General features: G+C 41.3%; 53 protein-coding genes and 1 pseudogene (1 of these 54 running past the window's edge). 35 read left to right on the top strand and 19 right to left on the bottom strand.

What is annotated here, in order from left to right; genetic code table 11:
• Both VB620_RS10790 and VB620_RS10785 read left to right on the top strand, forming a co-directional pair.
• Positions 1-120, top strand: the final stretch of a protein-coding gene (locus VB620_RS10790) for an alpha/beta hydrolase (RefSeq protein WP_323196178.1). 1,530 nt of this gene lie to the left of the window's left edge; 120 of the gene's 1,650 nt are visible here — the last part of the coding sequence; its start codon lies beyond the left edge, outside the window; it ends in the stop codon at positions 118-120.
• Positions 121-465: 345 nt separating this feature from the next.
• Positions 466-1,305 (top strand): SPFH domain-containing protein, encoded by an 840-nt coding sequence (locus tag VB620_RS10785; protein WP_323196149.1) that lies wholly within the window; start codon positions 466-468, stop codon positions 1,303-1,305.
• 59 nt (positions 1,306-1,364) lie between these two features.
• Here VB620_RS10785 and folP read toward each other — a convergent pair whose 3' ends face one another.
• Both folP and tpiA read right to left on the bottom strand, forming a co-directional pair.
• Positions 1,365-2,216, bottom strand: coding sequence for a dihydropteroate synthase (folP, locus tag VB620_RS10780; protein ID WP_323196148.1), 852 nt, complete (start codon positions 2,214-2,216; stop codon positions 1,365-1,367).
• 206 nt (positions 2,217-2,422) lie between these two features.
• Positions 2,423-3,148: a triose-phosphate isomerase gene (gene tpiA / locus VB620_RS10775; protein WP_323196177.1), complete on the bottom strand. Its 726-nt coding sequence runs from the start codon at positions 3,146-3,148 to the stop codon at positions 2,423-2,425.
• A 257-nt stretch (positions 3,149-3,405) separates the two neighbouring features.
• Between tpiA and VB620_RS10770 the strand changes: the two genes are divergently transcribed.
• Positions 3,406-4,866: a GTP-binding protein gene (locus VB620_RS10770; RefSeq protein WP_323196147.1), complete on the top strand. Its 1,461-nt coding sequence runs from the start codon at positions 3,406-3,408 to the stop codon at positions 4,864-4,866.
• A gap of 333 nt (positions 4,867-5,199) precedes the next feature.
• Here VB620_RS10770 and VB620_RS10765 read toward each other — a convergent pair whose 3' ends face one another.
• Positions 5,200-6,852: a mechanosensitive ion channel gene (locus VB620_RS10765; RefSeq protein ID WP_323196146.1), complete on the bottom strand. Its 1,653-nt coding sequence runs from the start codon at positions 6,850-6,852 to the stop codon at positions 5,200-5,202.
• 299 nt (positions 6,853-7,151) lie between these two features.
• Here VB620_RS10765 and VB620_RS10760 point away from each other — a divergent pair, with 299 nt between their 5' ends.
• From VB620_RS10760 to VB620_RS10745, 4 genes are all read left to right on the top strand, one after another.
• Complete coding sequence (locus VB620_RS10760; RefSeq protein WP_323196145.1) at positions 7,152-7,601, top strand: SRPBCC family protein; 450 nt, start codon at positions 7,152-7,154, stop codon at positions 7,599-7,601.
• Positions 7,602-7,861: 260 nt separating this feature from the next.
• Complete coding sequence (locus VB620_RS10755) at positions 7,862-9,334, top strand: TldD/PmbA family protein (protein ID WP_323196144.1); 1,473 nt, start codon at positions 7,862-7,864, stop codon at positions 9,332-9,334.
• Positions 9,335-9,370: 36 nt separating this feature from the next.
• The gene (locus VB620_RS10750; protein WP_323196143.1) at positions 9,371-9,730 is read left to right on the top strand and encodes a four helix bundle protein; all 360 of its coding nucleotides are present in this window, start codon (positions 9,371-9,373) and stop codon (positions 9,728-9,730) included.
• A gap of 65 nt (positions 9,731-9,795) precedes the next feature.
• Positions 9,796-11,136 carry a TldD/PmbA family protein gene (locus VB620_RS10745; protein ID WP_323196142.1) on the top strand — a complete coding sequence of 447 codons (1,341 nt, stop codon included), beginning with the start codon at positions 9,796-9,798 and terminating at the stop codon, positions 11,134-11,136.
• Positions 11,137-11,153: 17 nt separating this feature from the next.
• Here VB620_RS10745 and VB620_RS10740 read toward each other — a convergent pair whose 3' ends face one another.
• Positions 11,154-11,612, bottom strand: coding sequence for a pentapeptide repeat-containing protein (locus VB620_RS10740; RefSeq protein WP_323196141.1), 459 nt, complete (start codon positions 11,610-11,612; stop codon positions 11,154-11,156).
• A 274-nt stretch (positions 11,613-11,886) separates the two neighbouring features.
• Positions 11,887-12,921, bottom strand: coding sequence for an aspartate carbamoyltransferase catalytic subunit (locus tag VB620_RS10735; protein WP_323196140.1), 1,035 nt, complete (start codon positions 12,919-12,921; stop codon positions 11,887-11,889).
• Between the two features lie 241 nt (positions 12,922-13,162).
• On the opposite strand from VB620_RS10735, the gene VB620_RS10730 reads away from it, so the two are divergent.
• From VB620_RS10730 to VB620_RS10705, 6 genes are all read left to right on the top strand, one after another.
• Entirely contained in the window at positions 13,163-13,369 is a 207-nt protein-coding gene (locus VB620_RS10730; RefSeq protein WP_323196139.1) for a high light inducible protein, read from the top strand.
• 64 nt (positions 13,370-13,433) lie between these two features.
• The gene (locus VB620_RS10725) at positions 13,434-13,673 is read left to right on the top strand and encodes a hypothetical protein (RefSeq protein WP_323196138.1); all 240 of its coding nucleotides are present in this window, start codon (positions 13,434-13,436) and stop codon (positions 13,671-13,673) included.
• Positions 13,674-13,843: 170 nt separating this feature from the next.
• The gene (locus VB620_RS10720; RefSeq protein ID WP_323196137.1) at positions 13,844-14,911 is read left to right on the top strand and encodes an amino acid ABC transporter substrate-binding protein; all 1,068 of its coding nucleotides are present in this window, start codon (positions 13,844-13,846) and stop codon (positions 14,909-14,911) included.
• A 15-nt stretch (positions 14,912-14,926) separates the two neighbouring features.
• Entirely contained in the window at positions 14,927-15,847 is a 921-nt protein-coding gene (locus VB620_RS10715; protein ID WP_323196136.1) for an amino acid ABC transporter permease, read from the top strand.
• A 3-nt stretch (positions 15,848-15,850) separates the two neighbouring features.
• The gene (locus VB620_RS10710; RefSeq protein ID WP_323196135.1) at positions 15,851-17,002 is read left to right on the top strand and encodes an amino acid ABC transporter permease; all 1,152 of its coding nucleotides are present in this window, start codon (positions 15,851-15,853) and stop codon (positions 17,000-17,002) included.
• A gap of 19 nt (positions 17,003-17,021) precedes the next feature.
• Entirely contained in the window at positions 17,022-17,762 is a 741-nt protein-coding gene (locus tag VB620_RS10705) for an amino acid ABC transporter ATP-binding protein (protein ID WP_323196134.1), read from the top strand.
• Between the two features lie 6 nt (positions 17,763-17,768).
• Here VB620_RS10705 and VB620_RS10700 read toward each other — a convergent pair whose 3' ends face one another.
• A complete protein-coding gene (locus VB620_RS10700) occupies positions 17,769-18,812 on the bottom strand; it encodes a DUF1611 domain-containing protein (RefSeq protein WP_323196133.1) in 1,044 nt (347 codons plus the stop codon).
• Entirely contained in the window at positions 18,796-19,848 is a 1,053-nt protein-coding gene (locus VB620_RS10695; RefSeq protein WP_323196132.1) for a dipeptide epimerase, read from the bottom strand. Before VB620_RS10695 ends, VB620_RS10700 begins: the two co-directional genes overlap by 17 nt.
• Positions 19,849-20,207: 359 nt before the next feature.
• Here VB620_RS10695 and VB620_RS10690 point away from each other — a divergent pair, with 359 nt between their 5' ends.
• The 5 genes from VB620_RS10690 to minE all read left to right on the top strand — a co-directional run bounded on the left by VB620_RS10690 (position 20,208) and on the right by minE (position 24,692).
• Positions 20,208-20,774, top strand: a complete 567-nt coding sequence (locus tag VB620_RS10690) for an NUDIX hydrolase (protein ID WP_323196131.1) — start codon at positions 20,208-20,210, stop codon at positions 20,772-20,774.
• A gap of 294 nt (positions 20,775-21,068) precedes the next feature.
• Complete coding sequence (locus VB620_RS10685; protein ID WP_323196130.1) at positions 21,069-22,394, top strand: four-carbon acid sugar kinase family protein; 1,326 nt, start codon at positions 21,069-21,071, stop codon at positions 22,392-22,394.
• A gap of 74 nt (positions 22,395-22,468) precedes the next feature.
• The gene (gene minC / locus VB620_RS10680) at positions 22,469-23,503 is read left to right on the top strand and encodes a septum site-determining protein MinC (protein ID WP_323196129.1); all 1,035 of its coding nucleotides are present in this window, start codon (positions 22,469-22,471) and stop codon (positions 23,501-23,503) included.
• A 44-nt stretch (positions 23,504-23,547) separates the two neighbouring features.
• Entirely contained in the window at positions 23,548-24,354 is an 807-nt protein-coding gene (gene minD, locus VB620_RS10675) for a septum site-determining protein MinD (RefSeq protein WP_323196128.1), read from the top strand.
• A 32-nt stretch (positions 24,355-24,386) separates the two neighbouring features.
• The gene (gene minE / locus VB620_RS10670; RefSeq protein ID WP_323196127.1) at positions 24,387-24,692 is read left to right on the top strand and encodes a cell division topological specificity factor MinE; all 306 of its coding nucleotides are present in this window, start codon (positions 24,387-24,389) and stop codon (positions 24,690-24,692) included.
• Between the two features lie 111 nt (positions 24,693-24,803).
• Here the strand turns inward: minE and VB620_RS10665 are convergent, their stop codons facing one another.
• Positions 24,804-26,072: a hypothetical protein gene (locus VB620_RS10665; RefSeq protein WP_323196126.1), complete on the bottom strand. Its 1,269-nt coding sequence runs from the start codon at positions 26,070-26,072 to the stop codon at positions 24,804-24,806.
• A gap of 1,178 nt (positions 26,073-27,250) precedes the next feature.
• Between VB620_RS10665 and fmt the strand changes: the two genes are divergently transcribed.
• Positions 27,251-28,255, top strand: a complete 1,005-nt coding sequence (gene fmt, locus VB620_RS10660) for a methionyl-tRNA formyltransferase (protein ID WP_323196125.1) — start codon at positions 27,251-27,253, stop codon at positions 28,253-28,255.
• Here the strand turns inward: fmt and VB620_RS10655 are convergent.
• Positions 28,252-28,617 (bottom strand): DUF6464 family protein, encoded by a 366-nt coding sequence (locus tag VB620_RS10655; protein WP_323196124.1) that lies wholly within the window; start codon positions 28,615-28,617, stop codon positions 28,252-28,254. The two genes, fmt and VB620_RS10655, sit on opposite strands and share 4 nt — an antisense overlap.
• Before the next feature lie 760 nt (positions 28,618-29,377).
• Between VB620_RS10655 and psaC the strand changes: the two genes are divergently transcribed.
• Both psaC and glmS read left to right on the top strand, forming a co-directional pair.
• Complete coding sequence (gene psaC, locus VB620_RS10650; RefSeq protein WP_010997613.1) at positions 29,378-29,623, top strand: photosystem I iron-sulfur center protein PsaC; 246 nt, start codon at positions 29,378-29,380, stop codon at positions 29,621-29,623.
• 315 nt (positions 29,624-29,938) lie between these two features.
• Complete coding sequence (gene glmS / locus VB620_RS10645; protein ID WP_323196123.1) at positions 29,939-31,837, top strand: glutamine--fructose-6-phosphate transaminase (isomerizing); 1,899 nt, start codon at positions 29,939-29,941, stop codon at positions 31,835-31,837.
• Positions 31,838-31,911: 74 nt separating this feature from the next.
• On the opposite strand, the gene VB620_RS10640 is transcribed toward glmS, so the two are convergent.
• A complete protein-coding gene (locus tag VB620_RS10640; RefSeq protein ID WP_323196122.1) occupies positions 31,912-34,992 on the bottom strand; it encodes a leucine-rich repeat domain-containing protein in 3,081 nt (1,026 codons plus the stop codon).
• 537 nt (positions 34,993-35,529) lie between these two features.
• Here VB620_RS10640 and VB620_RS10635 point away from each other — a divergent pair.
• Both VB620_RS10635 and VB620_RS10630 read left to right on the top strand, forming a co-directional pair.
• The gene (locus VB620_RS10635; RefSeq protein ID WP_323196121.1) at positions 35,530-35,796 is read left to right on the top strand and encodes a hypothetical protein; all 267 of its coding nucleotides are present in this window, start codon (positions 35,530-35,532) and stop codon (positions 35,794-35,796) included.
• A gap of 419 nt (positions 35,797-36,215) precedes the next feature.
• Positions 36,216-36,584, top strand: coding sequence for a helix-turn-helix transcriptional regulator (locus tag VB620_RS10630; RefSeq protein WP_323196120.1), 369 nt, complete (start codon positions 36,216-36,218; stop codon positions 36,582-36,584).
• Here the strand turns inward: VB620_RS10630 and VB620_RS10625 are convergent.
• Positions 36,574-37,269 carry a polysaccharide deacetylase family protein gene (locus VB620_RS10625; RefSeq protein ID WP_323196119.1) on the bottom strand — a complete coding sequence of 232 codons (696 nt, stop codon included), beginning with the start codon at positions 37,267-37,269 and terminating at the stop codon, positions 36,574-36,576. The genes VB620_RS10630 and VB620_RS10625 overlap by 11 nt on opposite strands.
• Before the next feature lie 110 nt (positions 37,270-37,379).
• On the opposite strand from VB620_RS10625, the gene VB620_RS10620 reads away from it, so the two are divergent.
• Positions 37,380-38,489: an acyltransferase family protein gene (locus VB620_RS10620; RefSeq protein WP_323196118.1), complete on the top strand. Its 1,110-nt coding sequence runs from the start codon at positions 37,380-37,382 to the stop codon at positions 38,487-38,489.
• A 34-nt stretch (positions 38,490-38,523) separates the two neighbouring features.
• Here VB620_RS10620 and VB620_RS10615 read toward each other — a convergent pair whose 3' ends face one another.
• From VB620_RS10615 to VB620_RS10605, 3 genes are all read right to left on the bottom strand, one after another.
• Positions 38,524-39,105: a Uma2 family endonuclease gene (locus tag VB620_RS10615; RefSeq protein ID WP_407674194.1), complete on the bottom strand. Its 582-nt coding sequence runs from the start codon at positions 39,103-39,105 to the stop codon at positions 38,524-38,526.
• A gap of 217 nt (positions 39,106-39,322) precedes the next feature.
• The gene (gene obgE / locus VB620_RS10610; protein WP_323196117.1) at positions 39,323-40,354 is read right to left on the bottom strand and encodes a GTPase ObgE; all 1,032 of its coding nucleotides are present in this window, start codon (positions 40,352-40,354) and stop codon (positions 39,323-39,325) included.
• A gap of 106 nt (positions 40,355-40,460) precedes the next feature.
• Complete coding sequence (locus tag VB620_RS10605) at positions 40,461-41,129, bottom strand: Mo-dependent nitrogenase C-terminal domain-containing protein (RefSeq protein ID WP_323196116.1); 669 nt, start codon at positions 41,127-41,129, stop codon at positions 40,461-40,463.
• A gap of 422 nt (positions 41,130-41,551) precedes the next feature.
• Here VB620_RS10605 and VB620_RS10600 point away from each other — a divergent pair, with 422 nt between their 5' ends.
• Positions 41,552-42,655, top strand: coding sequence for a glutamate--cysteine ligase (locus VB620_RS10600; protein WP_323196115.1), 1,104 nt, complete (start codon positions 41,552-41,554; stop codon positions 42,653-42,655).
• A gap of 35 nt (positions 42,656-42,690) precedes the next feature.
• Here the strand turns inward: VB620_RS10600 and VB620_RS10595 are convergent, their stop codons facing one another.
• The 3 genes from VB620_RS10595 to VB620_RS10585 all read right to left on the bottom strand — a co-directional run bounded on the left by VB620_RS10595 (position 42,691) and on the right by VB620_RS10585 (position 46,233).
• Positions 42,691-43,404 carry a serine/threonine protein kinase gene (locus VB620_RS10595; RefSeq protein ID WP_323196114.1) on the bottom strand — a complete coding sequence of 238 codons (714 nt, stop codon included), beginning with the start codon at positions 43,402-43,404 and terminating at the stop codon, positions 42,691-42,693.
• A 211-nt stretch (positions 43,405-43,615) separates the two neighbouring features.
• Positions 43,616-45,463: a peptidoglycan D,D-transpeptidase FtsI family protein gene (locus VB620_RS10590; protein WP_323196113.1), complete on the bottom strand. Its 1,848-nt coding sequence runs from the start codon at positions 45,461-45,463 to the stop codon at positions 43,616-43,618.
• Positions 45,464-45,549: 86 nt separating this feature from the next.
• Entirely contained in the window at positions 45,550-46,233 is a 684-nt protein-coding gene (locus VB620_RS10585) for a hypothetical protein (protein ID WP_323196112.1), read from the bottom strand.
• Between the two features lie 598 nt (positions 46,234-46,831).
• Between VB620_RS10585 and VB620_RS10580 the strand changes: the two genes are divergently transcribed.
• The 6 genes from VB620_RS10580 to VB620_RS10555 all read left to right on the top strand — a co-directional run bounded on the left by VB620_RS10580 (position 46,832) and on the right by VB620_RS10555 (position 52,243).
• Positions 46,832-47,002, top strand: a complete 171-nt coding sequence (locus tag VB620_RS10580) for a hypothetical protein (protein ID WP_323196111.1) — start codon at positions 46,832-46,834, stop codon at positions 47,000-47,002.
• 373 nt (positions 47,003-47,375) lie between these two features.
• Entirely contained in the window at positions 47,376-48,044 is a 669-nt protein-coding gene (locus VB620_RS10575) for a glutathione S-transferase family protein (protein ID WP_323196110.1), read from the top strand.
• A gap of 20 nt (positions 48,045-48,064) precedes the next feature.
• Positions 48,065-48,388: a hypothetical protein gene (locus tag VB620_RS10570; RefSeq protein WP_323196109.1), complete on the top strand. Its 324-nt coding sequence runs from the start codon at positions 48,065-48,067 to the stop codon at positions 48,386-48,388.
• Between the two features lie 178 nt (positions 48,389-48,566).
• Positions 48,567-50,858, top strand: coding sequence for a 1,4-alpha-glucan branching enzyme (glgB, locus tag VB620_RS10565; RefSeq protein ID WP_323196108.1), 2,292 nt, complete (start codon positions 48,567-48,569; stop codon positions 50,856-50,858).
• 229 nt (positions 50,859-51,087) lie between these two features.
• Entirely contained in the window at positions 51,088-51,336 is a 249-nt protein-coding gene (locus VB620_RS10560; RefSeq protein ID WP_323196107.1) for a hypothetical protein, read from the top strand.
• 169 nt (positions 51,337-51,505) lie between these two features.
• On the top strand, positions 51,506-52,243 hold the full coding sequence (locus tag VB620_RS10555) for a hypothetical protein (RefSeq protein ID WP_323196106.1): 738 nt from the start codon (positions 51,506-51,508) through the stop codon (positions 52,241-52,243).
• Between the two features lie 172 nt (positions 52,244-52,415).
• On the opposite strand, the pseudogene VB620_RS10550 reads toward VB620_RS10555, so the two are convergent.
• Positions 52,416-52,523: pseudogene (locus tag VB620_RS10550) on the bottom strand (aldo/keto reductase); the annotation flags it as partial.
• A 208-nt stretch (positions 52,524-52,731) separates the two neighbouring features.
• On the opposite strand from VB620_RS10550, the gene VB620_RS10545 reads away from it, so the two are divergent.
• The 4 genes from VB620_RS10545 to VB620_RS10530 all read left to right on the top strand — a co-directional run bounded on the left by VB620_RS10545 (position 52,732) and on the right by VB620_RS10530 (position 56,995).
• Complete coding sequence (locus VB620_RS10545; RefSeq protein WP_323196105.1) at positions 52,732-53,409, top strand: N-acetylmuramoyl-L-alanine amidase; 678 nt, start codon at positions 52,732-52,734, stop codon at positions 53,407-53,409.
• 26 nt (positions 53,410-53,435) lie between these two features.
• Positions 53,436-54,266: a monofunctional biosynthetic peptidoglycan transglycosylase gene (mtgA, locus tag VB620_RS10540; RefSeq protein WP_323196104.1), complete on the top strand. Its 831-nt coding sequence runs from the start codon at positions 53,436-53,438 to the stop codon at positions 54,264-54,266.
• 415 nt (positions 54,267-54,681) lie between these two features.
• A complete protein-coding gene (locus VB620_RS10535; RefSeq protein ID WP_323196103.1) occupies positions 54,682-56,148 on the top strand; it encodes a BCD family MFS transporter in 1,467 nt (488 codons plus the stop codon).
• A gap of 40 nt (positions 56,149-56,188) precedes the next feature.
• Positions 56,189-56,995, top strand: a complete 807-nt coding sequence (locus VB620_RS10530) for an inositol monophosphatase family protein (protein WP_323196102.1) — start codon at positions 56,189-56,191, stop codon at positions 56,993-56,995.
• Positions 56,996-57,041: 46 nt separating this feature from the next.
• On the opposite strand, the gene VB620_RS10525 is transcribed toward VB620_RS10530, so the two are convergent.
• Positions 57,042-57,671 (bottom strand): RNA-guided endonuclease InsQ/TnpB family protein (locus VB620_RS10525; protein ID WP_323196101.1); only part of this gene is annotated, 630 nt, incomplete at its 5' end.

The following is a 57,671-nucleotide window of genomic DNA, read 5'->3' as shown; positions in this document are numbered from 1 at the left end:
CAACAATTCCTCACACCAGCTTACGCCCAATCACTATCTACAGCAGAAATTCCCCTCCGGTTCAATTCTGACTTACCAAGAAATATTCAACCTTGGCTCAATCTTGTCTCCAGTGATTAACTTACTTAGGACTTACGCATAATCTACCTTTTCTTGGCGTTCTTGGCGGCTTGGCGGTTAGATAAATCAAGATTTTTGCCAATTGCTGCGTAAGTCCTATGTGTATATAAATTGAATCATCTAAATCCTCATTGCCAGGGTGTAATCCAGGTGCTTTAATGACAATTGCATTCTGCCAAAGTATCAACCCCATATTAGACCTCTGACTCTGATACTAGCTTGTGATCAAACTACATAATGAATGTAGATAAAATTACAGACCCAAAACATCAGACTGAAATCAGGGGCTAAAGTAGTACCATATCCTTTTACACTCAATTTACCCAAAGGCTGATAGGAGAATATATGGAGCCAATTATTGCCATAGTCTTAGCCCTCATAGGTTATGCTTTAGGATCAGCAAAACTAATTAATCAAGGCAACGAAGCCTTAGTAGAACGCCTGGGACGGTATCATCGCAAACTTTCCCCTGGACTCAACTTTATTGTGCCTTTGGTCGATCAGATTGTGATGGAGGATACAATACGCGAACAGTTTTTAGATATCAAACCTCAAAATGTGATCACCAGAGATAACATTTACCTAGAAGTTGATGCTGTCGTATTTTGGCGCATCAGAGATATGGTCAAAAGTTTCTACGAAATTGACGATCTCCAAGGTTCTCTGACACAACTAACAACAACCACACTCCGGGAAATCATCGCTCAGAACACTGTAGAAGAAACCAATGTTTCCCGTGCAGAAATGGACGCAGCCATTTTAAATCAGTTAAACCAAATAACAGAAAATTGGGGAGTGGAGATTATTCGCTTAGATATTCAAAGCATTACACCCCCGGAAAGTGTCCGAAAATCTATGGAAGAAGAGCGAGCTGCGGAAATCAAAAAACGGGCGCTGGCTTTTGAAGCTGAAGGAGAACGTGACGCTGCTATTAAGAGAGCGCAAGGAACTCAAACCTCAATGCAAATCATATCTGAAGCCCTACTTTCTCATCCTCAAAGCCGAGAAATTCTCAGATATCTAGTGGCTCAAGATTATGTCATAGCTAGCCAAAAACTTGGTGAAAGTAATAACGCTAAAATTGTCTTCATCGACCCCAGTAAAACCAATGAAGTTTATGACCAATTAATTGCTGATTCCATATCTCAAGATGGTAATGGTAAAAACTCGGAAAATGGTATGTGATTTTATCTAAATCTGCACAGAATCATCAAATCCATCAATTCATCCGTCTTCATCTGCGTTCAATTATTCTTTTCTCGGAATAGTGCATCGGCTACCAGTGAAACATCACGCATTTCCGAAACATCGTGAACTCGGAGAATATCAGCACCTTGAGCAATAGCCGCACAACAAGCTGCTGCTGTTCCCCACACTCGTTTTTGAGGATCTGGTTGGTTTAATATGCGACCAATAAAACTTTTGCGGGATGCTCCTACCAAAATAGGGCAATTTAGGGCTTTTAATTGACGCAATTGGTGAAAAATCTCTAAATTCTGCTCATAGTTTTTGGCAAAACCGATCCCCGGATCAATAATAATCTTCCTGCTATCAATACCTACAGAAGTGGCTGTTAAAATTTGTTTTGTTAAAAAACCAGAAATCTCCGCCATTAAATCCTGATAATTAGTCATTTGCTGCATTGTCTGCGGCGTTCCCTGGATGTGCATTAAAACAATTGGCACATCTAAACTTGCGACTGTGGGTAGCATTTCTAAATCAAATGTGCCACCAGAAATATCATTAATTATATCCGCTCCAGCTTCTATAGATGCTCTAGCTACAGTAGCTCTAGTAGTATCTACGGATATTGGCACTGTAATTGCTGGTCGCAGAACCTCTAATATCGGCAGTACCCGATCTAGTTCCTCTGCAAGAGTTATTTGCTCTGCTCCTGGTCGCGTCGATTGACCTCCTACATCGATAATGTCAACACCAGCAGCTACCATCGCTTGTGCCTGTGCTAAAGCCGCAGCGCTATTATTAAATGCGCCACCATCACTAAAACTATCGGGGGTGACATTTAAAACACCCATAAGGTAACTTCGCTGTCCCCACGCAAAACAGCGTTCTCGAATTATTAACTTGCTTGACATATAAAAATTATTTTGTTAGGACTTACGCATAATCTACATTTTCTTGGCGTTCTTGGCGGCTTGGCGGTTCGATAAATCAAGATTTTTGGCAATCATTGCGTAAGTCCTGTTTGTGTTTATCTGTGGTGCTTGTAGAATTATGAATCAAGGTAAAATTGATACACGCATTCCCCGGCGCGGCCAGGGAAAAAGCGTTGCATATCAAATTAGTTGTAGTTGACAATGCGAGCAAAACTTGCAGGTTCTAGACTAGCTCCCCCCACAAGAACGCCATCAATTTCTGGTTGAGCCATAATCTCATCAATATTATTTGGCTTCACAGATCCACCGTATTGAATGGGAACATTGGGATTACTTAACTGACTACGAATTAAACCAATGACGCGATTAGCTTCAGTGGATTCACAAGTCTCACCAGTCCCAATTGCCCAAATTGGTTCATAGGCAATCACCAAATTATTCTGATTCACATCTATGAGGTCTTGCTCTAACTGGGCGATAATAAGTGATTCAGTTTCCCCAGTATCTCGTTGTTGTTTAGTTTCCCCTACACATAAAATTGGTGTCAGACCATACTTTTGAGCGGCTTTGAGGCGGAGATTGACAGTTTTATCTGTTTCCCCAAAGTATTGCCGTCTTTCGCTATGACCGACAATTACAAAACGTACACCAAGTTCTGTCAACATGGGGCCAGAAATTTCGCCTGTGTAGGCTCCATTCTCTTCCCAGTGAAGATTTTGCGCCCCTAACTGGATGAGGCTGCCATGCAAAGTCTTGGATAAAATGTTTAAGTTAGTGAAAGGAGGACATAATACAACTTCCCGTCTTGGGGGTATTTCCTCTAAAAGAGGCAGAAATCCCTGTAAAAAATCCTGGGTTTCTGCCTGGGTTTTGAACATTTTCCAGTTACCGGCAATAACTATTTTTCTCACAGGTGATTTAGTCAAGATTCTAAGGCTACTAGATGCATTTTTCAGTTTAGGACTTTTTGTTAGTCATTGGTCATTAGTTATTAGTTATTAGTCATTGGTCAGTAGGAAATTACTGTTTTCTCCCCCCTGCTCCCCTGCATCTTCCCCCCTGCATCTTCCCCCCTGCATCTTCCCCCCTGCCTCTTCCCAGTCCCCTGTTAAAAATAACTAGGATAAGAATATGGGGACACCATCCCAAATTGTGAATTTTACTTGCTATGACTTCTACATTACCTTTACCTGAACCCGATCGCAGTGACTCATCTAACTGGGAGGAAGAACTGGATAGTGCTATTTTTAGTTTTGATGACATCCAAAGGTCACTCAACTATAAGCAAGCACAAACGGCTCTGCGAAATTTAGTTACCAATATTGATTTGAGTCCCCAGGAGAAACGGGGATTGGAAATTGAACTGGCTGATTTGGAAACTATGCTAGGTAAGTTGGATAGCATGGTGGTACAAATTGCGGCTTTTGGCATGGTGGGACGTGGTAAGTCTTCTTTGCTGAATGCTTTGGTGGGAGAAACGGTGTTTGAAACTGGACCTTTGCATGGAGTCACCCGTGATTCTCAAAGTGTTAACTGGAGTATTAGTGAGGAGACAATTGGGGAAAATGACCGGACTTTACGGGTAACTCTACCTGCTGGCGGTCAATCTCAAGTGGAACTAATTGATACTCCTGGGTTAGATGAAGTCGATGGTGATACTCGTGCGGCGTTGGCGGAACAGGTCGCAAAACAAGCAGATTTAATTTTGTTTGTGATTTCTGGGGATATGACGAAGATAGAACATGAGGCTTTGTCTCAGTTACGGGAGGCTGGTAAACCGATAATTCTGGTGTTCAATAAGGTAGATCAGTATCCTGAAGCTGACCGGATGGCAATTTATCGCAAAATCCGAGATGAACGGGTCAGGGAGTTACTCACCCCTCTGGAAATTGTGATGACAGCTGCATCTCCTGTGGTCAGGACGGCGGTTGTTCGCCCTGATGGTAGTAGGGGGGTGCAGTTACGTACAAGTACAGGTCAAGTTGCAGAATTGAAGCTGAAAATTTTGGAGATTCTGCACCGTGAAGGTAAGGCGTTGGTGGCTCTGAATACTATGCTTTATGCGGATCAGGTGAATGAGCAATTGGTAGCACGAAAACTGATGATTCGGGAACAAAATGCTAATCAGTTGATTTGGAAGGCTGTGATGACTAAGGCGATCGCCATTGCACTCAATCCGGTAACTGTTGTCGATATACTCAGTAGTATAGTTATTGATATTTCTTTAATTTTAGGTTTATCTAAACTCTATGGCATCCCCATGAGTGAAAGCGGTGCTGTGCAATTACTCCAGAAAATTGCCCTGAGTATGGGCGGTATCGGTTTTAGTGAATTACTAGCTAATTTAGGTTTGAGTGGATTAAAAACTGTGTTGGGGATCTCTGCATCAGCTACGGCTGGGGCTACTTTTGCGCCTTATGTATCAGTGGCTATTACTCAAGCTGGTGTGGCTGGTGTTTCTTCTTATGGTATTGGTCAAGTTACTAAAGTTTATTTGGCTAATGGGGCGACTTGGGGTGATGAGGGTCCAAAAGCAGTGATTTCTCGCATTTTGGAGAACTTAGACGAAAAATCTATCCTCAACAGGATTAAAGAGGAATTGCAACAAAAGGTAAAACTGAAATCTTAATTAGCCAGGACTTACGCAAAATATCTCACTTCGACAAGTGTTACAGTGAGCCTGTCGAACTGCTCAGTGACCACTCAAACCCTGATTTCTCTGTGTACTCTGTGTCTCTGTGGTTCCTTATTCCGTCACTTGTGCGTAAGTCCTATTAGCTTTCTGCCGCTAAAACAAGGTGAGTTAACGAGTTAAAAATCAATTTGGTTCAGATAAGAATAATCAACCGCCGTAGATGCGCCATTAACGCCGATAAATCCACTCTAATCTTAACTGAACCGCATTGATGGAAAAATTCAAGATTTAGCGCTAAAAACTGGAAATATTAAATATTATCCAGGTTTACTCATTGCTTTTAAAGGAGTCTAACCAATTTTGAACTTGTTCACGGGCAATATCACGGCTACCCAAACCAAAGGATAGGGCAATTGCTACTGCGATCGCACCTAATAAAAGTCCAAAGGCTAAATTCACAATATCACTGGCGACACCAATCTGTTGCAATGCCATTGCGGAAACCAGGGTAATAATCGCAATCCTTGCTACCTGTGCCAAAATTCGGGCTTGGCGGTTTCCAGAACTTGTAATCAATTGAAATGCTAAATTGGCTAAGAATAAACCAATACCAAATACAATCAATCCGGCTAAGATCCGCCCCAAAATAATTAAAATCCCTGTTACCAGTGTTGTTAGGTCAGGGATATTCAGGATATTCACTGCTGCTACGGTAGCAAACAGCATAATACCCACTAAAGCAATAATACCCGCTACTTCTGAGGGTGTGCGGCTTGCTGGTCTTGGTGTTGCTTCTGCTTCTGGAGTTACAGATTCTCTACTCAGTGATGGTAGACCCAAGATAGTGAAAATGTTGTTAAAGCCTAAACTAGTGAGGATACCAGTAACCAACTCCGAAACAAACCGCCCCAAGAAAAAGGAGACAATTAAAATTGCTGTGGCGGTAAAGATTGCTGGTAGGGTGTTCAGCACCTGCTCTAACATTGAGATCGCAGGTAAAGAAATCGCCTCAATTTTCAAAGCATTCAGCGAGGCGATCGCCACAGGAATCAAAATCAAAATATAGACAATCGTGCCAATAATAGTTGACAGAGATTGCATTCCTGAAGATGCTGACAGTCCTACCCGACTTCCTACATTATCAAGCCCGTTAGTCGCTAACAAAGTAGTCACAATCCGCCGGACTATATTAGCTAGTAACCAGCCGAATGCCCCAATGAATAACGCTTTCAGGATATCGGGCAGAATTGAGAGAATATCCGTAATTAAAGATTGTACTGGTAGTAGTGCTTGTCTGAGTGCCAAGGCATCCAAAACTGGCGCAAGAAACAGCAAGAAGATAAACCAATACAGGACATTACCAATAGTCTGACTCAAAGATAATTGGTTCGCATTACCTATCCCATCTTGGACTTCTTCATTGAGGCGCTCATCTAACCTAAACGCCTGTAATGAACGCACTGTAACCAGTTTTACGACAGTCGCTATTAACCAAGCCACTCCCAAAAGAATTCCCGCCCCCACCAACTTGGGCAAAAAGCCAATCAGTTGGTCAAGCAAATTATTCAGAGGTCGAGAAGCTACCTCTAATTCCAGAATTTGTAAAACACCTACTACTGTAATTAAGATGATACTCCAGAACACTAAGCCAGAGATTAACTTCTCTATTTGGGGAACATCATCACTACCCATAATGCCGGCGGCGATCCGGTTATCTATGTTAGTGCGATCGAGAAGCCCCTTTGTGACTTTCGCCACAACTAGCGCAATCAGCCAACCAACTAATAAAAATGCTGCCGCCCCTAGTAAACGGGGGGTAAATCCCACCAACTGTTCCAGAACCCCTTGTACTTCGGTGATTCCTTCATTAACCCTTTCTTGATCTAGTGGTACGCTTGGCGATTGTGCCAAAAAATTGTGTACCCTCATCGACAAACCACTGTCTATCAACTGGGTTATGCTTTGCCAAGTTGTGTTCATGGTTTTCCGGTATTAAAGTTCTATGTTACTAAAAACACTCATAATACTTATGGTATGACTGAAGATGAAATCATCCTTAGCCCCGTTAAGTTCACTCGTGTTTTGCTTATCAATTTACCAGTAAATTGCCAATAAACACATCTATCTAGTTCAAATTACAGACATTTTTAGGGTGATTTATTTAGTTTCTCTCCTTCTAGATTTATCAGTTGAGAGTCGTAAGTTATACATTTATTACAGCAATACAAATACTCGGTTTTGCGATAATCTAAGTACAGCCACAGCATGAAACATCTATCATGTCCCAAGTTTTTGAACAATCAATTCAAATCAAGGCCACAGCCTCGGTAGTGGAAAGGTGCATTACTGATTTAACACTCATGCAGCGTTGGCTAAATCCTGCCCTCCGTTGCGAACCCGTGGACGGCGGTTCCTGGAATACTGAGGTTGGGAGTCAAAGTCTGTTTATCATTCAAATTCCTCTATTGAAACCTACCCTGAAAAGTGTGGTCATAGAAAGGGAACCGGGTTTAGTGGTTTGGGAATTTCAAGGATTTTTCCAAGGGTGCGATCGCTGGGAATGTCAACCAATACCACAAGGCACGCTCCTTGTCAACCGCTTTCAGTTCGATATTCCTAACCCCATAGTCAATTGGGGATTTAACAACCTTGCCGCATCTTGGACTAAAGCAGATATGCAAGCCCAACTCCGTCGCCTCAAAGGAGTTGCAGAATCACTCATTTCCTAACTCGGCGAGTCAATAGAAAAGCAAAATAATGATAGGATAGGGGGTTGACAATTATTTTATAGCTTGTTATAATAAAGCTGATAAGGAAGAACTATCTTAAAATAATTGAACTACTAACCCATAAAAATTCACAATCAGACAAAATAGGTTTTTGATTTAGCCAGCTGATCTCCTCACTCCTCACCTCGGAATTTGCTAGAGTTAACTCACCAGGATTTTTTCAGTCAAATCTCTGATAACGCCAGCAGACGGGACTATTCATGCTTACAAGTACGCTACTTCTCTCGAACCAAATCCCCACATTACAATACTCCTCCACATCGGAGCGATTCGATGAAACCTGGGAAGCCCCCCTCGCTATCCTTCTGGGACTAGGACGCGCCGCAGGTGCAGACTTCATCGAATTATTTTTAGAACGTCGTAACTATATCGGTTGTTTAGCAGAAGACGACGCGATTACCAGTATTTCACCCAGTTTATCTACAGGTGCGGGAGTCAGGGTATTTCGTGGTCAAGCAGACTGTTACGTTAGCACCAACGACCTATCTTTCTCCGGTTTAAAAGCAGCCCTAGAAAAAGGTCTTTTGATTCTAGGCTTACAACTACCTAGTCATAACGCCTTCATTCCCGAAATCAACCTAGAATTACTCAGAGACTACGCCATCAAAAGAGGTAAAGATGATTGGTTACCTCTTTGCAGTTCCATCAAAGAAATGGGCGAAGTTCTTCTAGATGGTACAACTTACCTCCAGAAAAAAGCCAACCATGTACAATCCCGTCGAGCTTCCTACTTCCGAGATTGGCAAGAAGTCTTAGTTGCTGCTAGTGATGGCACATTTGCCCGTGATATTCGCCTAACTCAATCCGTCGGCTTTAACCTATTGTGTGCAGACGGTGCTAATCGCACCTCCATTGGTGAACGGGCTGGTAATACTAGCGATGCTAACTTCCTGAGAACCTGGGATTATCAAGAAGCATCCGAAAAAATTGCCGAATCTGCCGGAAAAATGCTTTATGCAGATTATGTAGATTCCGGTACTTATCCCATCATCATGGCCAATCACTTTGGTGGAGTAATCTTCCACGAAGCTTGCGGACATCTTTTAGAAACTACCCAAATTGAACGTAAAACCACTCCCTTTGCTGACAAAAAAGGGGAAAAAATTGCCCACGAAAGTCTCACAGCTTGGGATGAAGGTCGGGCAGAAAATGCCTTCGGAACCATTGATATGGATGATGAAGGAATGCCGGCTCAAAGAACCCTATTAATTGAAAAAGGAATTCTCAAAAACTTCTTAGCCGATAGAACAGGTTCCTCTCGCACTGGACACCCCAGAACCGGAAGTGGTCGCCGCCAGAGTTATACCTTTGCTGCTGCTAGTCGGATGCGTAACACTTATATTGCACCAGGCGAACATACCACAGAAGACTTATTTAACTCAGTTGATAAAGGTATTTACTGTAAAAAAATGGGTGGCGGTAGCGTTGGGGCTACAGGTCAATTTAACTTTGGTGTAGATGAAGCTTATTTAATTGAAAATGGCAAAATCACCAAACCGCTAAAAGGAGCGATACTAATTGGTGAAGCGAAAGAAATTATGAACAAAATTTCTATGTGTTCCCAAGATTTGGAACTTGCACCCGGTTTCTGTGGTTCTGTTAGTGGCAGTATCTACACCACAGTGGGACAACCTCATCTGAAAGTCAATTCTATCACCGTTGGCGGCAGATAAACAGAATTTTAGATTTTAGATTTTGGATTTTGGATTGTGAATGAGCATCAGTTTAAGGCTAGAACAAAGCAGCTTGCATTGCGAGTTATCCGTCTAGTTGAGGTATTACCGCAAACTAGAACTGCTGATGTAATTAGCAAACAATTATTGCGTTCAGCCACTTCTGTAGCTGCTAATTATAGAGCAGCTTGTCGGGCTAAATCAGCAGCCGATTTGATTGCTAAACTAGCGATTGTAGAAGAAGAAGCTGATGAAACACTTTATTGGTTAGAACTTCTGGTTGAATCAGGTTTAATGACAGCAGATAAACTGAAAAGTTTGATGCAAGAATCCACCGAAATTCTGTCCATGACTGTTGCGTCAATAAAAACGCTCAAACAAAAACACAAAAAGTAAACTCCAAAATCTAAAGTCGAGAATGAATTTTTTTTAAATCCAAAATCGAAAATCCAAAATTGACCATGCTCAGTATTAATGAAATTGCTAATCATGCCAAGGAAAATGCTAGTAAACTTGGTATTAAGAAGTTTGATATTTATGGCTCCACCATTGATGAAACTAGCGTCCAAGTAGACCAAGGTGAGCCAAAACAAGTTAAAGCCTCAAATCGTTCTGGCGTGATTGTGCGTGTGTGGAATGAAGAGAATACAATGGGTGTCACCAGCACCACAGATGTAGATCCCCAAGGGCTAGAATTAGCCTTGAAAACTGCCTATGAAGCTAGTTTTTTTGGTGTCAAGGAAAATGTTCCTGATTTTAGCCCAGAAGCAACTGTTGCTATTCCCAGCACACATCAGGAAAAAGTACCCCAAGCACCTGTAAATGAGTTGATTCAAAGTTTGCTAGGAGCCGAAAAGGAACTTTTAGCAACTCATGAAGCAATCAAGGGTGTACCTTACAATGGTTTAGCCCAAAGAGATATTGACAGATTTTATCTGAATAGCGATGGCGCAACCAGAACAGAATCTCATTCTTTAGCATCAATTTACCTTTATAGCAAAACTGAGGAAGAAGGTAAAAAACCTCGTAGTGGTAGTGCTTTAAGAATTGAACGGAGCTTAAATAAGCTTGATGTTAAGGGTTGTATCCAAGAAACAGCAGAAAAAACCATCAGCCACTTGAATTATGAAAAAATCAAGTCTGGTAAATATCGGGTTGTGTTCTCTCCTGATGCTTTTTTAAGTTTGTTGGGTGCGTTTTCTAATTTGTTCAACGCTCAAAGCATTTTGGATAATCAGAGCTTATCAACTGCTGATGATTTAGGGAAAGAAATTGCTTCACCTCTGTTGTCGGTTTATGATGATTCTCTCCATCCAGCTAATATAGGTGCGGAAAGCTTTGATGGTGAAGGAACTCCGACACGTCAGGTAGCACTGATTGAAAATGGTGTTCTCAAAAGTTTTCTGCACAGTGCGGGTACTGCGAAAAGAATGAATACCCAGCCTACAGGTAACGCCAGTATTGGTGCAAAGGTGAGTGTCGGGCCTAATTTTTATCATGTTTTTGCCGCAACATCAGCTGAAGAAGATTTGAGCTTAGATACTGCGGAAAATGTGATTTTAATTGATGATTTGCAAGCTCTCCACGCGGGAGTGAAATCTTTACAAGGCTCTTTTTCTCTGCCTTTTGATGGCTGGGTTGTTAATAAGGGTGTGAGAACGAGTATTGAATCAGCAACTGTTGCTGGGGATTTCTTGGAACTTTTGAAATCGATTGTTTATGTAGAGAAAGAAGTAGAGCTTACCCCTGGGGGAGTTTGTCCCAAAATTTGGGTTGATCAACTTTCAATTACTGGGGAGTAAAATTTAGGAGTTAGGAGTTACTCGTTAATTCTTAACTCTTCTTCTTCTCCACCTATACCAAGATTGATATCCAAACCGTCAGCACCACTGATATTAGTACCAATCATGACTGCTCCATTGACTTGAGCATTATATAAGTTAGCTTCGCTTAAATTGGCGTTAGTGAGGTTAGTGTAATCAAAGGTTGTACTATTGGCAAAGGCATTTGTAAGATTAGCAGAATTTAGGTTTGCACCTGTTAAGTCTGCACCTTCTAGGTTAGCTTGTTCTAAGTTTGCACCTTCTAAGTTAGCATTTCTTAAGTCTACACCGATGAGGTGAGCGCCTTTGAGGTTAACGTTGCTTAAATCACAACCATGACATTCCCTAGTTTCTAGTAATTGTTGTTTGGGAGTGAGTTTTTCTGTGGCAGAAATAGGTGTAGTTAAAAATAGCGTACTGAGTAACGCTGCTGCGGTTAAAAATATGCTTTTCATAATTTATATTTATTGACTATCTATAGTTCTGAGAAGTTATAGGTTTAACTTCCTTCTATACTATAAATTATGCAATATCATAGGTGTTATGTCCTCTGGCTAGAGAGGGAATTTGCTGATTAGATAAGTGAGATAATATTACTACTTGAGTTATATAAAGTCTGGTTAATTAGTGGTGTTTCGCCCCACCCACAAGAGTGTTACCATTAATATCTGTACCTCATCTCAGGGCAAAATGCGGTAGGTAGAGAGGACTGGAGTCCTCATTATAAACCTATTTGATGGTAATTCCTGAATCTTTGCCACTACCTAAGAGGTACAATAGCGCCATACGAATAGCAATACCACTGGTAACTTGCGATTGAATGAGGCTAAATTCGGGATCATCCATTAAATCTGAGCTAATTTCTACACCACGGTTGACTGGCCCTGGATGTAAGACTTTGACGTTAGATTTGCACAGATGTAGTTTTTCCCGTGTAATACCAAAGGTTTGATGATATTCTCGCAAACTTGGGAGTAGGTGCGCTGTCATGCGTTCTTTTTGCAAGCGTAGTGTCATGACTATATCTGCATTCTGTAAGGCTGGTTCCAATTCCCAATGTAAAAATAGTTGGCGGTTGAGTGTGGGGGATGAGGTTGTTTTATCTTCTTCTAATACAAAGTCTTTAAATAACTGTGGTAGCAGGGTGGGTGGTGCGGCTAGATGCACTTGTGCGCCACTGGCTGTTAAACTCCAGATGTTGGATCGGGCTACGCGAGAATGTAAGATGTCTCCAACGATCGCAATTTTTTTATCTTTTAATAGTTCTAACCGGGGATGACTGCGATCAATCAGTGTACAGATGGTAAATAAATCTAGCAGTGCTTGGGAAGGGTGTTCATGTTGACCATCACCTGCATTCAGGACGCTAACACGCACGCCTAGACGATCCATTTCTTGGGCGATCGCATGAGGAACTCCCGCTTCTTTATGGCGGATCACCATAATATCAGTTCCCATAGCCAAATAGGTCTTGGCTGTGTCGAGAATTGTTTCTCCCTTAGTCATGGAAGAACTGGCTGCGGCAAAGTTGAGTGTATCTGCACTCAGGCGTTTAGCTGCTAGCTCAAAACTGCTGCGGGTACGGGTCGATGGTTCAAAAAATAAATTCGCCACCACCTGTCCTTGTAGGCTGGGTACTTTCTTTGTCCGCCGTGACAGCACCTCCTGAAAACTAGCCGCAGTTTGTAAAACAGTATCGTATTCGGCGGTGGTGAAGTCAGCTAGGGAAAGAACGTGATGACGATTCCAGGTGGTAGTAGGCATAAATAGTTTTCGGTGTTCTATATAAGGACGCAATCGTTTACGTCCCTACAGCTTTTTTATTTACAGATGCACTGGAAATAATAGCACTTGCTTTTTACCTCACGGTGGGTTTTTTCCGCTTCTGGCGATCGCCCCGAACTGTTTATTACAGATATTCACACCTTCAACTTTTGTCAAGCCCTTGTAAAAATAGTTTACATAGTGTTATCTTTAGTTACATGAGCAAATACAAAAAGAACCGATGACCAGCAAAGGCTTTAAAACCAACGAACTCGGTGAACGCAATAAGTCTGCAATTCAGCCAAATGTAGATGCAACCCCCAGAGTAGGTTTTACTCAGTATGCAGAGAAACTCAATGGTCGTTTAGCCATGATTGGGTTTGTGTCACTGATCGCCATAGAAGTAATTACAGGAAACGGCTTAATTAGCTGGCTGACTAACCTGTAATCAACTGGAATATTGTCGAAATTTACAAAATTAATTAACAGTAGAACAATAAGCGAGAAAAAATATGAGAACCGATTTTGATTTTCCCCAAAAAGATTTACTAGGACCAGTCGTATTTCGACCTAATTTCAATAATTTTGAAATAATTAATGTTAACCAAGCCTGGTCATTATTTTTCAGCGCCGGGAAAGATGATAACAAGCTAGGTCGAGAAAACGAATTGGGACGTTTCTTCACTAACCTTTTAATTGCTGCGGGTGTCACTGGAATTCTGTGGGGAATTTACTTCAACCACATAGGATAAATCCTATTCTTTAGGCTACAAATAACATAAATTTCCCAGGAGTCTTGATATATCTTCAAGGCTTCTTTTTTTATAAGTACCCAAAAAGTTTTATATTACAAATATCTACTTATTTATCGAGAATATTGTAGTCACTAATATAATTTTCTAGTTTAGCATTCATGAGGTTTATGAGAAAGTCAGCCTTAATTTTAGCGATCGCACCCTTAATATTTGCAATTACAGCTTGTAATAGCAACACCGGACAAACAACAAACACAGCCAACAATGTCGGAACACAAGGGACTAACAATCGCTGGGATGCAGTTAAAAATCGTGGTCAGCTAATTTGTGGTGTCAGTGGACAAATTCCAGGGTTCAGCTTTGTTGACACTGAAGGCAAGTATAGCGGTATTGATGTAGATATCTGCCGAGCGATCGCCGCAGCTTTATTTGATGACCCAGATGCAGTAAAATTTCGGAATCTTAGCGCCCAGGAGCGATTTACCGCTTTACAAACTGGAGAAATAGACGTTCTCAGCCGCAACACTAGCTGGACACTCAGTCGCGCCACTTCCATCGGTCTAGAATTTGCTCCTGTGATCTTTTACGATGGTCAAGCCATCATGGTTCGCAAAGATAGCGGGATCAATTCCTTAGCAGACATGAAAGACAAAGCCATCTGTGTTCAAAGTGGGACTACAACCGAGCAAAATTTAGCAGACCAAATGCGGAAACGAGACATCACCTACAAGCCCGTTGTATTTGAAGATGTGAATGTTACCTTTGCTACCTATGCCGAAGGGCGTTGTGATGGGATTACAGCTGATCGTTCCGCCCTAGTCTCACGACGAATCACTCTACCCAATCCAGAAAATAACGTTGTTCTCGATCAAATCATTTCCTCAGAACCCCTAGCACCAGCCGTTGCTAAAGGCGACCCTGTATTAGCTACTGCGGTAACCTGGATAGTTTATTCACTGATTAAAGCCGAAGAATTGGGGATCAATTCTCAGAATGTGGGACAATTAGCTACTAGTAATGACCCAGATATTAAACGCTTTTTAGGCACAGAAGGCAACCTGGGAGAAGGACTCAGTTTAACCAACGACTTCGCCGCCAGGATAGCCAAACACGTCGGTAACTATGGCGAAATTTACGATCGCAACCTGGGACCAAATACTAACCTGAATTTGGCTCGCGGTGAAAATCAACTATGGACAGAAGGTGGATTACTCTATTCTCCGCCGTTTCGGTAAGGGAGAACATCACTAATGGCTAATTCCAAACCACCTATATGGCGGGATTATCGATTTTGGTATATTGTGATCCAACTCCTGGCTGTATTTTTAGCAGCAGTTGTAGTCATGATCCTCTGGGGTAATCTCAACCGCAATTTACAGCAATTAGGCATTCAGTTGGGATTTGATTTTCTCCAGCAGCAAGCATCCTTTGGTATTGGCGAAACTCTAATTAATTACGAACCAACTGATAGTTATAGCCGCGCCTTGTGGGTAGGATTAGTTAACTCATTGCGGGTAGCAATTTTAGGTATTTTACTCACTACCATTGTGGGAATTACTGCCGGGATAGGTCGGTTGTCTGACAACTGGTTAGTCCGGAAAATTACGATTATTTACGTAGAAATTTTCCGCAATACACCCTTATTGCTGCAATTATTATTTTGGTATTTTGCCGTGTTTCTCGGCTTTCCCAGAAGAGAGGAGAAAATAACCCTTTGGGGATTTTTGGGAATCAGCCAAGATGGGATAGAACTACCTTGGTTTACCTTATCTCCAGAGTTTTCAGCTTTGCTACTGGGGTTGGTGTTTTTCACTGGCGCATTTATCGCCGAAATTGTTCGCGGTGGGATTCAATCAGTACCAAAAGGACAATGGGAAGCAGCGCGATCGCTCGGATTTCCACCGTTATTAGTTATGCGTTTGGTAATATTTCCCCAAGCCTTACGAGTGATTATTCCGCCACTGACCAGTCAGTATTTAAACTTAACTAAAAATTCCAGTTTAGCGATCGCCATCGGCTACCCTGATGTTTATTTTGTCGCCTCCACCACCTTTAATCAAACCGGGAGAGCAGTAGAAGTCATGTTGTTACTAATATTGACATATCTCACCCTGAGTTTAACTATTTCTGTAACGATGAACTTCTTCAACCGCCGAGTGCAGATCAAATGACTAATGAGTAAATTGACTTGGTTACATAAAAACCTCTTTAGTAGCTGGTATAACAGCTTGTTAACAGTTGTCTGTTTAGGACTATTCTTCACAATGATGTGGGGATTTCTAAATTGGGCAATTACTCAAGCACAATGGACAGTAATTTGGGTTAATTTACGGTTATTTTTAGTTGGTAGATTTCCCCAGTCCTTATACTGGCGAGTTTGGATTGTCCTGGCGATCGCATCTACATTTAGCGCCATTACTGTGGGTGTATTCTTTGGTAAACAACCATTGAGAAAACGCCGATTAGCTGGATATACATTGATTTCGGGATTATTATGTGTGATTTTCCCCTGGGATTTAACAACCCGTCTCTGGTTACTGTTAATTGCAACTTTACTAATTACAGGTTTTTGGTTGGGAGGTAAATTCCATCAACTCATAGCACCTTGGCTTTCCCTAACATGGTTATTATCATTCCCCATAATTCTTTGGCTAATTGGCGGTGGTTTAGGCTTAGAATCAGTATCTACCGACCTTTGGAATGGTTTATTACTGACCTTACTCACAGCTGTCGTTAGTATAGTGCTTTCCTTTCCCATTGGGATTTTACTAGCTTTAGGAAGAACTAGTAATTTACCTGTGGTGCGTTGGTTTTCCATCTTCTATATTGAAATTGTCAGGGGATTACCATTAATTGGAATTTTGTTCCTTGCACAAGTTATGTTGCCATTATTCCTACCCACAGATTTGCGTTTAGATCGGGTACTGCGAGGAGTCGCCGGCCTGATTTTATTCAGTGCTGCTTATATGGCGGAAAATCTGCGTGGTGGACTCCAATCCATCCCACGAGGACAAACTGAAGCCGCAAAAGCATTAGGACTAAATACACCTTTAGTAGTAATTTTAATTGTGCTTCCCCAAGCCTTACGCGCAGTTATTCCGGCGATTGTTGGTCAGTTTATTGGCTTATTTAAAGACACTTCCCTTTTATCTTTATTGGGATTAGTAGAACTCACAGGTATCGCCCGTTCTGTTTTAGCCCAACCCCAGTTTTTAGGACGCTATGCAGAGGTTTATTTATTTATTGGGTTAATTTACTGGATATTTTGTTACTTAATGTCTTTGGTTTCTCAACGATTAGAAAAACAATTAAATGTGAGTCAATAGAAACAACTAATTACACCCTATGTCAGAATTACAACCAATAATTATTGCTGAAGATGTTCACAAATGGTACGGTAAATTTCATGCTCTCCAGGGCGTGAGTTTAAATGTGAATCGGGGAGAAGTTGTAGTTTTAATGGGACCTTCTGGTTCCGGTAAGTCAACTTTTATTCGCACATTTAACGCTTTAGAAGCATATCAACAGGGAAAAATTATCATTGATGGTATTACCCTCAGTCATGATTTGCAAAATATAGAAATGATTCGGCGAGAAGTGGGGATGGTTTTTCAGCAGTTTAATTTATTTCCCCATTTAACAGTTCTGCAAAATATTTCTTTAGCCCCAATTTGGGTGCTGCGCTTATCCAAGCCAAAAGCTGAAGAATTAGCAATGCAACTTTTAGAAAGGGTGGGGATTTTAGAACAAGCACAGAAGTATCCCGGACAATTATCTGGTGGACAGCAACAACGAGTAGCGATCGCCCGTGCTTTAGCTATGAAACCTAAAATTATGCTCTTTGACGAACCCACCTCTGCATTAGATCCAGAAATGGTCAGAGAAGTCTTAGATGTGATGCGAACCCTCGCTAACGATGGAATGACGATGGTAGTAGTTACCCATGAGGTCGGATTTGCGCGTGAAGTCGCCGACCGAGTAATTCTCATGGATGGTGGTTCCTTAGTTGAGTCAGCTACACCTGAGACTTTTTTCACTAATCCTCAAGAAGCACGGACGCGGAAGTTTTTAGCGCAGATTCTCTAGAATCACTTATTTCATAATCGCATCTAATAAAATACCAGCCCCAAAACGCACGGGATCACTGCAAGGTAAACCTGTTTCGGCTGTAGTTTGTGCGATCGCCTCTTCAGCTATAGAGTCATCTAAATGAGCCGTATTTAGAGCTATACCCACCACATTCACATTACCAAAAGCACCGCCAGCACTAGCCACAGTTTCATATAACTGAATTACTTGTGGTAAAGACGGAATCACTACATCAGAATGATTACGCACATGAACTTGTCCCGCCCGATGTGCCAAAATTAATTGCGTCGGTTGAGAACCACGAATTAAAGGTAAAGTCGCCGTTGAACCAGGATGCAGCAGCGAACCTTGTCCTTCAATATGGAGGATGTCGTAGTTATTACCACAACCCATGACCATCTGCTCCACAGCACCAGCCGCAAAATCTACCCGCACAGCGTCTAAAGGTACACCATCCCCTGCTAACATTACCCCAGTTTGACCAGTCGCCAAAAACTGCGATCGCAAACCCCGTCGTTGAGACTCCCAATGTAACTCTAAGCTAGTGGACATTTTACCAATTGCCGTATCAGTTCCCACAGTCAGCACTCGGCGACAAGGAAGAGTCCGCGCCAACCCACTACCAACCGCTAAATTAGGTGGTTCCTTCCGCACATCCCAAATTAATTTTCCAGGTTTCAGCAGTGCAGTTAACTCTGGTATATTTGCCAATGGCGTGTGTAAACCATTTACCAAAGACATTCCCGCTTCTAAAGCATTTTTAATATCTACCCAATAATCATCCGGTAAAGCACCACCCTTGGGAGCAATTCCAATTACCAAAACTTCCGGTTTATACTCCAGTGCTGCGGTTAATGATGGCACAATTGGCACATCACGTTTTATCCCTGTTAACTCTGACACCGATTGGCTAGCAGACTCACGATCAATCACCGCAACTATCGGGGATTCACTATATCGTAAAAGTGATAGCCCAGTTTTACCCTGAGTTCCAGTAAATCCTTCATGTAGCAGAATCGCTATTTTTTGATTAAGTAGCAAACGCACTATATTCCACCCCCAAGCCTGGTAAATTGTTTGGTAAAATTCTTCCCTCTTGCAGCAATGCACCTTTAAAGGGATCATCACTTAAATTCAGGTGACTATCTAAATCTAAATAATCAGCTAATGGTGCTAACTGTGCGGCTGCTGTATTAGCTAGTGTACTGTCAGAATAGCAACCGAACATCACTTGTAAACCATAGGCGCGTGCTGTATGAACCATCCGCATCACCTCACTCAGTCCCCCTGATTTCATGAGTTTGATATTAATACCATCCACATATTTGGCTAAATGGGGAATATCGGTACTGGTAAAGCAACTTTCATCCACAAATATGGGTAAAGGGGATTTTTCTTTAAGTCCGAGTAAACTTGTTTCCTCACCTCGTGGTAATGGTTGTTCTACATATTTTATACCCAAATTAGCGAGCCAATTACACATATAAACAGCATCTTCTAAATTCCAGCCCCCGTTTGCATCTACGAATAAATCTAAACCCGGTGCTTCTTGCTGCACCGCTAACAGCATTTTCTGGTCTGCATCTATACCATCAGGATTACCTAATTTCACCTTAAGCAGCCGCACATCCATAAATTCTAACCATTTCCGCGCCCTCTCTCTAGCTCCCTCTGGTGAATTAATTCCAATAGTCACCGAAGTCGGAACTATAACATCACGGTTAAGTCCCCAAATTTGCCAAAGAGGTAATCCCACACGCTTACCCAGCCAGTCATACATCGCCATATCCAGCGCTGCTCTCACTGAAGAGGGAACCTGTTGTAGTGTGAAAATTTCCTCAATTTCCTGGCGTTGTAATGGGCTATATTTGTCTAAGATGGGAACTAATTGTTGCAAATTATTGGTAATCACTTCCGTAGATTGACCATGAGTCCCGACACCAAACGGCGATGCTTCCCCCCAACCCTCAATCCCATCATGTGAAATTTTTACCCATATATTTGTGCTTTGGGCTGTTGTCCCGCGACTAATTGTCAAAGGAAATCTTTTATTGACAGTAAATAGTTTTACTTGTATTTTCATAAACTATGTTGAATATTTAGATATAGGACTTACGCATAATCTACGTTTTCTTGGCGTTCTTGGCGGCTTGGCGGTTCGATAAATCAAGACTTTTGGCAATTGTTGCGTAAGTCCTGAGATAAATATAGCAATTCCCATTCATGTGAGGTGTGGGAAGAAAAAATTAAACGCAGATAAACGCAGAAAAACGCAGATATTTTTGTATCTCATTGGATTAGGAAACGCTATGTTGTTGATATAATCAATCTCTAAAATTCTTACTTGTTCACGTCTTTTGCTGTTGATTATTTCATGATTTTGATTAAGTTGTAGTAGACCAAAATAATATCATATTAAATGATTGCAGATGTTGATTATCTATGAATAAAATAAAAAAATGGCAAATTGTTAACTCAGAAATGGTCTTAAACAATCCTTGGTGTCAAGTTAGATGCGATGTCATAGAGTTACCCAATGGAAAAATTATAGATGATTTTTTTGTAGTTGTGAGACCGGAAATAGCTTTAATTTTACCAATTACAAATAATCAAGAAATTGTATTTGTCCGTCAATATCGACATGGGGTTGGTGAAATTCTCTTAGAACTGCCGGCGGGGAGTTTTGATGCAGCTACAGAAGATGCTGAAACAGCAGCTGTGAGAGAACTAAAAGAAGAAACTGGTTATCTAGCCCAGAAAGTTACTAAACTAGCTACTTTATATGATAACCCTGTGAAAGATACTAACCAAATACATTTATTTTTAGCGGAAAATGTCGCAAAAATAGGGGAGCAAAAATTAGACTCTACGGAAGATATCGAAGTAGTTTTAATTCCGATAAAATCAGTTTTCGATAAAATTATGCAAGGTGAAATTTGTGTGACGGGAAGTTTAGCAGCTTTATTTCTAGGTTTAAATTTACTCAAGGAGTCGGGAAGACTGCTTTAAGATATTTGTATATAAAGGCGAAGATGATACCCACTCTATAAGATGAAAATGTTTTCTTCACTTACTGGCAAAGTGCTGTATTATTATCTGTGGTTAAATAAATTTAACATCCATAGGACTTACGCATAATCTACGTTTTCTTGGCGTTCTTGGCGGCTTGGCGGTATGCGCTTCGCGCACGCTACGCGAACGATAAATCAAGATTTTTGGCGATTGTTGCGTAAGTCCTGATCCATAAGACTTATTCCCCAGACATTTAGTGGGATCATAAAAACTACTTACAGATACAACATTATGAATAATCAACCTAAAATTATTGTTTTAGATGATGATCCCACCGGGTCGCAAACCGTCCACGGTTGTTTACTGTTAATGCACTGGGATGTCGATACTTTACGGGTGGGTTTACAAGACGATTCACCAATTTTCTTTGTGCTGACGAATACGAGATCCTTACCACCAGAGTCAGCAGCATCTGTGACTAGAGAAGTTTGTCAAAACTTAAAACTGGCTTTAGCTGCGGAAAATATTACTGATTTTTTGGTGGTTAGCCGTTCTGATTCGACGTTAAGGGGTCATTATCCCATAGAAACTGATGCGATCGCCCAAGAACTTGGCCCCTTTGACGCTCATTTTCTCGTACCGGCATTTTTTGAGGGTGGACGCATTACCCGTGACAGCATACATTATCTGATCATTGATGGTGTCCCTACCCCAGTCCATGAAACTGAATTTGCTCGTGATTCGGTGTTCAGCTACCATCACAGTTACTTACCTAAGTATGTAGATGAAAAAACTCAAGGGCGGATTAGCGCGGAGTCTGTAACCAGGTTTTTACTTGATGATATCCGGACTGGTAGTTTAGAACGTTTATTACAACTCACTGATAATCAATGCGCTGTGGTGGATGGTGAAACACAAGCTGATCTCAACACCTTTGCTGTGGATGTGCTAAAAGCCGCCAGTCAAGGAAAACGCTTTTTGTTTCGCAGTGCTGCCAGCATTTTAACAGCTTTGGCTGCCTTACCTCCTCAACCCATTGCTGCCGAAAACATGGCTGAATATGTGCGTGGCGGAAAACCGGGTGCGGTGATTGTGGGTTCCCACGTCAAAAAGACCACTCAACAGTTACAGGCGTTATTACAAGTTGAGGGAACGGCGGGAATTGAAGTGGATGTGGCGCGGTTACTAAATGATGGGGCGAAGGAATCAACTCTACTGCTAGGGGAAATTCTGGAAAGTGTGAAGGCTGTACACAATGCTGGAAAAACCCCAGTAGTTTATACCAGTCGTCAGGAACTGAGTTTTAAGGATGTTAATACTAGGTTAGAGTTTGGCGTACAAGTCTCAGCTTTATTGATGGATATTGTCCGGGGTTTACCAGCAGATATCGGATTTTTAATCAGCAAGGGTGGGATTACCTCTAACGATGTTTTGAGTAGCGGTCTGTGCTTAAATTCCGCCCGGTTACTGGGACAAATTTTAGCCGGTTGTTCAATGGTGATTACGACCCCCGAACACCCCCAGTTTCCTAATTTGCCAGTAGTGCTGTTTCCTGGTAATGTTGGCGATGCTGATGCTTTGGGGACGGTTTACACAAGATTAACTAAAAATACATAGGTAAAAATATTTTTGGCTTTTGCAAATAACTTAATATTTAGTAATTACGCGGTGTATCTTTGGGCTGGTGCTGCATGACTTCTGATTCTCATATCCCCAATTTAGAGTCAAATTCTGATATTTCAGATTTGCCAGTAAATCCTAGTTCGGCTGATGATAAGTCTACCAATGTCGGTATTTCTCAGGCTAATTCTGATAATGTGATCCCTGATGCCGAGGTAGATTCTGTTATCAATTATTTGCAGTCAAATTCCGATCCTGATATCGGGTTAAAGTCTACCCCCAATGATCCAGAGTCGGTTGATGTTCTGGAGAATTTAGATTTGGACATTGATTCTCCTGAGTCATTAATTACCAAAAATCGGCTCAAAAATCATATCCAAGTCCAGTTTAAAAGTGAGGGGGAAAAACTGTTAGTAATTTTGCCAACAGAATCTCAAATACCAGCCTCAGAAGTTGCTGGGACGGCAATTTGGGAACAATTGAAGTTGCGCTTAAATGCTAGCGATCGCTTGCGGTCATCCAGAAGACCAGTACATTTAGTCGCCCAAGACCGTCTATTAGATGGGCGACAATTACAAGAGTTTGCCGAAGCCTTCAGTGAAGCCCAACTGGAGTTAAGATGTGTAGCTACCAGTCGCCGTCAAACAGCGATCGCAGCTGTCACTAGTGGTTATTCAGTCGAACAACTCCAGCCTGAAACCTCCCTCAAATCAGAGTTGAAAACTCCGAATACAACCTCAACCGATGCTCTATATCTAGAAATGACAGTCCGTTCGGGGACAGAAATTCGTCATCCTGGAACAGTAATTATTTTAGGCGATATCAATCCAGGTGGTATCGTAGTTGCAGAAGGAGATATTGTAATATGGGGGCGATTACGTGGAATCGCTCATGCCGGAGCCGGAGGGAATCGTGAGTGTCTAATTATGTCCTTGCAAATGGAACCAACCCAATTGCGGATTGCAGATGCTGTAGCTAGAGCGCCAAAGAAAACACTCACACAGGTGTTTCCAGAAGTAGCACACATCACCCCTGACGGAATTCGCATCGCTAAGGCTAATGATTTTTCTAGAACCCAATTAAATAGATTAAATCAGATTCCATAACTCTTTACTATCTTCCCTAAACCCTCATCAAGTGCAACTCTACCATGACTCGCATTATTGTGATTACCTCCGGTAAAGGAGGAGTGGGTAAAACCACAGTTTCCGCAAATTTAGGCATGACCTTAGCCAAAATTGGTCGTCAAGTTGCTTTAGTTGATGCAGATTTTGGGCTGAGAAATTTGGATTTGTTACTGGGACTAGAAAACCGCATCGTTTACACTGCTGTGGAAGTTCTGGCTAGAGAATGCCGATTAGAACAAGCTTTGGTAAAAGATAAACGACAACCCAATCTCGTATTACTACCAGCAGCCCAAAATCGCTCTAAAGATTCGGTAACTCCCGAACAAATGAAGTTGCTAGTCAATGCTCTAGCCCAGAAGTTTCAATACGTAATTATTGATAGTCCGGCTGGGATTGAAAATGGGTTTAAAAATGCCATCGGCCCTGCCAAAGAAGCCTTAATTGTCACCACGCCCGAAATATCGGCAGTTCGTGATGCTGATCGGGTAGTGGGGTTACTAGAAGCACAAGGTATTAAGAAAGCCCATCTCATCATTAACCGCATCAGACCCGCAATGGTACGAGCAAATGATATGATGTCTGTGGAAGATGTTCAAGAACTTTTGGCAATACCCTTAATCGGTGTAATTCCTGACGATGAGCGTGTTATTGTTTCTACCAATCGGGGCGAACCTTTAGTATTAGGAGATACCCCATCTTTAGCTGCGATCGCCTTTAATAATATTGCCCGTAGATTGGAAGGCGAAAAAGTCGATTTTCTTGATCTCGACGCACCCAATGACAACATCTTTGCTCGTTTGCGAAGGTTGTTGTGGAAAAAAATTGTTTAACTCACGTTCCAGTCTCCGCACACCAATTGGCAATGATTCTTGAACTTATAGAACGATTATTTGTACGTACTCCTGACCACAGTCGCAACCACGTAAAACGTCGCCTGCAACTGGTGATTGCTCATGACCGTGCTGATTTAGACCCCCAAAAGTTAGAAAAAATGCGGCAAGAAATTATGGAAATAGTTTGTCGCTATGTAGAAATCGAGACAGAAGGACTAGAGTTCTCTCTAGAAAGCAACCAACGAACTACCGCCTTGATTGCTAATTTACCTATCCGTCGAGTCAAAGAAGCTTTAGCTGAATTAGAAGACAGCGAGAACACAGAGGAATCATAGTTAGATTAACCGTTATTTTCCTGGTCGAAAGCCTATTAGTTGTATCTTCAAGCAAAAAAATTCCCGTTGTTTTTGGATATGACAACGGGAGTCAATCTGATTTTTAATCATCTATCGAGAAGCAAACTGTGGACCAGCCCAAACTTCTGTAATTTTTGGACCAAAGGTAATGGGTTGATCTGCATCTGTAGCATTCACAGTTTGACCATCAGTAGTAACTTGTACCAAAGGCCAATCTTCTTCTCCCATTTCACCTGCTCGGAATAGCGCATGATCAGGTTTGTTTTTACTCCAACCTAATAACACCGCAATCTTCTCATTATCATTGTCGTCACGGGCTGGAGCCACAGTATTGATATGATTTTTATGGCGATCCCAGATTACTGCTTGATCTGTAGAATCTCCTGTGTTGAACTTACCTTGAAATTTACGCGCTAAAAAGCGATCGCTCTTTTCCGACCAACTCACAGGAACTAAAACCCCTATTCTCCCACTTTCATCGCTATCTAGTGCTGCTGATAAACGATTTCTGTTTAATAAAGGATCACTAATAGGTGCAGTAGAAGCCATCACACGCAAAGTCCTCGTTTGTGTATCTTCTACAAACATCACACTCGTTACCTTACTCTCATACATTTCTGGGTTAACTTCCAGTTGCACCCGACTGTAAACAATATATCTACCATCAGGAGAAGTTACAGGTACACTGCGATAGTGACGAACCCCTGAACCTCCATTAGCACTAATCGCCTCCTGAGTAGCGAGAATCCATTTCCAGGGAATCGGATGAGGGCTTCCTAAAGGGTCGAACTCTGCTATTTCCGATTCGTCCAATTCTTCCAAAACAGGAGTTTCTGGCGTTAATATTGGTTCTAATTGTATAGGCGTTTTGATCAATGATTTCGCAACCAGCACCTGATTTGGTGACTCACCATCAAAGCTCTTAGCACCTTTGAATTTTGTCTCTAAATTCAATTGACCCGTAGAAGTTTCGGGAATGGGTGCTAATTCTACTGCTGTTAATGAATTGTTAGCATCGATATCAGCCCTAGAGAGAAAATCATCTGCTACCAAAGACCCCATTTGACCCGTTTGTAATATTGAAGGTTCACGAATAGCCGCCATTAGTAATGGTACGGATTCAGACTTTTTGACGAATCGGGTAATGGGAGATGTTATTAATAATTCACGTAAATAAGGTTCATTCATAGTAGCCACTGCCGATGGCGCGTCAGCAATTTTGGTGACTAATTTTGCTTGTTTTGCTGAGGAGGCGCGACCAGATGCCGCAACCAAGGGTGCGATCAGCATCACAATTAAAACAGACTTGAGAAATGGTTGGAGGTGGAACCATCCTGACAGCGATAAGAGTTTGAGCATATTAAGACTCTCTAGGGCGGACGGGTGCTGTGTGAAGAGCAAAGCCAAGGTAGCAATAGAGCAGGTGATATTTACAGGTATAACAGCAAAGTTATCGGTTTAACCAGTAAAACTAGATAATTTCTTCAAACTTTGCAGAAAGTTACAAAAATTTAGTGTCATATTTCATACCTTAAATCTGACAGATTGGGTTTTTTATGGGAAATCTACCATCAAGACCGTTATGCAATTCAACTAAAAATTTATTGCATGAAATTATACTTTGATTACTGGTAGTAATACCCGAACACATCAAATAGGTGATGTAATTTTAAGGTAGAAAAATCCTTATTCCAGATAATTGTACTGACAGTATGAAGGCAAAGATTATTTACTGTTTTTTGGCATGAGTCAAAGTAGTGAAGGTTCACCTATTGATTTTTGCTATCCAACAGAGACGATCCCGATAACGCTGGAAGTGAGGAGTTATTTAAAAAACTGGGAAAGATTACACAAAAATAATAATACAAAAAAACACCTTTACTCTCTAATCCCAATATTGAAAATAATATCTCACTTTGGATAAATTACGCGATCGCAATTTAGTTTTGAGGACACAACACAATACGTACCAGAATACAGATTAAGTTAATCATAGAGGCTTACTGATTAGACCTCAAAAAACTTGCACTGAAACTTAGCCAGCTAGGATTACTGGTGTTTTATACAGTCACTATCAGGCTATTAGCTTGGCGGTTTGTTGTATGAGTTTATTTAGCTAGAAGCAATTCTAGCCAACATGAAACTACCTTAACATCAAAGAAAATGATTCTGCACTATATTCTGCAAAAAACTTTGGTAATGGAGACGCGATAGGAGAAAAGACAGGAATTGAAAGAGATTCCAGCGCCATCTTATTTATCTCCTGGGAAAATTTAGTACGTAATTACTGGCAAAGCCATAAGTAGGCAAAAATCGCCTAAAATCGTTTAAGTCATAGCGATCGCCAAGGGGGTTGGGACACACACAGATAATTAAACCCTCACAATTAGCGAGTTTAAAGGCCTAGCCTTCAGGATGCTATGCAAACGACTTACTTCGACTTCTCAAAGTCGCTCAGGGCGAGCCTATTCCCTGTTCCCGGACACTGAGCGTAGCCGAAGTGCTGTTCCCTTGACCTTAGTAATCAGTAATCATTAATGAAAGTAGTATTTTTTGGAACACCTCACTTCGCTGTTCCTACCCTAGAAAAATTACTGAATCAACCAGAGATTCAAGTCTTGGCAGTTGTTACTCAACCTGATAAACGTCGGGAAAGGGGCAACAAACTGATTCCTTCTTCTGTAAAAACAGTTGCGATGAATCACAACTTACCTGTATGGCAACCGCAACGAATTAAAAAGGATACTGAAACTTTAACCCAACTGCGACAGTGTGATGCTGATGTCTTTGTCGTTATAGCCTACGGACAGATTTTATCCCCAGAAATCTTGGATATGCCCAGGTTAGGTTGTATTAATGTTCATGGTTCCATTTTACCCCAGTATCGTGGTGCAGCACCGATTCAGTGGTGTTTGTACAATGGCGAAACCACAACGGGGATCACTACGATGTTAATGGATGAGGGCATGGATACTGGGGCAATGCTGTTGAAAGCAAATACACCCATTACACTCCTAGATAATGCCCAGGATTTAGCCCAGAGGCTATCTGTCATGGGCGGAGATTTATTACTAGAAACTCTGTTTAAATTAGATAGCCAGGAAATTCAACCCATTCCCCAAGATCATGATTCAGCTACTTATGCACCTTTGATTCAAAAGCAGAACTACACGTTGGATTGGTCAAAAAGTGCTATAGAATTACACAACCAAATACGAGGCTTTTACCCCAACTGCACAGCCACCTTTCGCAACCAGGGGATCAAAATTATCGCCTCGGTTCCCGTTGGTGATGCTTACGACGGCGATCATCGCACGGATGAATTAGCAGAAATTTACCAAAAATTGCCTGACTTATCCACTATATCTGGTAGTCCTGGAGAAGTGGTCAGCATCGCCAAGGGAATTGGCGCTATTGTTCAAACTGGTATAGGTTTACTACTTTTACGAGAGGTTCAATTAGCCGGCAAACGTCCCCAGTCGGGATGGGATTTTGTCAATGGTAATCGTTTGACCGTGGGAGAAGTTTTCGGTAATGGTTAACTGTTGAGTTCTAATTTTTCGTAGAAACGGCAAGATTTACAGGGGCCTTCTGGGTTGACAGCACAGCGCATGATTTCCGATTGTGCATTATAGCTACAGGTAGCATCACCAATTACCCAACGTCCCTGGACTAAAGTTTTTTCTGTTGGTCTTGTGGCAGTCTGTACATAAAGGGCAATATTCTCTAGGCGATAGCGTCCTGATTTCAATTGGTATCTGTGGCGGCGTTCTAAAACTGCATAGGTTTTTCCTTCAAAATCAACGTAGTTTCCTGGTTGGGGTGTCCAATCGAGTTGGACTCTACCGAGTGACTGACTGGGATGTGTCAGAATTACCTCGGTTGGTAAAGAGTCTGGCTCCATAAATTTATGTGATGTGGTTTACATTAATTATAAATAAAATGCCAAAAACCTCTGGGAAACAGCAATGTAGTGACATTCCCAAGGCAAGTTTTTGTATTTAGTTAAATTCTCATTCCTTGATTGCACCTTGGGGAAATTTTTTTCCCATGTTTTCATAATAGACAAAATCACGGCGATCGCTTTTTATCGAGCAAAATACTGCATCAAAAATCGGTTCAATTTACTATTGTATAGTTAGCAAACAATAATTACTATAGAAAAGCTGAAGATTTATTTAATTTGTGTTAACTTTTACTTCATATAACTTTACAAACAGTAGAGATTACAGAAAATATTCCTGTTAGTACCTGTCTATAATATCCTTGCTATACAAGAAATAGAGCGATTTTATAGTTCCAAATCTTGCGTAGTTCCTATTACATTGTTTAAAGTTATGTAGCCTTTTGATTACGGACTATAAGCTACTGTTGTAAACTGTGTTTTGATAACTGCAAGCCTCAGATTCCTGACTTATAGTCATGAGTGAAGCGCCCCATATTGCTATGTTTAGAATAGTATGTGGTTGCGTGTTATGGTAAAGTTATTTCGATAGTCGCTGTCGGTGCCACAGAGACTTAAAACGCCTATGAAGAATCTATAAGACCAGAAGCAATTCAGGCAAGATTCAGTGAAGGAAGTAAGAATCGTCTGACTTTTAGTCATGCGAGGTTCACATATGATTCTTTCGCAGAGAAGAACACTGGAAAGGAGCCTTTTTTCAATGTCTCATACCGTTAAAATTTACGATACCTGCATTGGCTGCACCCAGTGCGTCCGCGCTTGCCCTACAGACGTGTTGGAGATGGTTCCCTGGGATGGCTGCAAAGCTGCTCAAGTGGCATCTTCACCCCGTACCGAAGACTGTGTAGGATGTAAGCGTTGTGAAACTGCTTGCCCCACTGACTTTTTGAGCATCCGAGTTTATCTAGGTGCTGAAACAACTCGGAGCATGGGTCTAGCTTATTAAGGAATTTTCTGTAAATTCCTGATTTGGTTCACTATTGAGTGTTTCCATCACAAATTGCTTCCACATAGTGGGGTGGCTTATGTTCACCCTACTATATTTTTATTTAATTGAAAGCTAAAAAATTATAAAAATTCTTGGTACTATGGGGAGCAAATTGCTCCTTTTTTCTGTCGGTAATTACACTAAATGACATCAGTAAACAGTAATCACGCCGATTTAGTCAGGGATTTCCAGCCAATTATGTCTCTTGACTGATAACTGATAACTGTTAACTGATAACTGTTAAATTATATTGAAATGAGAGTGGTGTCAGTTATGTGTGGAATCGTTGGGTATATAGGCACTCAAGCGGCAACAGATATTTTACTGGCTGGGTTAGAAAAACTGGAGTATCGCGGGTATGACTCCGCCGGCATAGCAACAGTTTGGGAAGGTGAAGTAAATTGTGTCCGCGCCAAAGGCAAGTTACATAACTTACGTTCTAAACTGGAACAAATCTCCACTCCATCTCAAATTGGTATTGGTCATACTCGTTGGGCGACTCACGGTAAACCAGAAGAACATAACGCCCATCCCCATCTGGATATGGCTATGCGGGTGGCGGTGGTGCAAAATGGCATTGTGGAAAACTACCGGGAATTGCGAGAAGAACTGAAACAGAAAGGACACCAGTTTGTTTCTGAAACTGACACCGAAGTTATTCCCCATCTGATAGCGGAATTTTTAAAGAATCCTCCAGCGCCTCATCTCCCTAGTTCCCCATCTCCACTTTTAGAGGCAATTCGCCAAGCTATTAACCATCTTAAGGGAGCCTTTGCGATCGCAGTCATTTCTGCTGACTACCCAGATGAACTAATTGCAGTTCGCCAACAAGCCCCCCTAGTCATTGGCTTTGGTCAAGGTGAGTTCTTTTGCGCCTCCGACACTCCCGCAATTATGGCTTATACCCGTGCTGTTTTACCGTTGGAAAATGGCGAAATTGCTCGTCTGACTCCCTTGGGTGTGGAAGTTTACAACTTTGCTGGCGACAGATTGAAAAAACAGCCCCGGATGCTGAATTTGAATCCCACGATGGTAGAAAAGCAGGGATTCAAACACTTTATGCTCAAAGAAATTTATGAGCAACCAGGGGTAGTTAGAGCTAGTTTAGAAGCCTACTTTCATAGTAATGATAATTCTGCTGAGTCAGTTTCACCAATTAACCTGAGTTTACCTACTGAATTTTACTCAGACTTAGAGCAAATTAACATTGTAGCCTGTGGTACAAGTTGGCACGCGGCATTACTCGGAAAATACTTACTTGAACAACTGGCGGGGATTTCCACTCAGGTACATTATGCTTCTGAGTACCGCTATGCACCCTCACCCTTAACCGCAAATACATTAATTATTGGCGTTACTCAATCTGGTGAAACTGCTGATACTTTAGCCGCTTTAGGGATGGAAAAAGAACGTCGCCTGGGGAAAGAAGCTAAGTATCAAGCGCGACTCTTAGGAATTACCAATCGCCCAGAAAGCAGCCTGGGGTTAATGGTTCCCCATATTATCAACACCTTAGCGGGAATTGAAATTGGGGTAGCAGCAACGAAAACTTTTATCGCCCAACTAATGGCGTTTTATGCTTTGGCGTTGGATTTAGCAGCCCGTCGTCGGACGGTTTCGCCCGAAAGAATAGCGGAGATTATTCAGGGTTTGCGCCAAATTCCTCAAGAAATTGAGGCGACATTGCAAAGTCAGGAAAGTTTAACTGAACAGTTAGCCCATGAGTTTGCAGAAACCAAAGACTTTATCTTTTTAGGTAGGGGGATCAATTTTCCCATTGCTTTAGAAGGGGCTTTAAAATTAAAGGAAATCAGCTATATTCATGCTGAAGGTTATCCTGCGGGGGAAATGAAACATGGCCCCATCGCTTTGTTAGATGCGAAAGTTCCAGTCGTTGCGATCGCAGTTCCTGGTAGTGTATATGAAAAAGTGCTTTCTAATGCCCAAGAAGCCAAAGCCAGAGATTCCCGGTTAATTGGCGTAACTCCCAGCAATGATGGCGAAGCAACAGAAACCTTTAATGATTTGCTCCCAGTTTCCCCAGTGGATGAATTACTCTCACCGATTCTCACAGTAATTCCTTTGCAACTTTTGGCCTATCATATTGCGGCGCGTCGTGGTTTGGATGTTGACCAGCCCCGGAATTTAGCTAAATCAGTCACGGTGGAATAATTATAAACGTGTCGGGGTGGGTTTTCTCCGCCCTCGATACTGTTATAGGAAAATTTTGGTTTTTAACTTCAGACCTAATATTCATCTATAAATTGAGGATGAACCCACAGAAATTCCCGGCGTTTATTCTGGACTCGTATCAAACCACCAAAACTAGGATCTTTTTGTTTTAATAAGGCGTGTAATTCTCGTAAAATGTGACCTTGGGCGCGAATTGCATCACCTTCTGAAAAAGAAGCATGATCAGACTTTTCAACTAAAGCCATATCACTTCCTTTTAATGTAGATTCAATAGCTTTTTGTCCTAAATCAAGTTGTTCTTCAATGGCTTTGTAGGCGTTGTCATCTAACATAAACTTGGTTGCTGAACCCGCTACAGGTAAAACTAAGCTGAGAGTTCCTGTCAAAATTTTGAGATAGGGAATTGCTTTGGTAAACCACTCACGGGGTAAGTCTAATTCATAAACTCCCTTTTGTGGATCTTTGGGATTTAAGGCTGGAAGCGGTTGACGGGCGTGTTCACACCAGAGGATAATTTGAAACTTAGCACTCATCCATTTGGGTTTATCGAAAAATTTCGGATCAACAGGTTTAAAGCTAAACAAACGTGGGCCATCTTTGGCTTCATCTGTAAGCATTTGCATCAATGTTGCAAATTGTTGATCAACTTGGCTGAGAATAGTCCGTTGTTGCTGAGACAATTCCTGAAAGCGTTTTTCATCTTGACTATCTAAAATAACTAAATCTTGGCGGATGACTTTTAACTCATCTTTCACAACATCTCGAACTTTTTGAATATCAAATGTTTGGAATGGGGGTGGAGTTGTGGGTGCGTTATTTAGCAAACAATCAATATTTTGCCATTCACCACACCCGGAAATCGGACAGGGAAATTCATGACGATTCTTTTTTTTGCTTTCAATTAGTTTCTGGACTTCAAATAATCCCTTTCCAGGTGGATTCATACCGCAAGGTGTAACACAAGCAACCATAACGTTACAACGCAAACCTTCCCAGAAATCTTTAACTAGCCATGTAATTTCTTCTGTGAGATAGGATAAAAAGCGTTCTGGATAAGCTGCCCGCACTGTGATTTTTATATCAGTATCCACATACTCTAGCAATGCCCGACCATTGTAGTTATTGTCTAACATTAAGCCCCGTTGCCAGTGGATGCTGTTTTCGTAATTATTCCGTCCCAGTGAGTATTTATGTAAGCGGACAATTAACTGGTAAAACAATCCTTCTGCTATTGCAAACTGTCCGCGACTGTCCACAATGCGGCAGATTTGTACTTGTTGTCTGTCTCCTGGTTCTGGTTGTTTTCCCCAATTTGGTAATTTTTCTGGGCGTGTATCAGGAACAAGTTGAGCAATTAAGCTGGTTTTGCTGGATTCCGTCGGTAAAACAACTTTGTAGGATAAATCAAAGCGTTCCATCAGTCGTATAAATACCGGATGCAAATCTTCTGGATATCCTTCTTCTCCTTCAAATGGGGGATGACTCCATAATTGGCTGAGATGTTCAAATCCTGCTAAACCGTTACGTTTGCGGGTTTTTTCATCATCCAACACAAAACTAATGGCCTTTGCTAACCAGTCGGGTTTGAGGATGACGATATCGCGGAGTGCCAAGTCGTAATCGTAATGGATAAAATGACCTAATCTGTGGGAAATGGCCAGGAATAATTCTGCTTGCTGTTCATCAATTCCCTGTTCAGCACAGATGGCAATAACGTCATCGTAGGGAAGATAGGCTTCTTTTCTGGTTTTCAATATTTCCCGTACCTGTTGCCATTTGGCAGGAACAGAACGCCCGACTTCAGGAAGAGATGCCGCAATACGGGCAATTTTCGCTTTTAATTCTACTAACCCAGGGCAATCTGTTGTATTTCCTGCGGGTTTGCTGTCTACATGAAAGAAACCCAACACCGTATCTTGACCAAATTGATCGAGAATTTCTTGTCTATCAATATCTGGTTGTCGCTGTCCGGGTCCGCCGTGGGTGGCAACTACCAATACTTTGGCATCCGGTTCTCGATTTTTGATCAGGGTAATCCATTCTTTGACAAAACCTTGCTGGGGTCCCTCCCGTGGTTTCCAGACTACCAAGTACACGGCTGGCGCACTGAAAAATAACTGGTGCGTGGGACGATAAACCCGTTGACCGCCAAAATCCCAACCATTCAAGGTGATTTCTGTACCGCTATCGGGATTGGTGACGATGACAGGTTTGATTTCAATGCCGTGAGTCGTGGGGCGACCTTCCACCCATTCATCCCCCCGCAATGCCCCTAACAGACAACTTTTGCCCACTTCACCCTCACCAATGAGGATCAATTTGGCTTCATTGAGTATGATTTGTTGTTCTGCTTTTGCCCGCAGATATTCCAATACAGCTTCAGTTCCTTGTTCGTAGGCAGCAGCAAGTTCAGGATTGAGGGGGTTTTCGGAGAGGTCAAGCTTTTGTAACTGAGTCAGGGAAGCGATGGCATCGGGGATGGCTGTCAGTTGGTTGTTGTCGAGGTCAAGCCCTTGTAACTGAGTCAGGGAGGCGATCGCATCGGGGATGGCTGTCAGTTGGTTGTTGTCGAGGAAAAGCCCTTGTAACTGAGTCAGGGAGGCGATGGCATCGGGGATGGCTGTCAGTTGGTTGTTGGAGAGGTAAAGCCCTTTTAACAGAGTCAGGGAGGCGATGGCATCGGGGATGGCTGTCAGTTGGTTGTTGCGGAGGTCAAGCACTTGTAACTGAGTCAGGGAGGCGATGGCATCGGGGATGGCTGTCAGTTCGTTATTGAAGAGGGAAAGCCGTTGTAACTGAGTTAGGGAGGCGATCGCATTTGGGATGGCTGTTAGTTGGTTGTTGTTGAGGGTAAGCACTTGTAACTGAGTCAGGGAAGCGATCGCATCTGGGATGGCTGTCAGTTGGTTGTTGTTGAGGTTAAGCAGTTGTAACTGAGTCAGGGAAGAGATCGCATCTGGGATGGCTGTCAGTTCGTTGTTGTGGAGGAAAAGCCCTTGTAACTGAGTCAGGGAGGCGATCGAATCTGGTACTTCAGTTAGTCCCATCCCACTAAGATCGAGTGTTGTTGCACCGTCTCGTCGTGCTTCTTCAATGCGTTTCTCTGCTTCCTGATAACCCTGATCCCGTACCATAAACAAATTCTTCCTCCAACTACCACGGCGAACTTTTCCGGGTAACAGCCTATATACGCAATTTAGCCAGAAAATATCAGATTAACATTGTACTTATAAATACAGGAGTGTAGCCTTTAAAAGTTGTAGCAACTTGGCAAAACCCTTGATCATGTAGAAACTATTTCTCAAGATTGTGATCAATGCGTGAATATTTACCAAAAAAATGGGTTTAAAGCCCCGTCCTTCTAGGACGGCTTTCTGATATAGTAGTGGGAACAGGCAGGGCATTGTCTGTTGGGCGAGATGGTGTAAGACTGGCTATGCCTGCAACTGTTGTTTGAACCCAGAATCTCCGCACTTTTAGGGCGGGGAGTATGTCAAAGTACAATTGCCTTAATATACTCTTTACCAAGTAATTTTTCTCACACCAGAGTTAATAATAACTTTTTGCGGATATCTCTAAAGATTCTTGTAAGACTACACTAGTCTCTTTCAGAATCAATATTAAAGATCTTCGTTTTTTTAATGTCCAGTTTTACAACCATTGAAATTAAAATGAAATTAATCAAAAAATCTGAAAAGCTTCTCATGGATAAAATTAAACTCATGGAGGAAGCCGAAGAAAAAGGTCTGATAGTGGACACTGATGATATTCCTGAACCAGAACCGATAGTTGAGGAATATGAAGAACATTTAGAGAATACAGAAATTAACTATATTCCTTTACGAACTCATCCCATCATTCAATCTGTGGGTAACTCAGGTTGGCAAGTTTCCGATATTTGGAAAGATGTGAGAATGGATAACTTCTCCAGGGAATAATTACCAAAATACAGGCGAATAAAAGTCGCCGCTACACACACACAAACCAGTAATAGGGCGTAGAACCCTAAGTTTTGCCTTAGTTTACCATTCTGCAATTAGCCTTGAGTACCGTAGGGCATACGGGAACTTCGGTTCGGCTTCGCTCACCGAGCGTAGTCGAGGTGAACGCTTCAGGAGATTCGACCTCTACTCATACTGGAGAAATCCTGTATGAGCAAGTTGGGTCTATGAACGAAGAATCCTCACGCCTTTAGGCTGAAGAGTGTCAACTAATTAGACTTTGGTTGTGTAGTAGTGAACAATATTCGCCTTCTCAATAAATTTCATTCAAATATAACTTTTTGAGTAATTGTATAGGCTGTGGTTTCTTTAGTGATAGGATATACGACTATAGATAAGATAAAAGTGCTATAGCTGTGAAACACAAGCCAAAACCAAGGATTGCTTTGCTGCGTGAAAAAGCAGGCCTAACCCAGCTTGAACTCTCGCGCCTTGTAGGTGTGACTGAAAGCACTATCCAAAATTGGGAAAGCGGTAGAACTGGGACAGACCATATTGAAAGAATCATTAGGTTTTGCAAGGCTTTGAATTGCCAAGTGGAAGACCTAATTGAAGATATGAAGGAATCATCAGCAACATCTGTATCTGCACCTGGTTCACTTGGTGAAATACATAGTTTGTTGGGAACTGAAAACTCAGCCGTAGCTACAAATACTAATGCTGATGTTCTAGCTATGGAAGAGGAAAAATTCAACCGAAATCATTCAGATTTCCTTATGGGCTGATTGTGAATTGATGGTTAGTTTTATCTTGCCACAGAGTATCAACAGTCACAAATTTATAGCCTTGCTGTAGCAGTTGTGGAATTAGGATTTTGATAGTCGCAGCGACATCTTGTCCACCGCAAATACCATCATGCAAAACAATCAATGATCCGTTTTTTACCTGTTTGAGAACTCGTTGTACTACAGTAGATACTCCTGGTTTTACCCAGTCTTCTGGTACAACACTCCACATGACTGGGCGGTAATTCCACTTAAAGAATAATTGTAGGGTTTGGGGAGTAAATAAACCGTTGGGTGGTCGCACATCGCATACTTGTTCGGGTGTCAAGTCACAAGCATTGTAAATGGCGGCTTGAGTTTTTTCTAAAGTATTTTGCAGATCATTTGGGGAAAGTGTGGGAAAAGAGCGATGATTGTAACCATGTGATCCAATCCAGTGTCCGCGATCGCATACTGCTTTGGCAATATCTGGATAACGGTTGACACAAGTACCCAACCAAAAAAAACTAGCTTTAATATTGTAATGGTCTAATACAGCTAATACTTGGGGTGTGTATTCCGGATGGGGTCCATCATCAAACGTGAGTGCGATCGCCCGATCATAAACGTTACCACACCAAAGACAATCAGGAAAACTCGGTTTAAGAATGCGATAAACAAAGGGGAACAGGGGTGCTAGCTGCATTTTAAGTTGTTTGGATGAGTTTGTTTTGTCTCACGCAACGGCGCAAAGGTATAAAAATCAGTCTCTAAAATAAGATTTAATACTACTAATTAACAAAAAAAATTTCCTCTATGCGCCTGTCATCACTGGATGTTTTTCGCGGTATCACCATAGCTACTATGATTTTAGTCAATATGGCAGGAGTAGCAGGTGATGTATACCCCCCCTTAGCCCATGCAGATTGGCACGGATGCACACCCACAGACTTAGTATTTCCCTTCTTTCTGTTTATTGTCGGTGTCGCCATGTCCTTTTCTTTATCAAAGTACACCGGAAAGGGTTACTCCCGGATATTCCGTCGCGCCGCCATTCTCTTTGGTTTGGGTTTACTACTCAACGGCTTTTGGAATCAGGGAATTTGGACTTTTGATATCAGTAAAATCCGCATTATGGGAATATTACAGCGTATCAGTTTAACATACCTGTTGGCTTCTTTAGCAGTTCTCAACCTCCCACGCAAAGGACAATGGCTACTTGCAGGTGCTTTACTTATCGGCTATTGGCTAACCATGATGTATGTCCCAGTTCCCGAATATGGCGCGGGTGTACTGACGCGGGAAGGTAACTTTGGCGCTTATTTCGACCGCTTAGTTATTCCCCCAGTCCACTTATACGCAGGTGATGGCTATGAAAATTTAGGAGATCCAGAGGGATTATTTAGCACAATTCCCGCTATTGTTAATGTTCTTATTGGGTATTTTACAGGGCAATGGATACGCAATCAACCCGTAAAAACACGGGTGAGTGTAGGGTTAGGATTATTTGGAATTGGTTGTTTAATTATTGGTTGGGGGTGGGGGTGGATATTTCCCATCAACAAAAAACTGTGGACAAGTTCCTATGTGATGTTTAGTAGTGGTTGGGCTTTATTATTGTTAGCAGCTTGCTATGAACTGATTGAAGTGAGACAGATACGGCGCTGGGGTAAACCTTTTGAAATTATGGGATTAAATGCGATCGCCCTCTTCACAGCATCCATCTTATTAATTAAAATCTTAGTTAGAACCAAAATCGGCACAGGTGAAACCGCCATCAGCACCTACAACTGGATTTACCAAAACATTTTCGCATCATGGGCGGGTACTTTAAACGGTTCATTCTTATTCGCCCTCATAACCCTCTTATTCTGGCTAGCAATAGCTTATCTCATGTATCGCCAAAACTGGTTTCTCAAAGTCTAACCTTTGCGACTTTGCGCCTTTGCGTGAAATTCTTCTACTCCACCACACTAAAATCCACCTGGTCATAAATATCAGCTAGCAAAACTTGACAAGGAACAGCAGCTAAATTTAAAGTCACATCCCCATTATCATATTCAGAAAAAATCCATTTATTCTGATCAGTCTTGCAGTAATGCTCAACGTGCATAGTATACTGATCAATCAGAATATACTCTTTAAAACTGCTAATTGTGCGATAAGCAGAAAACTTTTCATCGCGGTCATAACTTTTAGTAGACTTTGATAACACCTCAGCAATCATCACCGGGTTAGTGAGGGTATCTTTTCTCCCTTCCTGATATTCTAAAGGACTTTGCACAATCATCACATCAGGATAAGTGTAAATGCGCCTGTTAGGTATCCATAGGCGTTGGTCTGCAATAAAAACTCGATAAGGTTGACGCTTGAGAGCGACATTTAGGAAGGAATAAAAGTTACCAGCAAGTTGGTTGTGATTGGGTGTTCCGCCTGTCATGGGGATAAGTTGACCATCAATATATTCGTTGCGTATTTCTGAATCTACTTCTATTTCTAGGTATTCTTCAGGCGAATAATAGCGTTGTTCTTCTAATTGCATAATCATTATTTTTCATTTCTCATTCAATTACATCACTTTTAATTGAAATGAAATACATATTCATCTGTGGTTAATTATCTTTTGACATACCAAACATCCTCTAAACTATTTTAGCTAAATTTCGAGCAGTTCCAGAATCCTGGAACCCTCAAAACAGATAGCTAAATTCGATAAAACCAGTCTTGACAGTTTTAACCAGTTAACTGATTTTCTTTACTTACCGCAAAACCTCCACTTCTTCCTCAGCCGCATTCATTTGGTCAAGGATTCCCCAAACTTCTTGTAACATTGGTTCTAAACCTGAGCGGGTAACTGCTGAAATTAAGAAAACCGGACACAGAGAGAGATGATTAAGTTCGATAGCTAGCGCTTCTAAATCAACAGTTTCCCGGTCAACTGCATCAATTTTATTCAGCACCAAAATTTGAGGACGCTTGGCTAAACCTCTTCCGTAGGCTTGCAATTCCTGCTTAATTGTCTTATATTCTCCAATCACATCTTCGGTAGTCGCATCAATCAGGTGTAACAGAACCTTGGTGCGTTCAATGTGACGTAAGAAATCGTATCCCAAACCCGCACCGTGGGAAGCACCTTCAATCAAACCGGGAATATCAGCAAAAACAGTACCATCACCAGTGGGTTTTCTGACTACACCCAAATTAGGAATTAGAGTTGTAAAAGGATAGTCCGCAATTTTGGGACGTGCGGCTGATAGAGAAGAAATTAGTGTAGATTTACCAGCATTTGGTAAACCAATAATTCCCACTTCCGCTAAAAGTTTCAACTCTAAGCGTAGCACCTTCATTTCTCCATCCAGTCCAGGTAAAGCATATTCTGGAGCGCGGTTACGGTTACTCAAAAAATGCTGATTTCCCAATCCACCTTTTCCACCTTCAGCGACCCGAAAACGCTGTCCAGGTTCAACTAAATCGCAGAGTAAAGCACCTGTACTACCATCATAAACAGACGTACCACAAGGAATTTCAATAATTAAATCCTTACCATTCGCCCCGGTACAGTTCTTTGGTCCACCACGTCCACCATTATCGGCTTTAAAAAGATGCTTGTATCTGAAGTCCAGCAAAGTTTGGAGGTTGGTATCAACCACAAAAATTACGGAACCTCCACGTCCCCCATTTCCACCAGAGGGACCGCCGGCTGGTACGTATTTTTCACGTCGGAAGGCGACGATACCATCTCCACCTTTACCAGCTTCTACTTCAATTAATGCTTGGTCAATAAATTGCATAATTTTTGAGTCGTTAGTTGTGAGTTCTAAATTATAAGTTTTAATAAACCTGTAATTCCTTACTCTTTACTTGTAACTCACCACTCAACATGGAAGCACTCAGTACTTAAATATATGGTGAAATATCTTCACCACATTCATCTGCTAAATAGGAAAGAGAGCGAAAACGTAAACCTACGAGTTGTTCGTATAGCGGGTTGAGTTTACATAATGGCGGTATATGTACAATTTTGCGTCCAAATAAAGTTACATCCCGTTCAAAGGGACACTGAGGGGGAATCATTCTGCACAAGAAACGGGCGACTCTGGGATCTTTGATTTCTAGTCCGTCTAGCCAGTCACGCAGAGGACAGAGTAATTCTTGTGGCGGTTCTTTAGGTGCTGCTAGGGTGGAAATTTCTTCTGTTTGTACTAGGGTATGGCGTAAGGATTCGAGGATGTCTTGTGGCTGTTCTAAAGCGGTGTACAACTGTTGCATGACTTGATCTTCGCTGGGGGAATATGTACCATTAGCGATCGCCACCATCACAGCTGTACGAGTAAAATTTTCGGCTGCTGCTGTTTTTTTACCCAACTTAGCAGCTAATTCTTCTGGTGTAATTATCTCCAGTGAATCTAACTCAATCCCCAGCGCTAATTCATCCTTGGTCCAACTAGTAATTAATTCCTGTTCTTCAGGATCAAAGTGACCATCAGCCCAAGCAACTGTCAGCAGACCACGTAACCAAGCGGTAATTTGTTCACTGCTGTAAGGAGATTCCACAACACTTGTCATAATCACACCTCTGAATCTAGACTAAGGTACTTTAAATTATGATACACAGTACTTGTGCGGCTGATCAGTGCGATCGGAGATATCCATTCCTAACAGGCTTAATTAGGTCAACTGTATAAATTTGTCTAAAAGAATCAAATTGATAATTATTTTTCATCAGTTAATTTATTAGTGTGGATGTGTTTCTCAGTAAATCTACACTTCATCTCATATCACTTCAAAAACTATAATTAATTCATCTCTGCTCATTTAAAACAGCATCAACACACATTGAACAATTTACAATTACCCAAAATTTTTAGCGGAATTGACTACAAATTTGATACATTAATTAATACAAAACTATCTCAATAGAATCCTAGAAGAGATACAAGTAGCACCAAATTAACTAGACAACGCTAACTACTTATCATTAAATATACATGAAATTTTATTTTGGCATTGAGCATGAAGTCGCTTTCCTCAACCAGTCAGGAAAATTTGCTGATTTTTCCCAGACTAAATTTGCTGACTTTAATCAAATTGTCGAAAAACTACCCACCTACCCCGACGATTATTCACAATTGCGAGTTGGTGATGCTGGTATTAGGGAAAAGAGATGGTATATCGAAGGTTTTGAAAGATTTGCTGATTCTGACAAAGTAATTGATTGTCTACCTAAAGGGATTGAAATTAGAACTACTATCCACTCTGATATTCAAAGCACTTTAACTGAATTATCAGAAAGTTTTCACTTATTGCGTGAGATGGCGACTAGCTACGGTTTTACACCAGTTTTAACTAGCTTCAACCCCCATCAAACGGTATTTGAGCCTCAACCCCCTTTAAATGATTATGAACTCAAACAGTTACAGACTTATCCTGATGAACGCACCGCCAATATTTACATGGTAACTTATGGACCAGATTTAAATATTTCAGTGGGAGATTTACCGATTGAAAATGTGATTGATATTGGTAAAAAGTTAACTTATTATAGTCCTTATATCGTGCCTTTCAGTTATAGTTCTCCTTTTTATCACGGCGAATTATGGGATGGTTTATCAGTACGAACTTTTGTCAGAACTGGAAAAAGATCAGCAGCCCTAGTGTTTGTGGAGAAACAAGAACAGCTAATTAATAGTGTACCTTCATTAACAAAAGTAGCGCGGATTCCTGCGGAAGTAGGACGGATTGAATTTAAAGCTTGTGATAGTTGTGATGATTTTTCTATCTATGGGGCTTTATTAGCATTATTGAAAGGTTTGATATTAGATAAAACTCTACTGGGTAGGGCAATTACACCTGATGCAGATTTACACCAAATTTCTGCTAAAGAAGGTTTTGATCATCCAGATATTTTGGAGAATGCTGCCAAACTTTTACAAATAGCTGAAGTTTCCCTGGGTAATGATACAGATGTGCATTTATTAACGCCTTTAAAAGATATGCTAGCCCATCGAAAAACTAAATCCCATGAACTAATAGAGACTTACCAACGTATAGGTTCTATAGAAGCAACACTGAAACAGACTTATCAATCATAGTTTTTCTCAGTTTTATCTGTGTTCAATCATACTGCCTACTTTCTACCTTTCACTTGACTATTTGATTTAAACTTCATTAATCTCAGGACTAGTTTCGCAGAAGTTTTGAGAGAATTTCCTAGACGATAAGATCTGCGGATTATATTTAAGACAGAGTATGGAACACGCAGTCGCAGTGGGTATAACAGGGGGAGATAGAACCAGTAATAGGCCTTTTTCAAATCGTTCCATTTTGAACAGCTTTCCACATGGAGAAAATCTGAGATATCTACAACTAATCCTCTCCCTTGGTGCATCATCACATTACGACCGTGGACATCATGAGGATAGAGTCCCTGACGTTGGGCATATTCAAGACCTGCATCGATGTCCTGAATTACTTGTTTGGGAATAGGTAAACCCAAGTGCATACAATCGTAGAGGGTAGTTCCATAAAGCCGTTTCAAGAGTAAAAAGTTATCCTTGGCATACAAACACTCAGAAAATGCTGGATGAGAACCTAGACGATTGTAGACTTCTACTTCCTCCTCATAGCCTGGCCGTCCTGGGGCATAAATCTTGACTACAGATTCAGGGTAGTCAGGGTGATAGACTACTGCGGCATAATTTCCTGTACCAAGTAACAGCCAGGGTTGTGGAAGATAGTTAACCTGGATGGGATTATGGGGATCAATACTGGCAATTTGTAAGCTAGGCAGTAGTTGGTGATCAATACTTTCGATCAGCTGCTTTGGAGGCAATTTGTCCATATCAGATCAGTATCAGGAATAATGGGATTTTATCGGAGGCTAAAATTCCCTATATAAACTTTATTTGTATCTATCTAAATTTTAAGCGGATAGCTACCTAGACACATAAGAATTTAATTTTTGGCAATCCTGAATATATTTAAGTAGGTGGAGGGAAAAAAGTGAAATATGTCACAAAAAGTAGAATCTCTTCCCTGTTCCCTAATATAATTTACTGTTTTGCTGGAGAGTCCGGTTTAATTTCCTGACTGGGGGGAATACCTTCTAGGGGAATCAATGCTTCCATCACGGCTTTGACAATTGGGGCGGCGACAGTAGAACCGTAAGCATCAGCACCTTTTGGCTCATCGGCTACTGCAAAAACTACATAGCGGGGAGATTCTACTGGTAAGATACTCACAAAACTAGTAATACGTGCATTTGGGATATAGCCCCCATTCGGACTAGCTTTTTGAGATGTGCCTGTTTTACCAGCAATGCGATAACCGGGAATTTGGGCAGGGCTGCCAGTACCTTCTGATACAACAGTTTCCATCATTTCTACTACCTTTTGGGTTGTAGCTGCTGAGAAAATTTGACGTGCTGCGGGAAGATTGGGCGAATAATGCATCTGCCCTTTGGTATCCACTAACCCTTGGACGACATGAGGTGTAACTAATTTGCCGCCATTGGCTAAAGCACCATGCATTTGTACCAACTGTAACGGTGTTAAAGAGAAACCTTGTCCAAAGGATGTAGTTGCGGCTTCAATGGGGGAAGCGAGAAATTCTTTTTGACTTTTTAGCTGTCCACTGACTCCAAAAGGTAAGTCTGTCTCAATATTTTGACCTAATCCCAAGCGTTGCAGCCAGTTGTAATAGACTGTTGGTTGGATCTTTTGAATTATCTGCACCATGCCGATGTTGCTAGAAGTTTGGAGAATTTGGGCAATGCTGATGTTGCCATTACCTCTATGACTAGCATTTCTAATGGTGTCTTCACCTATCTGAATAGAACCGGAGTCATTAAATGTATCATCTGCTTTAATTACGCCATTTTCTAGAGCGATCGCTACATTCAAAGGCTTAAAAGTCGATCCCGGCTCATAAAGATCAGCCACTGTCCAGTTTCTAAATAGGGAAATATCAGCACTGGAGTATTCATTGGGATCATAATTAGGATAAGAAGTCAGAGCTAATAAAGCACCATTTGAGGCATCCATGACAATTACCGCTCCCCGTTTAGCCTGAAACTTCTCCATCTGTTTTTGTAAAGCAGTCCGGGCGACCCTTTGTAACCGGCTATCAATAGTTAATTTCAGTCGGAGATCATCAAAATTTAAAAATCCTTCCGGCGCATGATTTGGTAGAAGTCTCCCATTACCCGACCGACTCAACTTGACTTGCTGCACAGAACGTTCTAGCAAGTTCTCTTGACTGTATTCCACACCAGCCTGACCGAGCCTGTCAACATTTACATAACCAACGACATCAGCCACCACATTCTTTTGGGGGTAATATCGGGAATATTTTTGAATCAATTCTAAACCATTTAAGCGCAATTCTTTCACCCGGTCAGCATTAACTTCTGGTAATGCCGAAGCCAGTGTAATGCCACTCTCACGACTCTTAAAAGTTTTTACCAACTCAGCCGGAGTTTTATCCAAAATAGGAGACAGTCTCTCTGCCGTTTCTTCAGAAGACTTGTTAAACAGCTTAGGATGAACATACAAGGTATATACCGGGCGATCAATAGCTAAGACATCGTTACGACGATCTACCACTAAACGACGGGGAACGAAAGGCCGTAAATTGACCATTTGCCGGTTTCGCGCTCTCTCGGTGAGCTTTGCTCCCTGAAGAATCTGTAAACGATACAAATTAAAAGCTAATCCCAAGCTTGCGGCCATTAATATCCCCCAGACCACGAATACTCGGGATTTAGGATTTGTTACCTGATCTTGAGTATGAGAAGTAAAGCGGAACCTCTGCATAAACCGGAAAGGAGAAGTATTGTTTGTCCTCCTCCAGACTGGATTCCGAAAATTTCGCAATTTAAATTTACTTGGTGACTTCTGCATAGACCTGCTTAGTATTAACAATCAGTTATCAGTTATCGCCAGGAGTCTGAGTTCCCTACAGTAAGGGTTTTGGGATCACTGTCGCTCTAATATCCTAGTGGCGAGGGAGTATTTGGGGGCGTTACGGGATTTGCTAGGGTTCTAGGTTGTGTAACATCAGCACTATCAGTTGCAGATGCAGGGGGAAGAAAAATTGTCCTAGCTGGTGTTGGTGAAATTAGCCCCGTCGCTTCCTGTTCTGCTTCCTCCGCCATTTTATTCTTGAGGGTGGCGTTGGTTGTGGTTAACTGCCGTTCCTCAACCTGTAGATTTTGGAGCCTGTTATATCCCTGTCCCCATTTTTCTTGAGAATATACTGTCAAACCATAGACACATAGAGTTGCTGTGACTAATAAAAACGTGACAACTGAGGAATAACGATGTGAGGTATACAACCGGACTAACCAAAAAGGTTGAGCGGCGGCCGTAGTCATTACAGGTAGACTGCCTTCGCCTGCTTGCTGATTTTTAGAGGTTTTTCTATTTGATTGACTTTTAACCTGGGGAACTGAAGCTTTAGTAACTTCTGATAATCCTCCGGTCACAGAAAGGGACATTTTTTTTGGAGAACGTCGTTGTTTTTTTGAGGGTACTGGTAAGGCCTGATCTGTAGATGCAGTCTCGATTTTTGAATCTAGAGACGGGGAGCGCCGTCGCCTATTAGATGAGGTAGAGTTTCGCTGGAACCAATTACCTGTCTGAGCAATAGCTGATTTACGAACAACAACCATAAATGTTTTTAGATCGAAAATACTTGACGTTATATCATTTGTCTGTTTTGGCTAAGGTGAGAATCGTGTTCTGCGTCAACAGTACACCAAACACACTACACCTTTTGAACTCTTACCATAGGGGGTTGCACGAATGTTGAACTAATCATCTCCGTGTGTTTTCTCAAGGGGAGAGTTTCAAAATCTCTGAGTTGTATTGTATTTAAAGTATGGCAACACAAGGCAGCAAGGGGCAAGACCCTATTACCCCTCTTTCACCAAAAGGCAAAAATCTGATAGCATCAGCTTTTTATTTATTTCTGCTGGTTATAATATTTACAGAGTGTTGTATGAGGAAAATCAGTAATTTTTAATTTCAGGTCTTGGTTATCTGGTTATCTACCAACTTGGTGAATGTAGATTTACCTGTCCGGTTACTGTAATCCTTAATTACATAGATTAATTAGTTGACTACATCATCACTAAAACCCAAAAAATCAACCTAAAGTATTACTTTGGGAAATCTCAGTACAAAGCATTTCAAAAATTAGCAATAAATAGGTTATCTTATTCAACAGGCGAATTTTTTTATCGCCATTATTTGGTGAAAGAGGAGTTTATGATGAAAACAAAAATCTTTGGTTTTATTCTGATGTTAGGGATGGCTGCGGTTCTGGGAGCCTGTGAACCTGCTCCTCAGCCTGATGCAACTCCAGAGGCACCTCCTGCACCTGGTGAGCCTTCTGACGGTGCTGCTACCCCTGATCCTGCACCTGAAAGCACTCCATAAATTTCTGTTGGAGAAATCTGGTTTCAGAAAAAAGCTCTTAATAGTGTAATTTACTACACAAAGTTAGTTAATTATGTTGTGAAAAAGCATATAAAACTTTCTGTTTAAGTGCAGTAAAGTCTGTGATTAAGAGCGGAAAGAAAGGACACTGGTATATACGGTTCCATCTGGGAGCAAGTGTCCTTTTGAGGACTTACGCAGGAACACTCTGAAACTCTTATTCCACAGTATTCTCTGCGGCTTCTGTGGTTAGTAATTTCTGACTCTTGCGTAAGTCTGACTCCTGTTTTAATTGTTAATTAAAAGTTTTTCTTTTGAAGATTTAGTAGTTAAGCGTATAAAATCTACCTTAATTTTTACAGAAGATGATTTTATGTTGCTACTGCAATTTAGTACATCCCATTATTGTCGCAAAGCTCGCCTGGGACTAGGCTATAAGCAAATTAAATATAAAATTGAAAATCTCACTCCTGGTTTGCATATTTTCCGAGTTAAGCCCCTGACTGGTTTAAAGACTTTGCCCGTTTTGTTACCGGAAATAGAGGGTGAACGGAATGCGATCGCGGATTCTACGGAAATTTTTAAATTTCTAGAAACTTACCAAACAGAACCATGTTTATTTCTACCTGATCATGAACAGCAAACAGAAGCCTGGATGCTAGAGGATTGGTTAGATGAAAGCATTGGTACAGCTACAAGGTTTGTATATTATCAGTTTCGGGCTGGGGAAGGTAAGCAAATTGACCCTTCACTTTTGAGCCAGACAGTAATCTCAGTGGTGCGTCAACAATATGGCATCAACCAGGCTAGTGTAGAATTAGCTCAGAAGAGACTAGCTATTGCATTTGATGAGTTATCTATTCGGTGGCGAAAACGTGATTATTTAGTTGGCGATCGCCTAAGTGTAGCAGACCTAACCGCCGCCGCCTTACTGAGTCCTCTATCACTCATTCCCCATTATCGTCAAGAATATCCCTGGTTATTTGAACGAATTATACAAGTCCATCAACTATGTTATGAGCCATTACCGCCGGGATTGTGAAGCAATGGGGAGTAGGGAAAATGAAGCCAAACCAGACCATATTTTTGGGAATTTTAACTGTTATTACTACTATCTTGGTGTCCTTAGCTAGCAGTTGGGGACAGAGTGTAATAGCATTACCACCACCAGAAGATATACCAGAAGAAATATTACGGACAGAAATTATTATAGACGCGCGATCGCCAATAGATGGTAAATCCCTAAATGCTGCTGAATACGCAGAATTACAAGAACAAATACAAATCAGTCCTCCACCCAAACTGAGTACCAGTATCCGGGAAACTATTTACCTCATAAAACTACGTAAAGCCTTACTACAAATTTTTCCCTTCCTAGACATTTAGCAAAACAATTATTACACCTTCCCAGTCCCCATTCTGATGTAGGATAACGGTAGCGACGAAATTACAAATAAATGTAAACAATAATATTTACTGCTAGTAAGACCATGCAGACTGTACTCTACATAGTCAGCAATGGGAGTACATCATTCAATTAATTTATTGAGACGTAGGTAGCTTCATGTCCATGACCACAATTGTTGCAGAACAGGTTAACCGTATAGTCGGGAATCAGCATCACGATCCCTTTGAAATACTAGGTTCTCATTGCATAGAACAAAATGGTAAAAAAGTTTGGGCTGTACGAGCCTACCTACCAAATGCGAGTGCAGCATCGGTAGTTCTTCCTGAGCAACGTCAGGAATACCCAATGCAGCCAGTACATCATCCGCATTTCTTTGAATGCACAATTGAAATAGCAGAACTGACAAACTACCAATTACGCATCAAAGAAGGTGAGCATGAGCGTGTAACTTATGACCCCTACGCCTTCCGTTCCCCCAACTTGACAGACTTTGACTTACATTTGTTCTCCGAAGGCAATCATCACCGCATATACGAAAAAATGGGAGCGCATCCCACAGAAATCAACGGTGTAAAAGGCGTTTATTTTGCCGTTTGGGCCCCCAATGCGCGTAACGTTTCCCTACTAGGAGATTTCAACCTCTGGGACGGACGTAAACACCAGATGAGAAAAGGCCCCACCGGGATTTGGGAATTATTCATCCCGGAAATCGGCGTAGGAGAGCATTACAAATATGAAATTAAAAACTTTGAAGGACATATTTACGAAAAAACCGATCCCTACGGTTTCCAGCAAGAACCCCGTCCCAAAACAGCATCCATTGTCACTGATTTAAACGCCTATACTTGGTCTGACCAAAACTGGATGGAAAAGCGTCGTCAAACAGACCCTCTTACCCAACCAGTATCAGTATACGAAGTGCATTTAGGCTCTTGGTTACACGCCTCCAGTTCTGAACCAGCTACATTACCAAATGGTGAGACAGAACCCGTAGTTGTAGTTTCCGAACTCAAACCAGGCGCACGATTCCTCACCTACAGAGAACTAGCAGACCGACTAATTCCCTATGTCAAAGAATTGGGATACACCCATTTAGAACTACTACCCATCGCCGAACACCCCTTTGATGGGTCTTGGGGTTATCAAGTAACAGGATACTATGCCCCTACCTCAAGGTTTGGCAGCGCTGAAGATTTCATGTATTTTGTTGACCAATGTCACGCTAATGATATTGGCGTAATTGTCGATTGGGTTCCCGGTCACTTTCCTAAAGATGGTCATGGTTTAGCCTTCTTCGATGGTACTCACCTTTATGAGCATTCCGATCCCCGCAAAGGTGAACATAAAGAATGGGGTACTCTAGTTTTCAACTACAATCGTCACGAAGTCAGGAATTTCCTGGTTGCAAATGCCCTCTTCTGGTTTGACAAGTATCATATTGATGGGATTCGGGTTGATGCTGTCGCCTCCATGCTTTATCTTGACTATTGCCGCGAACCAGGAGAATGGTTAGTTAACGAATATGGTGGACGAGAAAACTTAGAAGCAGCAGATTTTCTGCGTCAGGTAAATCATCATCTTTTCAGTTATTTTCCTGGTGTTCTCTCAATTGCCGAAGAATCCACTTCCTGGCCGATGGTATCTTGGCCTACCTACACAGGCGGTTTAGGATTTAACTTAAAGTGGAACATGGGCTGGATGCACGATATGCTGGACTACTTCAGCATGGACCCGTGGTTCCGCCAATTCCATCAAAATAATATTACCTTTAGTATGTGGTACAACCACAGTGAGAACTTCATGCTAGCTTTGTCCCACGATGAGGTGGTACATGGTAAGAGCAACATCATCGGTAAAATGCCCGGTGATACATGGCAGAAGTTAGCAAATGTGCGTTGTTTATTTAGCTATATGTTTGCTCACCCAGGCAAGAAAACCATGTTTATGAGCATGGAGTTTGGACAATGGAGTGAGTGGAATGTTTGGGCAGACCTGGAATGGCAATTATTGCAGTATGACGACCACCAACAATTAAAGCAATTTTTCCAGGACATCAACTGTCTCTATCGTTCTGAACCAGCTTTATATACCCAGGATTTCGCTGAGGATGGGTTTGAGTGGATTGATTGCAGCGACAATCGTCATAGTGTGGTTTCCTTTGTCCGTTATGACAAGGATTCTGATGATTTTGTAGTCGTGGTTTGTAACTTCACACCCCAACCCCATTCTCACTACCGCATTGGTGTACCGCAAGCAGGGTTTTACACCGAGTTGTTTAATAGTGATGCCCGTCCTTATGGCGGCAGTAATATGGGCAACTTAGGTGGTAAATGGACAGATGATTGGTCGTTGCACAATCGCCCTTATTCATTGGATTTATGTCTACCACCTTTAGGTGTATTGATGCTGAAGTTGGATAAACAGAAGACAGCCGAAGTGATGAAATAATATCTCTTACCCTCCCTTTTCTTCGGGGAGGGTTAAATTTTATGACTCGTCAACAACAATAAAAACCGATGGATTTGTTTATCCACGTATTGCAAAAATAGGATACAGATTCACACTGGGTAGCCTCAAACCGCGTTTAGCAATTATGTAGCATCTCTACATTAAGATATAAGAACCAAAAGATTTGTTTTCATCTAGGAATGAGTTAACAAAATAAAAGGATCTGACTATGACTATTGAAGAGAATGGTTCTAAACGAGTTCTGACTATCAAAGCTATTTACAAGTTTATTGGTGGTGCTGCTCTGGGTATTTTTGTGGTGAGCATTCCTATTTTGTATGGCTCATCTACCGATGTCAACTTATTTCAAGTATCTATGGCATCACTATTAATTATTGTGTGTGGGTTACTATCGAGCATTTGGGGTGAAAAATTTATTAATTCTGTGATGAACGTTCTAAATTCTTCTGGATTGTAATTGACTATCCTATTTTATCAGGACTTACGCAAAATATCTCTCAAACCCTGATTTCTCTGTGTACTCTGTGTCTCTGTGGTGAGTTATTCCGTCACTTGTGCGTAAGCCCTGTTTTATAAATTCTTAATTAGAAATATCTTATCAATAAAATTTAGGTAATTGATGAATAATGAAGAGTTTACTGGTTCCTGTGGAGAAGTTGCAGTCAAGCGATCGCACAGTCATGTATGCGCTACTGCAAAATCACTTTCAAGGTGTTTCCTGGGAAGGATTTAATATTGATCTAGAGCGTAAAAACTGGGTCTTATTATTGCGAGATCAAACAAATGTCCTCAAAGGTTTTTCCACTTTGATGTTATGTGACAAGACTGTATCGGGACAACAAATTAGTGTGATCTATTCAGGTGACACTATCGTTGATCCTAGTGCGTGGTCGAGTATCAGCCTACCACGTAGTTGGATTGCTGCCGTCAATTTTCTGCGTCAACAATATAGTGAAAATAAACTATACTGGCTGCTAATTTGTTCTGGGTTTCGGACTTATCGTTTTCTCCCCACCTTTTGGCAAGATTTCTATCCCCGTTATGATGTCACAACACCTAGTGATGTGAGTTATCTGATGGCGAGTTTGGCAAGGGAATATTATGGTAAATTATACCAAGAAGCTACTGGGATCGTAGATTTCCAGCATCCCCAAATTCTCCGCGAGGGGTTAATTGAAATCCCCGCAGGAAGACGGACTAAACCCCATATCCAATTTTTTGCCCAAAAAAATCCCGGTTATCGACAAGGAGATGAATTAGTTTGTTTAACTGAAATCAGTTATGAAAATCTCACTTCTGCTGGAAAAAGGATGTGGGATTCAGAATCATCATTAGAATTTGTACAGGATTCTATTCTCATTTAATATTGATTAGTAAATCTCCTGGAAACAAAACTTCAGCTTTAGGTCACCCAGCCCTGATCCGTATACGGAAATTTTAATCTAGAGATTGCCATCTCTGAAACTTAAGATCACACACTGTTTATCTCACACCTCTTACATCAACAACGGTTAGGCGTTAAAGGATGTCAATGCGATCGCCATAATTCCACAAAAGCTTATCACCCCAAGCCCAAGTACCAATACGCAGGGATGTAACACTTGGTCTATTTTGTCCTAATATGATATTTTTTACGTTGAATATTTATTTTATTTACATTTCTTTACTTTTATAGTTTAACGCTACACATAAACGTGAGAGTAGGATTTGACAGATCATTTATGCTAATTCTGATAATTGAGACTCCCTAACAGTGCATAGGGGCATTTTTAGCTTCGCCGTTTTCTGGTATGGGTATTAAGACCCGTTTAAGAATTGGACGGAGATTAATTAATATATCTAGTAAATAATCATGAAAAAAATTATTACATTTTTAGGAATCCAAGCCAAGAAAAGTACATATAGTTGTGAAGCTAAAAAAACAATTATGGTTGTCAAAAAGCACATACTACACGGCGAAAATGGGAAACCTGTAGATTTCATCAGAACACCGAATAAGTCCGGAATCCTCGAGCCATTTTATTTAGTTATGCACTATACAGCTAATACGTCTTTTGATAACACAGTCAAGTGGTTTTCCCAGCGTAGAGCAAAAGTTTCTTCCCATCTTGTGATTGGGCGTGATGGAAGAATATGCCAGATGGTTCCATTTAACAGAATGGCTTGGCACGCAGGTCAAAGTAAGTGGGGCGAATTAGAATCTCTGAATAGATACTCTATTGGGGTTGAGCTTGAAAATGCTGGAAAGTTAGAACGGCAAGATGACGGAACTTGGCGAAGTTGGGAAGGAAAACTTATACCTGATAATGAAGTGGATATTCTAATTCATAAGAACGAGTCCATAGCGACAGGATGGCATACGTACACAAAAGAACAAATTTCGAGTTCAATCAAAGTTGCTGTAGCATTACATAGTGAATACACCTTTAAAGGTATTCTGGGTCATGACGATATTGCTCCCGATAGAAAAATAGATCCCGGTCCGGCATTTCCTATGAAAGATTTTATAAGTCATGTACTGCACAAATAAAGTAGTTTAAATAATAGTATTCATCAATGAAATTAACGAGAGAAAACTGGATTCCTGAATGGGCGTGTATGCCTTCAAGAATTCCAAATACACCTTTGGGATTTTTAGTTTGGTTTTGCAGTAAATTGTACCGAATTGCTGCCAAAATAAGTGTATTGTTATTATGTGCGATCATCATTGGGATAATTCCAATACCTCCTTTTTTTCAGATGTTCGGTATAATTTTAATGATGTTTACTATCCCGATAATACTACTACAATGGGTCAATCCTCCAATCAGTGCATTTATGCTGCAAAGAAGTATGCAGATGCAGAGACAAATTCACTTGGATTGGATTGATTACGATCATATCTCTAAGGATTTAGTTTTAGCTATTTTTGTTGCAGAAGATCCTTTGTTTGCCTGGCACATTGGTTTTGATCCTATTAGTATTTATGGAGCCTACAAAAACAATAAGGCAGGAAAACCTCTACGAGGTGGAAGCACTATAACTCAACAGTTAGTCAAAAACCTATTTCTCTGGCCAGCAAGATCCTATATTCGGAAGCTAATAGAACTTGGAATTACCCTCGTCATAGAAGGTTTTCTAACAAAAAAAAGAATTATCGAAATATATTTGAATATTATTCAGTTCGATCATACAATTTTTGGGGTTAAAGCAGCATCTCAGTATTTTTATAATAAAAGCGTAATTGCGATTTCTGCGGAGGAAGCTGCTTTAATGGCAGCAGTTCTTCCCAACCCTATTATCTATAGAATAGATGCGCCGTCACCAAGTGTACTTCAGTCCCAGGCATTGATTATGACGAAAATGAAATTGACGGGGTTAGAAGCACTTCAGTTCTCGCTGATTTAGAGGAAAGTTGTAAAGCTATCTCAGTCAAATTAAGAGGGTTCAATGACCGTAGAAGCTTTGTGAATGATAAATATCTCTAATTTCATCAATTGTTTACAGTATTGATTTAATATATTTTCCATGTCTTTGATTACCTAAATAATTTTACTAATTGTTAAATATTAATGATACAGCAATAGGAATCATATTTGATTTCTGAAAAAAATAAGTATTGTAGCGTTAGGATGAAATCCGTAACGCACCGTTATTAAGGCTTTGGTGCGTTACGCTACCGCTAACACACCCTACGTGTTTGTTCAATAATCAAATAGTAGTCCTATAGATGGCGATCGCCCCATATCTGAAACTCTAGTAAACAATTTTATTCCATAGTTTATGAGACTCTAGAGTTTGTAACCCTTATGCAAAAATAGTGATGGCAAACGGCGAAATATTTGATTCTGAAACAGACTCCCAGGCTATACCGAAAATCAATATCCTGACGATGTTTCGGTTAGGTTTATTTCAGATGGGATTAGGGATCATGTCACTTCTGACTCTCGGAGTCCTGAATCGAATCATGATTAAGGAATTAGCACTTCCAGCGACTTTAGTAGCCGGAACCATAGCGATGTATCAATTAGTCGCACCAGCCAGACTGTGGTTTGGTCAAATGTCTGATGCAAAACCATTTTTAGGACATCATCGCACTGGTTATGTTTGTGTCGGTGCGGCTGCATTTGTGACCACATCCTTTTTAGCCGTACAAGCAACATGGCAATTAGGAGCTAGTTTTTATACCCAGGGTTGGACATTACAAACTTATGGTTGGGTGGCTTTGCTAGCAGGGATTTTCGCCTTCTATGGATTGGCATTGAGTTCTAGTTCTACTCCTTTCGCTGCTTTGTTAGTGGATGTTTCCGATGAAGACAATCGCTCTCAATTAGTTGGTGTCGTCTGGTCAATGTTAATAGTAGGCATTATCATCGGTGCAATCATTAGTTCCGTATTATTACCAGCAGCACCAGAGTCAGAAGTCTTAGACGCTACGCTAACATCTCTTTACAGTCAACCCGAAAAGTTAGCAGCATTACAAAATTCCATTAACCGCTTATTTTTCATTCTCCCAGTCGTGGTTTTTGGATTATCTTTATTATCTACATACAAGGTGGAGCAAAAATATTCGCGTTATGGCTTGCGCTCAACGGCGATCGCAAGAGAAGATAAAATTACTCTGCGGACAGCCTTGAAAGTTCTCACAGCTAGTCGCCAAACGGGTCTATTTTTTAGCTTTTTATTAGTTCTCACCATCAGTTTGTTCATGCAAGAGCCTGTGATTGAACCTTATGGCGGTGAAGTTTTTGGAATGTCTGTGGCGGAAACAACTATACTCAATGCTTATTCTGGAATCGGGACGCTGATTGGTATGGTTGGCACTGGATTCTTAGTTGTGCCACGCATAGGTAAACAAAAAACCGCTAAGTTGGGCTGTTTTTTGGTGGCATTTTCCTTTGTATTGGTAATTTTATCCGGTTTTACTGCTAATCAACAACTGTTTAAAGGTGCTTTATTTTGTTATGGTCTGACATCTGGTGTCACTACAACCGGGGCGATTAGCTTAATGCTAGATTTAACCGCAGCAGAAACGGCTGGAACATTTATTGGCGCTTGGGGTTTAGCACAGGCAATTTCGCGGGGTGTGGCTACGATAACTGGTGGTGCGGTGTTGGATGTGGGTAAAGGGATTTTTTCACAAGCAGTCATGGCTTATGGTTTAGTGTTTGTGATTGAAGCACTGGGAATGCTTTTGGCTGTGGTGTTCCTGAACCGAGTTAACGTCAGGGAATTTCAAACCAATGCTAAACAGGCGATCGCAGCTGTTTTAGAAAGTGATTTAGACTAAGTATCTTGGCTCAGGAACGGTTTTGGGCGAGAATTAATTGATGAATGATTTTTGGACAACAATTCTCAGTTTTGCTGAAACCACCACTACTAGAGTGGGAAAGCAACTGATGCAAGATTTTGGCAAAGTGCAAGCTTCCCAAAAAGCTGACGGTAGTTTAGTCACCCAAGCTGATAAATGGGCAGATCAGGAAATTTGTGATGCGATCGCCTCTAGTTTTCCTGATCATGGCATTTTAAGCGAAGAAAACGACAAAGTTTTTCCCGGTACAGAATGGTGCTGGGTCATCGACCCTTTGGATGGGACGACCAACTTTACTAGAGGTCTGCCCATCTGGTCAATTTCTCTGGGACTGCTATATAAAGGGACACCAATTTTTGGCTATGTTTACGTTCCCCCACTAGGTCAAACTTTTCACGGTTTCTGGCCTGGTTCATCGGGATTAACTACACCATCAGGGGCTTTTCTCAATCATCACCCCATCCATACCAGTAGTGATGCTCCCAGTAACAATCACTTTTTTAACTTCTGTTCCCGTAGCACTTCCGTAATTCAAACAGGATTTCCCTGCAAAATGCGGATGCTGGGGGTAGCTAGTTATAATTTTCTCACAGTTGCGACTGGGGCTACACTGGGTGGAATTGAAGCTACACCAAAGGTTTGGGACATCGCCGGGGCTTGGGTGATTGTACAGGCTGCGGGTGGTAGTTGGACATCTCTCAAAGATCAGCCCTTTCCGTTGTCACCAGGGGAAGATTATAGCGATCGCTCTTTCCCCACTTTAGTTGCGAGTCGCTCGGAAATCACACCCGTATTTACCCCATTTCTCAAACATTTAAAAATTTAACTAAAATTGACATACTCCCCAGCCTAAAGGCGTGGGGATTCTGGGGTCAAACAGCAATTGCTGACGTAGCCAGTCTAACATCACCTAACCCAATGGTTGATGCCCCAACCATTTGAATATTTTTAGCAGCGTTTTCATCCCGGCTATTAATTGACTGACAAGATGGACAACGCCATTGTCTAACAGATAAATCTAGATTTTCTAAAATATGCCCACAATGAGAACAAGTTTTACTAGATGGATACCACTTATCTACAAAAATAACTTGTTTATTTTTCTTTTTGGCTACCCATTCTAATATTTGTATAAATTCTCCAAAAGCTAAGTCCGATATTTTTCTACCCCAAAGACGTTGCATACCTTTGAGGTTTAAGTTTTCAAAACATAAAATATCAAACTTGTTTGTCAATTGATGAGCTAATTTCCAAAACCAATCACGTCTACGGTTACAAACATCTTCATGTTTACGAACTAAGTTCTTCCTAGCTCGTTCACGATTATTTGACCTTTTTATCTTTTTGGAGTGGTTATTACTAGCTCTTTTGATACCATTTAGAGACTGTTTCAGGAATTGAGGTGAGCTAATTAAAGTTCCATCGGAGCAAGTTAAAAATGTTTTGAGTCCAAAGTCAAACCCCGCTATTTTACCAGTCGTTGATTTAATTTTTGGTTCTAA

The sequence above is a fragment of the Nodularia harveyana UHCC-0300 genome, assembly GCF_034931085.1.
GTDB classification, from domain to species: Bacteria; Cyanobacteriota; Cyanobacteriia; order Cyanobacteriales; family Nostocaceae; genus Nodularia; species Nodularia harveyana.
This window is presented reverse-complemented; position numbering and strand designations above follow the sequence as displayed.

Excerpts from the sequence above, each read along its gene's own strand:
- VB620_RS10755 (WP_323196144.1), top strand. The coding sequence starts at position 7,862 with ATGCTTACAAGTACGCTACTTCTCTCGAACCAAATCCCCACATTACAA.
- VB620_RS10605 (WP_323196116.1), bottom strand. The coding sequence starts at position 41,129 with ATGACAAGTGTTGTGGAATCTCCTTACAGCAGTGAACAAATTACCGCT.
- glgB (WP_323196108.1), top strand. The coding sequence starts at position 48,567 with ATGTCCATGACCACAATTGTTGCAGAACAGGTTAACCGTATAGTCGGG.
- VB620_RS10535 (WP_323196103.1), top strand. The coding sequence starts at position 54,682 with ATGGCAAACGGCGAAATATTTGATTCTGAAACAGACTCCCAGGCTATA.
- VB620_RS10730 (WP_323196139.1), top strand. The coding sequence starts at position 13,163 with ATGACCAGCAAAGGCTTTAAAACCAACGAACTCGGTGAACGCAATAAG.
- VB620_RS10715 (WP_323196136.1), top strand. The coding sequence starts at position 14,927 with ATGGCTAATTCCAAACCACCTATATGGCGGGATTATCGATTTTGGTAT.
- VB620_RS10710 (WP_323196135.1), top strand. The coding sequence starts at position 15,851 with ATGAGTAAATTGACTTGGTTACATAAAAACCTCTTTAGTAGCTGGTAT.
- mtgA (WP_323196104.1), top strand. The coding sequence starts at position 53,436 with ATGAAATTAACGAGAGAAAACTGGATTCCTGAATGGGCGTGTATGCCT.
- VB620_RS10555 (WP_323196106.1), top strand. The coding sequence starts at position 51,506 with ATGAAGAGTTTACTGGTTCCTGTGGAGAAGTTGCAGTCAAGCGATCGC.
- VB620_RS10590 (WP_323196113.1), bottom strand. The coding sequence starts at position 45,463 with ATGCAGAAGTCACCAAGTAAATTTAAATTGCGAAATTTTCGGAATCCA.
- VB620_RS10690 (WP_323196131.1), top strand. The coding sequence starts at position 20,208 with ATGAATAAAATAAAAAAATGGCAAATTGTTAACTCAGAAATGGTCTTA.
- glmS (WP_323196123.1), top strand. The coding sequence starts at position 29,939 with ATGTGTGGAATCGTTGGGTATATAGGCACTCAAGCGGCAACAGATATT.
- VB620_RS10570 (WP_323196109.1), top strand. The coding sequence starts at position 48,065 with ATGAAGCCAAACCAGACCATATTTTTGGGAATTTTAACTGTTATTACT.
- VB620_RS10760 (WP_323196145.1), top strand. The coding sequence starts at position 7,152 with ATGTCCCAAGTTTTTGAACAATCAATTCAAATCAAGGCCACAGCCTCG.
- VB620_RS10615 (WP_407674194.1), bottom strand. The coding sequence starts at position 39,105 with ATGCAATTAGAAGAACAACGCTATTATTCGCCTGAAGAATACCTAGAA.
- VB620_RS10530 (WP_323196102.1), top strand. The coding sequence starts at position 56,189 with ATGAATGATTTTTGGACAACAATTCTCAGTTTTGCTGAAACCACCACT.
- VB620_RS10585 (WP_323196112.1), bottom strand. The coding sequence starts at position 46,233 with ATGGTTGTTGTTCGTAAATCAGCTATTGCTCAGACAGGTAATTGGTTC.
- VB620_RS10620 (WP_323196118.1), top strand. The coding sequence starts at position 37,380 with ATGCGCCTGTCATCACTGGATGTTTTTCGCGGTATCACCATAGCTACT.
- VB620_RS10665 (WP_323196126.1), bottom strand. The coding sequence starts at position 26,072 with ATGCTCAAACTCTTATCGCTGTCAGGATGGTTCCACCTCCAACCATTT.
- VB620_RS10600 (WP_323196115.1), top strand. The coding sequence starts at position 41,552 with ATGAAATTTTATTTTGGCATTGAGCATGAAGTCGCTTTCCTCAACCAG.
- VB620_RS10685 (WP_323196130.1), top strand. The coding sequence starts at position 21,069 with ATGAATAATCAACCTAAAATTATTGTTTTAGATGATGATCCCACCGGG.
- VB620_RS10785 (WP_323196149.1), top strand. The coding sequence starts at position 466 with ATGGAGCCAATTATTGCCATAGTCTTAGCCCTCATAGGTTATGCTTTA.
- VB620_RS10770 (WP_323196147.1), top strand. The coding sequence starts at position 3,406 with ATGACTTCTACATTACCTTTACCTGAACCCGATCGCAGTGACTCATCT.
- VB620_RS10635 (WP_323196121.1), top strand. The coding sequence starts at position 35,530 with ATGAAATTAATCAAAAAATCTGAAAAGCTTCTCATGGATAAAATTAAA.
- VB620_RS10655 (WP_323196124.1), bottom strand. The coding sequence starts at position 28,617 with ATGGAGCCAGACTCTTTACCAACCGAGGTAATTCTGACACATCCCAGT.
- VB620_RS10765 (WP_323196146.1), bottom strand. The coding sequence starts at position 6,852 with ATGAACACAACTTGGCAAAGCATAACCCAGTTGATAGACAGTGGTTTG.
- VB620_RS10740 (WP_323196141.1), bottom strand. The coding sequence starts at position 11,612 with ATGAAAAGCATATTTTTAACCGCAGCAGCGTTACTCAGTACGCTATTT.
- VB620_RS10560 (WP_323196107.1), top strand. The coding sequence starts at position 51,088 with ATGACTATTGAAGAGAATGGTTCTAAACGAGTTCTGACTATCAAAGCT.
- VB620_RS10580 (WP_323196111.1), top strand. The coding sequence starts at position 46,832 with ATGATGAAAACAAAAATCTTTGGTTTTATTCTGATGTTAGGGATGGCT.
- VB620_RS10705 (WP_323196134.1), top strand. The coding sequence starts at position 17,022 with ATGTCAGAATTACAACCAATAATTATTGCTGAAGATGTTCACAAATGG.
- psaC (WP_010997613.1), top strand. The coding sequence starts at position 29,378 with ATGTCTCATACCGTTAAAATTTACGATACCTGCATTGGCTGCACCCAG.
- VB620_RS10695 (WP_323196132.1), bottom strand. The coding sequence starts at position 19,848 with ATGAAAATACAAGTAAAACTATTTACTGTCAATAAAAGATTTCCTTTG.
- VB620_RS10575 (WP_323196110.1), top strand. The coding sequence starts at position 47,376 with ATGTTGCTACTGCAATTTAGTACATCCCATTATTGTCGCAAAGCTCGC.
- VB620_RS10545 (WP_323196105.1), top strand. The coding sequence starts at position 52,732 with ATGAAAAAAATTATTACATTTTTAGGAATCCAAGCCAAGAAAAGTACA.
- minD (WP_323196128.1), top strand. The coding sequence starts at position 23,548 with ATGACTCGCATTATTGTGATTACCTCCGGTAAAGGAGGAGTGGGTAAA.
- minC (WP_323196129.1), top strand. The coding sequence starts at position 22,469 with ATGACTTCTGATTCTCATATCCCCAATTTAGAGTCAAATTCTGATATT.
- minE (WP_323196127.1), top strand. The coding sequence starts at position 24,387 with ATGATTCTTGAACTTATAGAACGATTATTTGTACGTACTCCTGACCAC.
- fmt (WP_323196125.1), top strand. The coding sequence starts at position 27,251 with ATGAAAGTAGTATTTTTTGGAACACCTCACTTCGCTGTTCCTACCCTA.
- VB620_RS10725 (WP_323196138.1), top strand. The coding sequence starts at position 13,434 with ATGAGAACCGATTTTGATTTTCCCCAAAAAGATTTACTAGGACCAGTC.
- VB620_RS10625 (WP_323196119.1), bottom strand. The coding sequence starts at position 37,269 with ATGCAGCTAGCACCCCTGTTCCCCTTTGTTTATCGCATTCTTAAACCG.
- VB620_RS10735 (WP_323196140.1), bottom strand. The coding sequence starts at position 12,921 with ATGCCTACTACCACCTGGAATCGTCATCACGTTCTTTCCCTAGCTGAC.
- folP (WP_323196148.1), bottom strand. The coding sequence starts at position 2,216 with ATGTCAAGCAAGTTAATAATTCGAGAACGCTGTTTTGCGTGGGGACAG.
- VB620_RS10720 (WP_323196137.1), top strand. The coding sequence starts at position 13,844 with ATGAGAAAGTCAGCCTTAATTTTAGCGATCGCACCCTTAATATTTGCA.
- VB620_RS10640 (WP_323196122.1), bottom strand. The coding sequence starts at position 34,992 with ATGGTACGGGATCAGGGTTATCAGGAAGCAGAGAAACGCATTGAAGAA.
- VB620_RS10745 (WP_323196142.1), top strand. The coding sequence starts at position 9,796 with ATGCTCAGTATTAATGAAATTGCTAATCATGCCAAGGAAAATGCTAGT.
- VB620_RS10595 (WP_323196114.1), bottom strand. The coding sequence starts at position 43,404 with ATGGACAAATTGCCTCCAAAGCAGCTGATCGAAAGTATTGATCACCAA.
- obgE (WP_323196117.1), bottom strand. The coding sequence starts at position 40,354 with ATGCAATTTATTGACCAAGCATTAATTGAAGTAGAAGCTGGTAAAGGT.